Raw genomic sequence first — 56,790 nt, 5'->3', positions numbered from 1 at the left:
GCCACCGCGGTCGCGGGCCGCATGCCCGGCCGCACGGCCCCGGCCGGCCCGTCGCGGCCGTCCACGGTGACAGTGACCCGCGGGAACCCGCTCCGGCGCCCCAGCGCTTCCCCCGGCCAATCCGGTTAGGCTCGTGGCCGTACGACCTTGATCCGACAGGAGGCCGGGATGACGGCGCCGGGGCGCAGAAGCAGTACCTTCACGCGGCTGCTGCGGCACGGCTTCACCGACCCCTCCGCCGCCGAGCGCCTCCTGGACGGCACGGAACTCGCGCACGTCCGGGACGACCCGGTCCTGCTGGAGTCGCTGGGCGCGACCGCCGACCCGGACCTCGCCCTGCACGGTCTGGTCCGCCTGCTGGAGGCGCAGCCCACGCCCACCGCCCGGCGGGAACTGCTCGACACGGTGATAGCGGCCAAGCCGCTGCGCGACCGGCTGCTCGGCGTGCTCGGCGCCTCCGCCGCGCTCGCCGACCATCTCGCCCGGCATCCGGGCGACTGGCGCGCCCTCGTCATGTACGAGCCGAGCGACCTGCACCCCGGAGTGGAGGACTTCGAGCGGGGCCTCGCGGAGGCGACCGACCCCGTGCTGCTGCGCGTCGCCTACCGCCGCTGCCTGCTGTCGATCGCCGCCCGTGACGTGTGCGGCACCACCGACATCGCCGAGACCGCCGCCGAGCTCGCCGACCTCGCCACCGCGACCCTGCGCGCCGCCCTCGCCATCGCCCGCGCGGCGGCGCCGGAGGACAGCGCGCTGTGCCGGCTCGCGGTCATCGCGATGGGCAAGTGCGGCGGACACGAGCTGAACTACGTCTCCGACGTCGACGTGATCTTCGTCGGCGAGGCCTGCGAGGGTGCCGACGAGGGCAAGGCCGTCAGGGCCGCCACCAAGCTCGCCTCGCACCTGATGCGGATCTGCTCGGAGACCACGATCGAGGGCTCGATCTGGCCCGTGGACGCCAATCTGCGGCCCGAGGGCAGAAACGGTCCGCTGGTGCGCACGCTCAGCAGCCACCTCGCCTACTACCAGCGCTGGGCCAAGACCTGGGAGTTCCAGGCCCTGCTCAAGGCCCGCCCGGTGGCCGGCGACCTCGACCTCGGCGCGGAATACGTGGCCGCCCTCGAACCCCTGGTCTGGAAGGCGGCCGAGCGCGACAACTTCGTCGCCGACGTCCAGAAGATGCGCCGCCGCGTCGTCGAGAACATCCCCGTCGCCGAGATCGAACGCGAGCTGAAGCTCGGCCCCGGCGGCCTCAGGGACGTCGAGTTCGCCGTCCAGCTCCTCCAGCTGGTGCACGGACGGGCCGACGTCTCGCTCCGCAGCGGCACCACCCTGGACGCCCTGCAGGCCCTGGCCACCGGCGGCTACGTCGGCCGCGCCGACGCCGTCCAGCTCGACGACGCCTACCGCTTCCTGCGCTCCATGGAGCACCGCATCCAGCTCTACCGGCTGCGCCGCACCCACCTCGTCCCCGAGGAGGCGGCCGACCTGCGCCGCCTCGGCCGCTCCCTCGGCCTGCGCGCCGACCCGGTCGCCGAGCTGACCCGCGAGTGGAAACGGCACACCAGTGTCGTACGACGGCTGCACGAGAAGCTGTTCTACCGCCCCCTGCTCGACGCGGTCGCCCAACTCGCCCCCGGCGAGACCAGGTTGAGCCCCGAAGCGGCCCGGGAGCGGCTGGTCGCGCTCGGGTACGCGGACCCGGCGGCGGCGCTGCGGCACCTGGAGGCGCTGGCGTCCGGGGTCACCCGCAAAGCGGCCATCCAGCGCACGCTGCTGCCGGTGCTGCTCGGCTGGTTCGCCGACTCGGCCGACCCGGACGCCGGGCTGCTCAACTTCCGCAAGGTGTCGGACGCGCTCGGCAAGACCCCCTGGTACCTGCGGCTGCTGAGGGACGAGGGCGCCGCCGCCGAGAACCTCGCCCGGGTCCTGTCCGCCGGCCGGCTCGCCCCCGACCTGCTGATGCGCGCCCCCGAGGCGGTCGCCCTGCTCGGCGACGGCGACGCGGCCGGCCTGGAACCACGCGGCCGGGACCACCTGGAACCGGAGATCCTCGCCGCGGTCGGCCGCGCACCCGGCGCCGTGCAGGCGGTCACGGCCGCCCGCGGTGTCCGCCGCCGCGAACTGTTCCGTACGGCCGCCGCGGACATCGTCGGCTCCTACGGCACCGAGGCCCAGCCGGTCGAGGCCGACCAGGGCGCCCTGGTGGACCGGGTCGGCGGCGCGGTGTCCGACCTGACGGCGGCCACCCTCTCCGGGACGCTGCGCGCGGTGGTCCGGGACGGCTGGGGGGACACCCTGCCCACCCGGTTCGCGGTCATAGGCATGGGCCGCTTCGGCGGCCACGAACTCGGCTACGGCTCCGACGCCGACGTGCTGTTCGTGCACGAGCCGCGCGACGGCGTCGACGAACGCGAGGCCTCCGACGCGGCCAACAAGGTCGTCTCCGAGATGCGCCGCCTGCTCCAGATCCCCAGCGCCGACCCGCCGCTGCTCATCGACGCCGACCTGCGGCCGGAGGGCAAGTCCGGGCCGCTCGTGAGAACGTTGAACTCGTACGAGGCCTACTACCGCCGCTGGTCGCTGGGCTGGGAGTCACAGGCCCTGCTGCGGGCCGAACCCGTCGCGGGGGACGAGGAGTTGGGCCGCCGCTTCATCGAGCTGATCGATCCGCTGCGGTACCCGACGGCCGGCCTCGGCGACGACGCCGTGCGCGAGATCCGACGCCTGAAGGCCCGGATGGAGTCCGAGCGGATGCCGCGCGGCGCCGACCCGAAACTGCACACCAAGCTCGGGCCCGGCGGGCTCTCCGACGTCGAGTGGACCGTGCAGCTCATCCAGATGCGGCACGGCGCGCAGGTGGCGGGCCTGCGCACGACCCGTACCCGAGCCGCCCTCGCCGCCGCCCGCACGGCCGGCCTCCTCTCCGACGAGGACGCCGCCACCCTCGACGAGGCCTGGGTCCTGGCCACCCGCGTACGCAACGCCGTGATGCTCGTCCGCGGCCGGGCCGGCGACACCTTCCCCTCGGACGCCCGCGAACTGGGCGCGGTGGGTCGATACCTCGGCTACGGCCCCGGCCACGTGGGCGACATGCTCGACGACTACCGGCGTACGGCACGACGGGCGCGGGGCGTGGTGGACGAGCTCTTCTACGGGGCGTAGGCCTCGGACGTCGGGGCCACTCACCACCGCCTCCACCGCCCACCGCCCTGCCGACCGGCACCCGCGGCGCTCACCCGCACCGGGCGGCGCCGGGCCCGCCCCTCGGGCGGACGACCGACAGGGGTCGGACAGCCCCCGGCCCCCCGGCTAGACCTTCGTCGGAAGCAAGGGCCTTTCACGGCCCGGCACCCGCTTCGGCAGCGCGTACGGCAGCGCCCCGTACCAGAGCCGGGCCACCGCGAAGCCGAACGCGAGGCAGAGGACGCCGCCCACCGCGTCCAGCCAGAAGTGGTTGGCGGTGGCGACGATGACCACCAGCGTGGCCACCGGGTAGAGGAGGCCGAGGACCCGCACCCACGGGACCGACGCCAACGCGAAGATCGTCAGGCCGCACCACAGGGACCAGCCGATGTGCATGGACGGCATGGCGGCGTACTGGTTCGACATGTGCTTCAGGTCGCCGGAGGCCATCGAGCCCCACGTCTGGTGGACCATGACGGTGTCGACGAAGTGGCCGTCGTTCATCAGACGCGGCGGGGCGAGCGGATACAGGTAGTAACCGACCAGGGCGACGCCGGTGGTCGAGAAGAGCACGAGGCGGGCCGCGGCGTAGCGGCCGGGATGGCTGCGGAAGAGCCACACGAGCACACAGAGCGTCACCACGAAGTGCAAGGTCGCGTAGTAGTAGTTCATGCCGACGATGAGCCAAGTCACCGAGTTCACGGCGTGGTTGACGGACTCCTCGACGGCGATACCGAGGTGGTGCTCGGCCTTCCAGATCCAGTCGGCGTTGCGCAGCGCCTCGGACCGCTGCTCCGGGACCGCGTTGCGGACCAGTGAGTACGTCCAGTAACTCACGGCGATCAGCAGGATCTCGAACCAGAGTCGGGGTCGGCGCGGGGTGCGCGGCCGGCGCAGGAAACCCGGCCCGGTTCCGGCCGTGACGGTCTGCGGAACGGCCTCGTCGGGCCCTTCCTGCGTCGTCACGGTCGTCTCAGTCATAGGCACAGAGTCTGCCAGAAAAGGGATACCTCACCGATCATCCCCCGGTCGGGTCCGGGCCGCACGTCCTGCACCGGGAAGACTCCTGAAAACTCCTACCAGCGCACTGCCGTAGGCCGTTTCGCTCCGCCCTGAGAACGAGCTGAACGAGCTGGAACGAGCGTACGAGCCGTGCGTCTCAGTGGCGTCCGCGTTCCCCGGGAGCCGAGGCGGTCGAGCCGCGCACCACTAGTTCCGGCATGAACACGAACTCGCTGTGCGGGGCGGGCGTCCCGCCGATCTCCTCCAGGAGGGTGCGCACCGCCGCCTGTCCCATCGCCGGGACCGGCTTGCGGATCGTCGTCAGCGGCGGGTCGGTGAAGGCGATCAGGGGGGAGTCGTCGAAACCGACGACCGAGACGTCCTTGGGGACGTCCAGGCCGCGCTGCCGCGCCGCCCGTATCGCACCCAGCGCCATCATGTCGCTGGCACACACCACGGCCGTGCAGTCACGGTCCATGAGCGCGGCGGCCGCCGCCTGGCCGCCCTCCAGGGTGTAGAGGGAGTGCTGCACGAACTCCTTCTCGATGGCCTCCGTGCCCAGCCCCAGCTGGTCCTGCATGCTGCGGACGAAGCCCTCGATCTTGCGCTGCACGGGCACGAACCGCTTCGGGCCGAGCGCCAGCCCGATCCTCGTGTGGCCCAGCGACACCAGGTGCGTGACGGCGAGGGTCATCGCCGCGCGGTCGTCGGGGGAGATGAACGGCGCCTGCACCTTCGGCGAGAAGCCGTCCACCAGCACGAAGGGCACGCCCTGACCGCGCAGCTGGTCGTAGCGCTGCATGTCGGCGGAGGTGTCCGCGTGCAGACCGGAGACGAAGATGATGCCGGCCACGCCCCGGTCGACGAGCATCTCCGTCAGCTCGTCCTCCGTGGAACCGCCCGGGGTCTGGGTGGCGAGCACCGGCGTGTAGCCCTGCCGGGTCAGCGCCTGGCCGATGACCTGGGCCAGCGCCGGGAATATGGGGTTCTCCAGCTCCGGGGTTATCAGGCCCACCAGGCCCTCGCTGCGCTGCCGCAGACGCACCGGGCGTTCGTAGCCCAGGACGTCGAGGGCGGCCAGCACGGACTGGCGGGTGGTGGCGGCGACGCCCGGCTTGCCGTTGAGGACGCGGCTGACGGTCGCTTCGCTCACCCCCGCCTGAGCAGCGATGTCGGCAAGCCGTGTGGTCACAGGGGTGGACTGTACCGGCCGGCCCTCGCCCTGCACACCGATCGAACGCCTTGCCCGGCCGGTTGAACGGCCCGCAGGGGGTTGCTGCCTCATCGCGGTCCCTCGTGTCCTTCGTCAGCGCCCGGTCCGCAACAGATGATCCCGCGCGGTGAAACGTGTGGCAAGAGCTTGCAGAGTCTTGCACAGCTGTCCCCATACCCGCTGGACTGCGCGGAAACCGGGCTCGCAGGGTCTCGCGGCGGTCGACACGAGGTCACGGCGGCATAACTCTCGGCACGTCTTGCACTTTTTTGCTGCAAGCTCTTTCGGCGGTGCTTACATCGCTGTTACGTTCGGCGACGCCCGGCGACGGCAGCGGCGCAGTCGGCAAGTCGACAGGGGCGGCAGACGGGGCCGTCTTCTGTGAGTACACGGGCTTTCACCCTCAAGGAGAACTCATGCGGCGTGGCATAGCGGCCACCGCGTTGATGGCGTCTTTCGCCCTCGCGGCGACGGCCTGCGGCGGTAGTGACGGCGGCGACTCGGCCGACGGTCCGGTCACCATCACCTGGTGGGACACCTCCAACGCCACCAATGAGGCGCCGACGTACCAGGCCCTGATCAAGGAGTTCGAGGCCGCCCACAAGGACGTCAAGGTCAAGTACGTCAACGTGCCCTTCGACCAGGCGCAGAACAAGTTCGACACCGCCGCCGGTTCCAAGGGCGCCCCGGACATCCTGCGCTCCGAGGTCGGCTGGACCCCCGCCTTCGCGAAGAAGGGCTACTTCCTGCCGCTGGACGGCACCGAGGCCCTCGCCGACGAGAGCAAGTTCCAGCCCAACCTGATCGAGCAGGCCAAGTACGACGGCAAGACCTACGGCGTGCCGCTGGTCACCGACACCCTCGCGCTGGTCTACAACAAGGAGCTCTTCGCCAAGGCCGGTGTCGAGGCCCCGAAGACCTGGGACGACCTGAAGAAGGCCGCCGCCACGGTCAAGGACAAGACCGGCGTCGACGGCTACTGGGGCTCCACCCAGGCGTACTACGCGCAGACGTTCCTCTACGGCGAGGGCTCCGACACCGTCGACGCCGCCGCCAAGAAGGTCACCGTCAACTCGGCGCCCGCCAAGAAGGGCTACGGCACCTGGCTGAGCCTGTTCGACGGCAAGGGCCTGCACAAGGCCGACACCACCGCCGACGCCTACGCCCACATCCAGGAGGCGTTCGTCAGCGGCAAGGTCGCCTCGATCATCCAGGGCCCGTGGGAGATCACCAACTTCTACAAGGGCACCGCCTTCAAGGACAAGAACAACCTCGGCATCGCCACCGTCCCGGCCGGCTCCACCGGCAAGGCGGGCGCCCCGACCGGCGGCCACAACCTCTCGGTGTACGCCGGATCGGACTCCGCCCACCAGAAGGCGGCCCTGAAGTTCGTCAACTTCATGACCTCCGCGAAGTCCCAGGCGAGCATCGCGCTGAAGAACTCCACCCTGCCGACCCGCGACGACGCCTACACCGCCGAGGTCAAGGCCGACCCGGGCATCGCCGGCTTCCAGGGCGTCCTGCCCGCCGCCCAGCCGCGCCCGGCGCTGCCCGAGTACAGCTCCCTGTGGGGTCCGCTGGACACCGAGCTGCCGCAGATCGCCGGGGGCAAGACGTCCCTCGACAAGGGCCTGGGCAACGCCGAGACCGCGATCGCCAAGCTGGTCCCGGACTTCAGCAAGTGACCCCGAGTGGCCGCCGGATCCCCCGCGAACCGGGGGAGGGATCCGGCGGCCACCGGCCTGTGAGCAGGCAGTGCGGGCCGTGCGGGCCGAAGATCTTCCAGAAGGTGTCGAAGAAGTGTTGAAGAAGGTGCCGAAGAAGGTGTCGAAGAAGGTGTCGAAGCAATGACAGTCGCCATCGACCGCGCGACCGGCAAGCGCCGCGGTGACCGCGAGCCGAGGTCCGGGCTGGGCCGGCGCCTGCGGCACGGCTACCAGAAGCACTGGTACGCGTACGCGATGATCGCCCCGGTGGTGGTCGTCCTCGGCGTCCTCGTGCTCTATCCCCTGGCGTACGGCCTCTACCTCACGCTCACCGACGCCAACAGCCTCAACACCGCCCGCACGATCGGCGTCAACCACATCGACGCCACCTACAAGTTCATCGGGCTCGACAACTACGCCGACATCCTGTGGGGCGACACGGCCTACGACCGCTTCTGGTCGCACTTCATCTGGACGATCGTCTGGACCGCGCTGTGCGTCACCCTGCACTACACGATCGGCCTGGGCCTCGCCCTGCTGCTCAACCAGAAGCTGCGCGGCCGTACCTTCTACCGGCTGGTCCTGATCCTGCCGTGGGCCGTGCCGACCTTCGTCACCGTCTTCGGCTGGCGGTTCATGCTCGCCGACGGCGGCATCATCAACTCCTTCCTGGAGACACTCCACCTGCCGACACCGCTGTGGCTGGAGGACACCTTCTGGCAGCGGTTCTCCGCGATCATGGTCAACACCTGGTGCGGTGTGCCCTTCATGATGCTGTCCCTGCTCGGCGGCCTGCAGTCCATCGACACCTCGCTGTACGAGGCCTCCGAGATGGACGGCGCCAACGCCTGGCAGCGCTTCAGGTACGTCACCCTGCCGGGTCTGAGGTCCGTCAGCTCCACCGTCGTCCTCCTCGGCATCATCTGGACCTTCAACCAGTTCGCGATCATCTTCCTGCTGTTCGGCAACACCGCCCCCGACGCGCAGATCCTCGTCACCTGGGCGTACTACCTCGGCTTCGGACAGCAGCCGCGCGACTTCGCGCAGTCGGCGGCCTACGGCATCCTGCTGCTGGCCATCCTGATCGTCTTCACCTCCTTCTACCGCCGCTGGCTGAACCGCAATGACCAGCAGCTCGCGATCTGAGGCAGGAGTCACCATGAGTACGACCACCGTCGAGACCTCCGCCCCGGTGAACAAGGACGGCTCCATGAGCACCTCGCCGCGGAAGGGGACCAAGCGGGGCGAGAGCACCCCCGCCGCCCGCCTCGTCTCCCACGGCATCCTGATCGCCGCGAGCCTGATCGCGCTCTTCCCGGTCGCCTGGCTGGTGTTCCTGTCCCTCGGCCCGGACAAGGACGACTACCTGCATCCCGGGCGCATCTGGGGCAAGATGACGTTCGACAACTACACGTTCGTGCTTCAGGAGACGAAGTTCTTCGACTGGCTGCAGACCACGATGATCGTCACCCTGGGCACCACGCTCATCGGTGTCGTCATCTCGGCCACCACCGGCTACGCGGTCTCGCGCATGCGCTTTCCGGGCTACCGGAAGTTCATGTGGGTGCTGCTGGTCACACAGATGTTCCCGGTGGCCGTCCTCATGGTGCCGATGTACCAGATCCTGTCGGAACTGCAGCTCATCGACAGCTACCTTGGTCTCATCCTGGTGTACTGCACGACCACGGTCCCGTACTGCGCATGGTTGATGAAGGGCTACTTCGACACCATCCCGTTCGAGATCGACGAGGCGGGACGGGTCGACGGGCTGACCCCCTTCGGCACGTTCGCGCGACTGATCCTGCCGCTCGCCAAGCCGGGCCTGGCGGTCGCCGCCTTCTACAGCTTCCTCACCGCCTTCGGCGAGGTCGCGTTCGCCGCGACGTTCATGCTGTCCGACACGAAGTACACCTTCGCCGTCGGTCTGCAGACCTTCGTCAGCGAGCACGACGCGCAGCGCAATCTCATGGCCGCCACCGCGGTACTGATTGCCATACCCGTCTCCGCGTTCTTCTACTTCGTGCAGAAGAACCTGGTGACCGGCCTCACCGCGGGCGGCACGAAGGGCTAGCCCCTTCCGTCACGACTCCCGCGCGCCTGAGCGCGCGGGTGGCGGCCGCGGTGTCCATCCGACCCCGCAGGCACCGCGGCCGCCTCGTCACCCGCCGCCCTACCCACGTAAGCCTCCATGACCGAAAACCTGTTACGCATCAAGGACGCCATGAGCCAGCAGCACTCCGCCGACCCGGCCCCGACCCCCTTTTCTGAAGCGGCTGTCGCCACCGTCGTCAAGCGCCGCGACTGGTGGCGCGACGCGGTGATCTACCAGGTCTATCCGCGCAGCTTCGCCGACAGCAACGGCGACGGCATGGGTGACCTGGAGGGCATCCGCACCCGACTTCCGTACCTGCGCGACCTCGGCGTGGACGCCGTGTGGCTCAGCCCCTTCTACGCCTCCCCGCAGGCCGACGCCGGCTACGACGTCGCCGACTACCGGGCCGTGGACCCCATGTTCGGCAACCTCCTCGACGCCGACGCCCTGATCCGCGACGCCCGCGAACTGTCCTTGAGGATCATCGTCGACCTGGTCCCCAACCACTCCTCCGACCAGCACGAGTGGTTCAAGCGGGCCGTGGCGGAAGGCCCCGGCTCGCCGCTGCGGGACCGCTACCACTTCCGGCCCGGCAAGGGCACGAGCGGCGCACTCCCGCCGAACGACTGGGAGTCGATCTTCGGCGGCCCGGCGTGGACACGCGTCACCGAACCGGACGGCACCCCCGGCGAGTGGTACCTGCACCTCTTCGCCCCCGAGCAGCCCGACTTCAACTGGGACCACCCGGCCGTCCGCGACGAGTTCCGCTCCATCCTTCGCTTCTGGCTCGACATGGGCGTCGACGGCTTCCGCATCGACGTGGCGCACGGCCTGGTGAAGGCGGAGGGCCTGCCCGACCTCGGATCCCACGGCCAGCTCAAGCTGCTGGGTAACGATGTCATGCCGTTCTTCGACCAGGACGGCGTGCACGCGATCTACCGCCAGTGGCGGACGATCCTGGACGAGTACGCGGGCGAGCAGATCTTCGTCGCCGAGGCCTGGACCCCGACCATCGAGCGCACCGCGAACTACGTCCGCCCGGACGAGCTGCACCAGGCCTTCAACTTCCAGTACCTGGCCACCGACTGGGACGCCACGGAACTGCGGACGGTCATCGACCGCACCCTGGAGGCGATGCGCCCGGTGGGCGCCCCCGCCACCTGGGTCCTCTCCAACCACGACGTCACCCGCCACGCCACCCGCTTCGCCAACCCGCCCGGCCTCGGCACCCAGATCCGCACGGCGGGCGACCGCGAACTCGGCCTGCGCCGGGCGCGGGCCGCGACCCTCCTCATGCTGGCGCTGCCCGGATCGGCGTACGTCTACCAGGGCGAGGAACTCGGCCTCCCGGACGTCGTCGACCTGGCCGACGAGGTGCGCCAGGACCCCGCCTACTTCCGGGGCGCCGGCCAGGACGGCTTCCGTGACGGCTGCCGGGTGCCGATCCCGTGGACGCGCGAGGGATCCTCGTACGGCTTCGGCGAGGGCGGCAGCTGGCTGCCGCAGCCCGAGGGCTGGGGCGAGCTGAGCATCGAGGCCCAGACCGGTGTCCCCGGCTCCACCCTGGAGCTCTACCGCTCCGCGATCGCCGCCCGCCGCGAACAGCCCGACCTCGGCGCGGGCGACAGTGTGGAGTGGCTGAAGGCCCCCGAAGGCGTCCTCGCCTTCCGTCGCGGCGAGTTCGTGTGCGTCACCAACACCGGCACCGGGTCGGTGACCACCCCGGCGTACGGCCGCCTGCTCCTCGCCAGTGGCGAGATCGCCGAGACGGACGGCGAGGCGAAGCTGCCGGCGGACACGACGGTGTGGTGGACGGCCAACTGACCGTCCCCGCAAGAGGTTTCCGGAATTTTCAGTGGCCCGCCTTCCGCTTCGGGAGGCGGGCCTCTACGATCTGCGGCACCGCACGGCTTTGCAAGCTTTCAGCAAGAACCTTCAACGGAGAAGGAACCCCACATGGCCAGAAGAGCCCTAGCCGGAGCATGCGCCCTCGTGGCGGGCGCCGCAGCCGCGGTCGTCGCCCCCGCCGGCACCGCACAGGCGGCGCCGCCCGGCACCAAGGACGTCACCGCCGTCCTCTTCGAGTGGAACTTCGCCTCGGTCGCCAAGGAGTGCACCAGCAGGCTCGGCCCGGCCGGGTACGGCTACGTCCAGGTCTCCCCGCCCGCCGAGCACATACAGGGCCCGCAGTGGTGGACGTCGTACCAGCCGGTCAGCTACCGGATCGCCGGCCGGCTGGGTGACGCCACCGCCTTCAAGAGCATGGTCGACACGTGTCACGCCGCCGGTGTGAAGGTCGTCGTCGACGCGGTCGTCAACCACATGTCGGCGGGCAGCGGGACCGGCACGGGCGGCTCGTCGTACTCGAAGTACACCTACCCCGGCCTGTACTCCTCCTTCGACTTCGACGACTGCACGGCCACGATCAGCGACTACACCGACCGCGCCGACGTCCAGAACTGCGAGCTCGTCGGCCTCGCCGACCTGGACACGGGCGAGACCTACGTCCGCTCGGCCGTCGCCGGCTACCTGAACTCCCTGCTCGGGTACGGCGTCGACGGCTTCCGCATCGACGCGGCCAAGCACATCCCGGCGGCCGACCTGGCGAACATCAGGTCGCGGCTGACGAACACGTCCGTGTACTGGAAGCAGGAGGTCATTCACGGAAGTGGGGAGGCCGTCCAGCCGGCCGAGTACACCGGCAACGGCGACGTCCAGGAGTTCCGCTACGCCTACGACCTCAAGCGCGTCTTCAAGAACGAGAACCTCGCCTACCTGAAGAACTACGGCGAGGGCTGGGGTTACCTGAACAGCTCGGTCTCCGGCGTCTTCGTCGACAACCACGACACCGAGCGCAACGGCAGCACCCTGAACTACAAGGACGGCGCCGACTACACCCTGGCCAACGTCTTCATGCTCGCCCACCCGTACGGCGCCCCGGACGTCAACTCCGGCTACGAGTGGTCGAACGCGGACGCGGGGCCGCCCAACGGCGGCTCGGTCGGCGCCTGCTGGCAGGACGGCTGGAAGTGCCAGCACGCCTGGCCGGAGATCCAGCGCATGGTCGCCTTCCGCAACGCGGTGCGCGGTGAGCCGATCACCAACTGGTGGGACAACGGCGCCGACGCCATCGCCTTCGGCCGGGGCGCCAAGGGCTACGTCGCCATCAACCACGAGTCGGTCGGCCTGAGCCGCACCCACCAGACCTCGCTGCCCGCGGGGACGTACTGCGACGTGCAGAACAACACGACGGTGACGGTCAATTCGAGCGGTCAGTTCACCGCGACGCTGGGCGCCAACACGGCCCTGGCGATCTATGCAGGCAAGTCGAGCTGCTGAAAGTTCTTTCCGATGGTTTCAGGACTCTTGCTGTAAGTCTTTCTTCGGCGATACGGTCGCGCGGGGTCGGACCCAAGACAGCCGTCGTCGCAAGGAGTCCACGTCCGTGATACCGAGATGGCCGGCGCCGCCGAGGCGCCGTACCGCCCATGCCGGCCGGGTCGCTGCGGTCACCGTGACCGCGTTGACCGCAGCGCTCGTCCAGCCCCTGGCCGCCCGAGCGGACACCCCGCCCCCACCGCCGTCCGACGCGAGGCTCGCCGCCGAGCCCGCCCGGCACGACGCCACCCGTGAGCAGTTCTACTTCGTCCTGCCGGACCGCTTCGCCAACGGCGACACCGGCAACGACCGGGGCGGCCTGACCGGTTCGCGCCTCAGCACCGGGTACGACCCGACCGACAAGGGCTTCTACCAGGGCGGTGACCTCAAGGGCCTGACCAAGAGGCTCGACTACATCAAGGGCCTCGGCACCACCGCCCTGTGGATGGCACCCATCTTCAAGAACCGGCCCGTGCAGGGCGAGGGCGCTGGGGGTACCTCCCAGGCGTCTGGCACTGGGGGAGCCTCCGCCGGCTACCACGGTTACTGGATCACCGACTTCACCCAGGTCGACCCGCACTTCGGCACCAACAAGGACCTGGAAACCCTCATCTCCAAGGCCCACGCCAAGGGCATGAAGGTCTTCTTCGACGTCATCACCAACCACACCGCCGACGTCGTCGACTACGAGGAGAAGTCCTACGACTACCTCTCCAAGGGCGCGTTCCCGTACCTGACCAAGGACGGCGAACCCTTCGACGACGCCGACTACGCGGGTACAAAGGACTTCCCGGAGGTCGACGCCGACTCCTTCCCCCGCACCCCGAAGGTCACGAGCAGCGTCAAGGTCCCGTCCTGGCTCAACGACCCGACGATGTACCACAACCGCGGCGACTCCACCTTCGCCGGCGAGAGCTCCACGAACGGCGACTTCTCCGGTCTCGACGACCTGTGGACCGAGCGGCCCGAGGTCGTCAGCGGGATGGAGAAGATCTACCAGCGCTGGGTGCGGGACTTCGACATCGACGGCTTCCGCATCGACACCGTGAAGCACGTCAACACGGAGTTCTGGACCCAGTGGGCCACGGCCCTGGACGCCTACGCGGCCAAGCAGGGCCGCGACGACTTCTTCATGTTCGGCGAGGTGTACTCCGCCGACACGTCGATCACCTCGCCGTACGTCACCCAGGGCCGCCTCGACGCCACGCTCGACTTCCCCTTCCAGGAGGCGGCCCGGCAGTACGCCTCCCAGGGCGGCAGCGCGCAAAGGCTCGCCGCGGTCTTCGGCGACGACTACAAGTACACGACCGACAAGGCCAACGCGTACGAGCAGGTCACCTTCCTCGGCAACCACGACATGGGCCGCATCGGGCACTTCCTGAGGCAGGACAACCCGAAGGCGACGGACGCCGAACTCCTCGCCAAGGACCGGCTCGCCAACGAGCTGATGTTCCTCAGCCGCGGCAACCCCGTCGTCTACTACGGCGACGAACAGGGCTTCACCGGCGCGGGCGGCGACAAGGACGCCCGTCAGACGATGTTCGCCTCGAAGACCGAGGACTACCTCGACGACGACCGGCTGGGCACCGACCGTACGCACGCCGACGACGCGTACGACACGACCGCACCGCTCTACCGGCAGCTCGCCGCCCTCTCGAAGCTCCGCAAGGCCAACCCGGCGCTCGCTGACGGCGTACAGACGCAGCGGTACGCGGCCGACGGTCCCGGCGTCTACGCCTTCTCCCGTACCGACCCGAAGACGGGCGTCGAATACGTCGTGGCCGTCAACAACGCGGACGAGGCGAAGCAGGCGACCTTCGCGACCGGTGCGGCGGGCATGACGTTCCGCGGGATCCACGGCACCGACGGCACGGTCGGGTCGGACGCCGACAAGAAGCTCACCGTCACCGTCCCGGCCGGCTCGGCGATCGTCCTCAAGGCGGCCGGCAAGCCCGCCGAACCCACCGCCAAGCCGACGATCACCCTCGAGGCCCCCGCCGCCGGCGCCACCGGCACGGTCGAGGTCACCGCCGACGTGGACGGCGGCCGGCTCAACCGGGTCGTCTTCGCCGCCCAGGTCGGCAACGGCAGGTGGCAGACCCTCGGCTCCGCCGACCACGCCCCGTACAAGGTCACCCACACCATCGCCGAGGCCGTACCGGCCGGGACCGCCCTGCGCTACAAGGCGGTGGTCGTCGACTCGGCCGGCCGCACGGCGAGCGCCACCGACGGCAGTGTCACCGGCACCCCGCCCGCCGAGGAGATCCCCTCCGCCTCCTCGCGCGACTACGCGGTCGTCCACTACCAGCGCACCGACGGCGACTACGCCGACTGGGGCCTGTACGCCTGGGGCGACCTCGCCGACGGCGAGTCGACCGACTGGCCCGACAGTCATCCGTTCATCGGGCGGGACGCGTACGGCGCCTTCGCCTACGTCAAACTGAAGCCGGGCGCCTCGAACGTCGGCTTCCTCGTCATCGACAAGGACGGCACCAAGGACGTCTCCGCCGACCGCACGATCGACCTCACCAAGACCGGCGAGATCTGGATCGAGCAGGGCAAGGAGGCCGTACGGACCGAGCGCCCCGACTATCCGGCGCAGGACAAGTCCAAGGCCGTCCTGCACTACCACCGCGCCGACGGGAACCACGACGGCTGGGGTCTGCACGTCTGGACGGGCGCCGCGAACCCCACCGACTGGTCGAACCCCCTGAAGCCGGTGAGGACCGACAGCTACGGCGCGGTCTTCGAGGTACCGCTCGCCGAGGGTGCCACCAGCCTCAGCTACATCATCCACAAGGGCGACGAGAAGGACCTGCCCGCCGACCAGTCCCTCGACCTCACGGCGAACGGCCACGAGGTGTGGCTCGTGAGCGGCCAGGAGAAGTACCTGCTCCCGCAGCCGGCCGGCTCCGCCGCAGCGCTCGACCTGACCACTTCCAAGGCGGTCTGGATCGACCGGAACACGGTCGCCTGGAACGGCTCCGAGGCCGCCGCCTCCACCCAGCTGCTGTACTCCCGCGACGGCTCGATCGCCGTCGACAAGGGCACGCTGACGGGGGAGGCCAAATGGCTGAGGCTCGCGAGGACCGCCCTCACCGACGCGCAGAAGGCCAGGTTCCCGCATCTGAAGGACTTCACCGCCTGGTCCGTCGACCCTCGCGACCGGGACCGGGTGCGCAGGGCGCTGAGCGGCCAGGTCGTCGCCTCGCAGCGGGCCGCTGGGGGTACCTCCCAGGCATTCGGCTCTGGGGGAGGAGCCGTACTCGCCGCGACGGGCGTCCAGACCGCCGGCGTACTCGACGATCTGTACCCCGCGGCGACGAAGGCCGAGCTCGGCCCGACCTTCCGTGACGGCCGTCCCACGCTGGCCGTCTGGGCGCCGACCGCGCAGAAGGTCGCCCTGGAAATCGACGGATCCACCGTCGCCATGAAGCGGAACGCCGGCACCGGCGTCTGGTCCGTCACCGGCCCCCAGTCCTGGAAGAACAAGGCCTACCGGTACGCCGTGACGGTCTGGGCGCCCAGCGTCCGCAAGGTCGTCACCAACAAGGTCACCGACCCCTACTCCCTCGCCCTGACCACCGACTCGAAGCGCAGCCTGGTCGTCGACCTCGACGACCGGGCCCTCGCCCCCGAGGGATGGTCCTCGCTGGTCAAGCCCAGGGCCGTTCCCCTGAAGGACGCCCAGATCCAGGAACTGCACATCCGCGACTTCTCGGTGGCGGACCGCACGGCCGACCACCCCGGCACCTACCTCGCCTTCACCGACAAGGACAGCGACGGCTCGCAGCACCTGCGCGAGCTGGCGAAGGCCGGGACGTCGTACGTCCATCTCCTCCCGGCGTTCGACATCGCCACCATCCCGGAGAAGAAGTCCGAGCAGGCGACCGCCGACTGCGACCTGGCCTCCTACGCGGCCGACTCGGACAAGCAGCAGCAATGCGTCTCCGCGGTCGCCGCGAAGGACGCCTACAACTGGGGCTACGACCCCTACCACTACACGGTCCCCGAGGGCTCGTACGCGACGGACCCGGACGGCACCGGCCGTACCGTCGAGTTCCGCAGGATGGTCAAGGCGCTCAACGAGGACGGCCTCAGGGTCGTCATGGACGTCGTCTACAACCACACGGCCGCGAGCGGCCAGGCGGACACCAGCGTCCTCGACCGGATCGTCCCCGGCTACTACCAGCGGCTGCTCGCCGACGGCTCGGTCGCCAACAGCACCTGCTGCGCCAACACGGCCACCGAGAACGCCATGATGGGCAAGCTCGTCGTCGACTCGATCGTCACCTGGGCCAGGGAGTACAAGGTCGACGGCTTCCGCTTCGACCTCATGGGCCACCACCCGAAGGCCAACATCCTGGCCGTGCGCGAGGCCCTCGACGCGCTGACCCTCGCCAAGGACGGCGTCGACGGCAAGAAGATCATCCTGTACGGCGAGGGCTGGAACTTCGGCGAGATCGCCGACGACGCCCGCTTCGTGCAGGCCACGCAGCGGAACATGGCCGGGACCGGCGTCGCCACCTTCTCCGACCGGGCGCGCGACGCCGTACGCGGCGGCGGCCCTTTCGACGAGGACCCCGGCGTCCAGGGCTTCGCCTCCGGCCTGTACACGGACCCCAACTCCGCCAAGGGCAACGGAACTCCCGCCGAGCAGAAGGCCCGCCTCCTGCACTACCAGGACCTGATCAAGGTGGGGCTCTCCGGCAACCTCAGGACGTTCACCTTCACCGGCACCGACGGCAAGGAGGTCACCGGCGCCGAGGTCGACTACAACGGCGCCCCCGCCGGCTACGCGGACGCGCCCGGCGACGCCCTCGCCTACGCCGACGCGCACGACAACGAGACGCTGTTCGACGCGCTCGCCTTCAAACTGCCGGCGGACACGTCCGCCGCCGACCGCGCCCGGATGCAGGTCCTCGCCATGGCGACGGCCACCCTCTCGCAGGGCCCCGCCCTCTCCCAGGCGGGCACCGACCTGCTCCGATCCAAGTCCCTGGACCGCAACTCCTACGACAGCGGCGACTGGTTCAACGCCGTCCACTGGAACTGCCGGGCCGGCAACGGCTTCGGGCGCGGACTGCCGATGGCGGCCGACAACGCGTCCAAGTGGCCGTACGCCAAGCCCCTGTTGGGCACGGTCGGCGTCGGCTGCCCGCAGATCGACGGCGCCTCGGCGGCGTACCGGGATCTGTTGCGGATCCGTACGACGGAGCAGGACTTCTCCCTCGACACGGCCGGACAGGTGCAGTCGAAGCTCTCCTTCCCGCTGTCCGGGAAGGACGAGACACCCGGTGTGATCACCATGACGCTCGGTGACCTCGTCGTCGTGTTCAACGCGACGCCCGACACCCAGGAGCAGCGGATCGACGCCCTCGCCGGGAGCGGTTACCGGCTGCACCCGGTGCAGGCGTCGGGCGTGGACCCTATCGTCAAGTCTTCGGCCTACGCGCAGGTATCGGGTACCTTCACCGTTCCCGGGCGGACTGTGGCGGTATTCTCCCCGGCTTCCTGACAAGGGCATTACCTTGGTGGGGCGGGCCCGATCCTCGGGTCCGCCCCACCTGTGTGTCCAAGACCGAAACCGGGACTGGCAGATGGATGTCAACGGCAAGCGGACAGAGACGACCGTGCTGGTCGTGGACGACGTGGCGGCCAGCCGGTACGCCATGGGCGCCGTGCTGCGCCGCGCCGGTCACCGGGTTGTCCCGGTCTCCTCCGGCTCCGAGGCGCTCGTGGAACTCGACGTACGGCTGCGCAAGGGCACGCTGGTGGACGTCGCCCTCGTCGACGTGAACCTGCCGGACATGAGCGGCTTCGAACTGTGCCGCCGGATCAAGGACCGGCCCCAGTTGGCGGGACTGCCCGTCGTGCACTTCTCGGCCTCCGCCGTGGACCCGGGCGACCGCTGCCAGGGGCTGGACGCGGGCGGGGAGGCGTATCTGACGGTGCCCGCCGAGCCCGCGGAGGTCGACGCGGTGGTCCGGGCCGCGGTGCGCACGGCACGGCTGCGGGCCGACTACCAGGCGCTGGCGCGGCGGCTGACGCTGCTGTCGGAGACCATCGTCACCGTCCAGGCCGCACGCTCCCTGCAGGAACTCGCCGACGCCGCCGCCGAGGGCACCGCGCGGCTCACCGGCACCCCCGCCGCCGTCTTCGTCCTCGGCCCGGACGACGTGCTGCTGCGCGGCATCTCCCGGGACCGCACCTCGATCGCGCTGCCGGACGAGGGCGCCGACCGGACGGTGGCCGGTCTGCTCCGGCGGCTCACCCGCGGGCAGGCCGGAGTGCAGATCACCACGGTGGCCGCGCCGCTGTGGCCCGCCGGGTTCTTCCGGCCCGGCGTGCAGCACGACGCCCGCCTGGTGCTGATCCTCACCCAGGACGGCAACTCCGCGGTGTGCCTGGCCACCCCCACCCGCGGGGTGCGCCCGGTGGACCCGGACACCGAAGCCCTCGTGGCCCGGCTCGCCCAGGCCACCGCCCTCGCCGCCGAGCCACTGCTGATGTACCAGGTCGAGCGGCACGTCGCCCTCACCCTCCAGCACAGCTTCCTGCCCCAGCCGCACCGGCTGCCCGAGCTGCCGGGCGTGGACGTCTCGGTCCGCTATGTGCCCGCGTCCCGGGAGACGGAGATCGGCGGCGACTTCTACGCCGCGCTGCGCACCCGCGAGGGCATGCTCACCGCGGTCGGCGACGTCGTCGGGCACTCGCTGGAGGCGGCGACGGTCATGGTCGAGATCCGGCACGCACTGCGCGCCTACTGCGTCGACGAGAGCGACCCGGCCGTCCTCGCCGAGCGGCTCGACCGGATGCTCCAGCACTACCACGACGACGTCACGGCCACCGTGTGCCTGGCCCTGATCGACCCCGCCACCGGGCGCACCCGCATCGCCAACGCGGGCCACATACCGCCGCTGATCATCCGGGACACCGGCAGCGCCGACTACACCAAGGCATCCGGTCCGCTGCTCGGCCTGGGCCTGCCCCACCCGGCGCCCACCGAGCTCTTCCTCGAACCCACCGACCGGCTCCTCATGATCACCGACGGTCTGATCGAGACCCGGGGCACGGACCTGGCGGCCTCCATGGAGCACCTCCGCGCGGCCGCCACCGGCGCCCTGCCCGGCCTGGACGCCCTCTGCGACACGCTCCTGGCCTGCTTCGGCCACGACCGTGAGGACGACATCGCCATGCTGGCGCTGCAGCTGAAGAACTAAGGTGACTCCTGTCGCCCTAGAACAGGAGTGCTCATGCCGCAGATCACCGTCGACTACTCCGCCGTGATGGCTCCGGCCTTCGACCGGGCCGGGTTCGCCAAGGCCCTGCACTCGGCGACGGTCGAGATCGCCGCGGCCAAGCCGGAGGCGTGCAAGACGCAGTTCCGTCGCAGCGAGTACACGCTGGTCGGCTTCGACGAGGGGCACGCCATCGTCCACGTCACGATCGGCCTGCTCGCCGGACGCACCGAGGAGACCAAGGCGAGACTGACCGAAGCCGTCGTGGCACTGCTGCACCAGCATGTGACGGACGAGGGCTTCGCGCTGCACGCCACCGCCGAGGTCCGCGACCTGGAACCCTCGTACCGCAGGCTGGAGCGCTAGGAGGCCAGTGCGATCAGCCGGGTGGCCAGGTCGGTGAACGGGCCGTCGGCCGGTTCGTCCCTGAACATGTGCCGCGTCAGCGCGGCCATCTCCTCGTCGTGGGCGGCGCTCACGGCGGCCAGCGCGGCGAAGTCGTGCACGAGCTGCACCTCCAGCTCGCCGCGCGGGATGCGCCGGCCGTCCAGCCAGATCAGCGCGGTCGACTCGGCGAGCGAGATCCAGGAGCGGATGACCAGTTCCAGTCGCGCGGGCGGGTTCTCCACCCGCAGATGCGACAGGATCTGGTCATACGCGGCCTGCCGCACGGAGTCGATGAGCGCGTTCGTCGTCGACGAGCCGACGGCCGGGCCGCCGCGCATCAACGCCGAGAAGCCAGGCCCGTGATCGTCGACGAAGTCGAAGAACCGGCGCATCACCCGCAGCAGCCGGGCCCCCAGCGGACCCTCCAACGGTTCGACGAACCGGCTCGCCAGATCCTCCGACGCGCGCTTCAACGCGGCCTCGTACAGGCTGAGTTTGCCGGGGAAGTAGTGGTAGACCAGCGGGCGTGAGATACCGGCGGCAGCCGCTATCTCGTCGATGGAGACCTCGTCGGGCGAGCGACGGCTGAACAGGTCGAGGGCGACGCCGATCAACTGCTGCCGCCGCTCCTCGACACCCATTCTGCGGCGTACCCCGATAGTCATACGAACACCTTACCGATCGAATCCGGCCCCGAACGGACCGGAGCGGCCAGCGGTGTTCACGAATTCACCACAAGACGATCACTTCTAGCGGGCACGGCAGCCGCTGTCCCGCTAGCGCAGAGCGTCGATCGACCGTCCGCTCTCCAGCTTCCCCGTCAGACCGGCCTGAGCCCCCTGCCGCGTCCGCACGGCCAGCAGGTTGCCCCGCGCCGAGCCGCCGACGCCGCCCGTCGTCGTGATCGACGCCGTGCCACGACTGCCCGCCGCCAGCAGGTACCAGGAACCCGCCTCCGACTTCCACAGCACCCCGGCCAGCACATGCGGGTCGCGCGGGCCGCAGGCCGGTACGTTCTCGGCCTTCGCCGCGACCGCCCCGTACGGCCCGCCCGGCGTGCGGAACTGCGCCTGGACGCGCGTGCCGCCGCCCCGCCACGTCTCGGCGCGCGTGCACACCCACGAGGCCGAGCCGCTCGCGTCGGGCAGCGGCTGGGTGGCGTACACCCAGGCGTTCACCGACCGCACGCCCTGGGAGCGCACGGCGGACAGGGAGCAGGCGAAGGGTGCCCAGGCGCGCAGCGCCGCCGCGCCGGAGGCGTCGCGCGCCGAGCCGGGGCGCCCGGTGGTGAGGCGGGCCGGGACCAGTTCGCCGAGGTCGGTCGACAGGCGGGTACCGGAGCCGTCCGTCAGCTGGAGGACGTTCCACGAGGTGCACGCGCCGGTCTGCTGGGCGGCGCTGGCCAGCGGCGAGGTGACACCGTCGGTCACCGTGAGGTCCATCGCGCCGGAGCCCGGCTTCAGCAGGTCCCGCTCGGCCGCCTTCTTCACCCAGGGGGCCGTCAGATAGCGGACGTTGCCGTCGGCCCGGCCCAGCACCACCGCGTTCGCCTCCGCGCCACTCGCGCCGTCGACCCGCGCGAAGTCGAGGGCGGCGCCCTTCGTGCTGTCCTTCGGTTCCGCGTACCGGGCGATGCGCAGGCCGTCGTAGAGGATCACCACGCGCGCGTTGTCGACGTTCCCGGCGTACAGCAGTTGCGGAGGGCCCGCCGGGCCGCCCGACGGGGTGCCCGGGGTCGCGGAGACCTGCACGGTCTCGCCGGGGCGGGCCCAGACGGCGAGGGCACGGCGCAGCAGCGCCTCGTCGTCGGTGAGGTCACCGCGGGCGGGCCACACGGAGAAGTCGGTGCGCGCGGCGGCCTGCCACGCGGTGGCCGGGACCCTGGTCAGCCGGCCGGGGTCGAGGGCGGCCTGCGCCGCCGGGTTCTGCGCGTACGGCGGGGCGGCGGCCCCGTCGGGTGCCCAGCCGCCACCGGGCAGGCCGAGCAGCGCCCCGCACACGGCGACGGCCGCCGCGGCGGCGAGCGCGGCCTTCATGTGCTGGCGGCGCCGCATCAGGTCGGTGGGCCGGGCCTGCAGCGAACAGGGGTCGAACTCGGGGGAGCCGAGCAGCGCGTGCTGCGCGGGCACCTCGTCGGCCTCGTCCAGCGCGTCGTCCACGTCGTCCACGCCCGCCGCCGCCAGCACCTCGCGTACGTCGCCGTCCGGCAGCTTCTCCAGACCGCGCAGCACGTACGCGGCGCGGGCCGGTCCGGACAGGGCGGACAGCCGCTGGTCCAGGGAGAGTTCGTCGGCGCCGCCCGAGCGCGGGAAGAGGCGCAGGCCCCACACCTGGGGCAGCAGCGGCGGCAGCTGCGACCGCTTGGGCCACGCCCTGAACGTCAGCGGCAGACCCGCCTCCAGGGCCGTACGCAGCACCCGGAGCCGGACGAAGGCGTAGCCGGGGTCGCCCTCCCGGCCCGTCGACTGAGCGGGGATCACGGGCACGGGTGTCCGCCCCCGGGGCAGGGCGCGCTGGGTGAGCGCGTGCGCGGTCAGGACGCGCCGGTTGCGTCCGAGGCCCGGCGGCAGCACCAGATAGGCGAGCCGGACGAGCCGGGGATAGTGCTCGACGAGCGCCGCCTCGGCCTGCTCGACGTCGACGAGCGGGTCGGACGACGAGGAAGCGGCGGCGGAGCCGGAGCCGGGTGCGGGGCGCGGGGCGACATCCTGTGACTGCACGTTCAGCAGAACGAGCGAATCCGTGGTTGGTCACCGCAGCCCGGGTGGCTCAGCCCCGCGGATCGGCCAGGGCCCGCGCGTAGTTCGCCATCGACCGCTGGTAGCGGGGCAGATGGGGGGCCAGGGCACCCAGGACGAGGGAAAGGCCCTCGCGGTCGCGGCCGAGACTCGACAGGCACAGGGCGAGCGTCGCGCGTACCGCGTCGTCCAACTCGTCCGAGGGGCCGTCCAGTTCGGGCGTCAGCAGTTTGACGCCCTCCTCCGCCCGCCCGGTGTTCCGCAGGGAACTGGACAGCTGGATCCTGGCGCGCCGCCCCTTGTAGCCGTCGAGCCCGCGCGCGAGCGCCTCCCGGTACAGCGGAACCGCCTTGTCCGAGTGACCCGTCGAGTCCCAGGCGCAGGCCTGTTCGAAGGGGCCGAGCGGGCTGCCCGGCGGCAGCTCGGCGACGAGTGCGTCGATCACCGCGCGGAAGTCGCAGGCATCCTCCTCGGCGTAGTCGTCGAAGCCGGCCCACGCGGCGGTCACACGGTTTTCCCAGTCCTGGTTCACCGCGACACTTTCGCACGGGTGTGCCGGCGGGGCACTCGATTTGAGCGCTGCGTGCTCCGGAGCCGTATCGAAGGGGACGGGCCCCTCGCCGGGGCCGGCTGAGGCATGGTCTGATGCATGCGACCGGAGGAACAGATGAGGGTGACCCGACCGAAGCTCGCGCTGACCGGCGCGGCGCTGGTGCTTGCGCTGACGGGCTGCGGATCCGGCGGCGAGAAGGCAGCCGCGGTGCCGGAGACGGCGACCGGCAGCCTGGAGCACCTGGCCGCCGAGGCGAAGTGCAACCCGAACATGCAGACGGACGCGGACACGATCCGCCAGGCCATCTGCAAGAACCCCGACGGCAAGTTCGTCCTCGCGACGTTCTCGACCGACCGCGGTCAGGCCGAGTGGCTGAGCGGGGCGAAGGACTACGGCGGCTACTACCTGGTCGGCCGCAAGTGGGTCGCCGTCGGCGAGGAGAAGACGGTCACCGCGCTGCGCGGCCGGCTCGGCGGGACCATGGAAGAGGGGTCCGAGCACATGAATCCCGGTGGCAGCCACAACAGTCACACCAGCAGTCACACCAGCTGAGCGCGGGGATCCGGGAACAGACGAAAGCCGGCGGTGGGACTTCCCACCGCCGGCTTCCTGGTTGGTCAGTGCCGGGTTCCTAGCAGGTCACTGGCATTGCTGACCACTGTTGATGCAGTCGACCATCTCGTTCATCACGTTCTCGTCGAAGAAGTTGATGAAGTCGTTGTGGTCGGTGATCGGCTTGTGCAGCTGGTCCGGGAAGGAGTCGACCGCGAACGGGTTCACGACCTGTCCGTTCTCGATCTGCGGGGCCGGCACGTCGTAGACCAGACGGACCTGGAGCTGCGGGATGGCCTGGAAGCCGTTGGAGCAGCTGCCGTCCGCCTCGACGAAGTCCACGTGGGTGCGGTGGTTGGCGCTGTCGATGTTCTGGCCGTCCCAGCAGCTCTGGAAGAAGGACGTCCGTACCACCGAGCTGCCCTCGGGGCAGATCGGGTACTTGTCCGTCAGCTGCCGGTCTTCGAAGCCGGTGCAGCTCCAGTTCGTGTTGGCGTTGTTCAGGCCGTTCACGAAGGACTTGGCGTCACCGGTGATGATGCGCAGGGCCGTCGGCATCGCGACGACATCGCTCGTCTTGTTGCCGACGAACTTCAGCTGCGCCTCGCTGGCCTGCTGGATGGTGCCGACGTTGCCGTCCTGACCGCCACCGGCGGCGTTCGCGTCGATGTCGTCCTGACCGTCCTGCACACGCAGCACCGGCCAGAAGTACGACGACTTGTCGCCCTGGTTCTCGCAGGTGGTCTCCGCCGCCGCCAGGTCCTCGTCGCTCGCGAACGCGTCGTTGTCCTGGTTGCCGACGTAGTCGTGCTGGTGCTGCGCACCGTTGCTGACACCGGGAGCGACGATCACGTTGTCCGAGTTGCGGTTCTCGTTCTCGTTGGTGCCACAGCTCGTGGTGAAGGTGCCCGTGGATCCGGTGTCCCCGTTCGCGGGGAGCCCGTTGCCGTTCACGCCCTGCGGGCCGCCGTTCGGCTGGACGGTGGTGATGTCCTGGAAGTCGGCCGCCACCGGGCCGTTGCCGGCCTGACCGCCGTTGCCCTCCTGGCCGCCGTTGTCCTGGCCCTGGTCCTGGCCGTCGTCCTGGCCCTGGTCCCCACCCTGGTCCTGGCCGTCGTTGTTCTGGTCCTGACCGTCGTTGTTCTGGTCCCCGCCCTCGCCGTCGACGACCTCCGGCTGGTCGGCCACCACGCCTTCGCACTCGGCGAGCTGGTCCATCCCCTGCGGAGCCTGGCCGCCCACCCGCTTGATGTTGATGCTGATCCGGTCGAGGGTGGCCACCCGCTTGGACTTCAGCGGGCTGAGAATGGCGTTGTTGACGAAGCCGGCATCCCCCGTCTGGGCCTGGCGGGTGTCCGCGAGGCGCTTGTAGGCCTCCGTGACCTGCTGGTCGAGCAGCGCCAGCTCCTTGTCGACGCCCGCCCGGGCCTTGTCCGGCACATCGGTGAGCTGCTGACCGACATCCGGGCAGTCGATCGTCGCAACCTGCGCGGCGGCGGCCTTGGTCTGGTTCTGGGCCCCGTTCTCCTCGTGCGCCGAGGCATAGAAGTTGGCCCAGATCAGCCCGCCCCCACCGAGCGCTAGGGCAGCCGTTCCGGCGATGGCCTTGGTGGCCAGCGGCATACGGCGTTTTCTTGTGTTGCGTCCCATGGAACTCCTCTGACTTCCTTGCGGGGCATTCGAGGCGCCCGACAGGAGTGAAGCGGCGCCCCTGAATACGCAAGGAGTCCCACGGGTGTTCAGCCGTCCCGGAAATTGGTGAGAGATGCGCGAGACAATTCGGTTTCAACTGCCCCGGTAACACCAGGAGTTGTTGATCCCTCACAGGAGGTGCCCGAGCGGGTTCCCCATTTCAGCGGCCGTGGTCGAGATAGGCGAGAACCGCCAGAACGCGGCGGTTGTCGTCGTCCGACACCTCCAGGCCCAGTTTGGCGAAGATGTTGGCGGTGTGCTTGGCGATCGCCCGCTCCGTGACCACGAGTTTGGCGGCGATCGCCGCGTTGGTGCGGCCCTGCGCCATCAGTTCCAGCACCTCGCGTTCACGGGGCGTGAGCCGGCCCAGCGGCTGGTCGTCGGCCGCCCGCCGGGACAGCAGCTGCTGGATCACCTGCGGATCCATCGCCGTACCGCCCGCCGCGACCCGTCGTACGGCGTCCACGAACTGCTCCGCGTCGAACACCCGGTCCTTGAGCAGGTAGCCGATCCCGCCGCTGCCGTCGGCGAGCAGTTCCCGCGCGTACAGCTGCTCCACGTGCTGCGACAGGACCAGCACCGGCAGACCGGGTCTGTCCCGGCGGGCGTTCAGCGCGCACTGCAGCCCCTCGTCGGTGTGCGTCGGCGGCAGCCGTACGTCGACCACCGCCACGTCCGGTTGCAGCTCGGCCAGCGCGGCGGCCAGCTCCGGCCCGCTCTCGACGGCCGCGGCGATCTCGAAGTCGTGGGCCTGCAGGAGGCGGACGAGTCCGTCGCGCAGCAGGAACAGGTCTTCGGCTAGGACAACACGCAAGGGATCTCCATGGTGACCATGGTGGGGCCGCCCGCGGGGCTGCTGACGGCCAGGACGCCGTCGAATGTACCCAGTCGCCGCTCGACTCCGGCGAGCCCCGAACCGGCCCCGACCACCGCGCCGCCCCTGCCGTTGTCGGTCACCGAGATCCGCAGCATGCCGCCGTCGTCCGCGACGTGATGCAGGTCGACCCAGATCCGGTCGGCGTCCGCGTACTTGACCGCGTTGGTGAGCACCTCGCTGACCGCGAAGTACGCGGCCGACTCGACGGGCTCGTCCGCCCGGCCGGGCAGGTCCACCTCCACCTCGGTCACCACGGGCATCCGCAGCGCCAACGCCCTGACGGCGTCGCCCAGTCCACGCTCGGCGAGCACCGGTGGGTGGATGCCGCGCACCAGGTCGCGCAGTTCCGCGAGGGCGTCCACGGACGACTGACGGGCCTGCGCCAGCAACTTCCGCGCCTGCTCGGGGTCCTTGTCGAGCAGCATGTCGATGGTGCCGAGATCCATGCCCATCGCGACCAGCCGGGCCTGCGCCCCGTCGTGCAGGTCCCGCTCGATGCGGCGCAGTTCGGCGGCGGAGGTGTCGACGGCGTCGCGGCGCGTCTCGGTCAGTACCCTCACCCGTTCGGCCAGTTCGGCCTGGCTGGGAGTGAGCACCGCCCGGGTGAGCCGGAAGTGGAGCTGGAGCGCGCTGACCGCGTACCGGTGGGCGAGGACGAGGAGGACGGCGCCGAGAGCGGCGGCGCCGAAGGCGGAGGCCTGGTCGGAGACCCGTACGAAGCCGTACCAGTAGGCGCCGCCCGTCGCGTCCGCGAAGACCCGCCACAGCCCGGCGGCCAGCGCGAACCCCTCCAGGGGATAGAAGACCAGGAGGGCCGGCAGCAGAGCGGTCACGAACCCCGCCGTCATGTCCACCTGGAGCCAGCGCACGTCCCGCCAGGTCGCCGGGTCCCGCAGCAGCGCGTAGGTGCGCTTGAACGGGTTGGCGGTCTCGGGCAGCGGCCGGTACGCCGAGGGGATGCGTATGCCGCACCATCTCTGCGCGAGTTCACGGCGGTTGTCCGCGAGAGCCCGCACCGCGGTCAGGATCCACGGGGTCGTGACGACGCCGAGGCCGAGGGGAATCAGCGCGATGGAGACCAGGGCCAGGACGTAGCAGACGATCGTGAAGGGCAGCACGGCCACGGCCAGCACGAGCCCCCGTACGCCGGCGAGCAGCATTCCCCGGGCCTTCGAACCCCCGCCGTCGTCTTTCGTGTCGGTGTTCATGCCGTCAGTCTGGCCGAGCGGCAGGCGGGGGTCACGGGGGTTGGACGGCCGGTCAGGGGGTGGTGCCAGGTACACCCGCGGCCGCCGCGAGGACCTTCGCCTCGAGCTCCGGATCGAGTCCCACCACCGGCCGGTCGGGACGTTGTGGTGGCACGCCGCCGATGCTGCGCAGCCAGGTCCAGGTGTCCGCCACGGTCTCGGTGACCGGACGGCAGCGCAGGCCCGCGCCGATCGCCAGGGAGACGTCCGCGGTGTGCAGGGCCGCGTGGCCCTCGCTGCCCGGCGGCAGCCAGACCGGCAGGTGCAGCCACGGTTCGATACCCGCGGCGAGGACGACGTCCGGGTCGGTCCAGCGCAACTCGGCGGCCCCGTCGGTGACGTCCACGCAGGCGTCGAGGAGCGTGCCCATGGTGGCGTGCCCCGAGGGGCCGACGAGGTTGTACGGTCCGCTCGCCTCCCGCCGCACCGAGTCGAGGGTCCATTCCGCGAGGTCACGGACGTCGACGTACTGGATGGGCAGGTCACGCGGCCCGGGCGCGAGGACGGGGCCGCCGCGGGCGATCCGGGTCAGCCACCAGGGCAGCCGGCCGATGTTCTCGTACGGCCCGAGGATCAGCCCGGCCCGGACGAGCAGGGAGCGGTCCGCGCCGAAGGCCTCGACGGCGGCCAGCTCGCCGCCCCGCTTGTCCCGGGCGTAGTCGCTCTGTTCGGCGTCGGCGGAGGCATCCTCCACCAGGGGCGCGTCCTCGCCGCGTCCGGCGCCGCGCGGCCACGCGTACACCGAGCAGCTCGACACGTACACGTACCGTTCGGCGCGGCCGCGCAGCAGTCGTGCCGCGTCACGTACCGCACGGGGCGCGGCCGACCAGGTGTCGACGACCGCGTCCCATTCGCCGTCCGCGAGGGCGGCGAGCCCGTCGGGCGCGGTGCGGTCACCGTGCAACGACCGCACACCGGTGGGAGGTTCGTGCCGTCCTCGGTGGAAGACGGTCACCTCCCAGCCGCGCCCGAGGGCCGCCTCGACGACGGCCCGTCCCGCGAACTCCGTACCGCCCAGCATCAGAAGTCTCATGCCGGGACTGTGCCCGGTGGAGCGGCGGGAGAGAACCCGGATCTGCCGTCGGCAGAGAGGGGAACCGGGGAGGAGGGATCAACGCCCGGTCGGCGGTGCGTACTTGTAGCCCACCCGGCGCACGGTCTGGATCGCCTGGCGGTTCTCGGAGCCCAGCTTGCGGCGCAGCCGGGCGATGTGGACGTCGACCGTGCGGCCGTCGCCGACATGGCCGTACCCCCACACCGTGGTGACCAGCTGGTCGCGGGTGTGCACCCGGTGGGGGTGGGTGACCAGGTGGGCGAGAAGCTCGAACTCCAGGTAGGTGAGGTCGAGTTCGCGCCCGTTCACCTCGGCCGTGCGCTGCCCGCTGTCGATGCGGACGAGCGGGTCGCCGGCGTCGGCGACCGGCGTACGGGCCTCCGGCGCGTCCGGCACCGCCACCGGCAGGAACGGCGGTTGCTGGTCGGCCGGGACCAGCACGAGGTAGCCGATCATCGGCGGCCGGCCCGGCAGGGAGGGCAGGGTGTGCGGGGGAGCGGGCAGCCAGGTGGCGCCCGGCGGCAGGAACTCCGCGACGTCGATCACCTCGTCCCGGTCGACGGCGCGCAGACGATGACGCGAACCGCTGGGGGAGGAGAGGGCGGCGGGGGAGAGAGAACGAGTGGTCGCCATGAGAGGTCAGTTCTTTCGCGCGAGAGATTCGACAGGAAGGTCGACGGCCCCGAGTTCGTGGTCGGGTCCGTCGAGAGGACCTACGTCGTTTCGCGCCGGCCGAAGGCCGGGGGTGTACGGCTTTAGAGGGCCGGCGCGTTCATCGCGCGGCAACACACCCGGTCGAAGTCGTGGTGCTGACGGGAGGGCCAGAACGGCTCGAGGTCATGGCGACCCGTCGCGGTGTGGTTCTGGAAGCTGGCCATGGGCCCATTGAAGCAGACACAGGCCCGCAACAGGAGTCTCCTCTCACTGCTTGGACCCTGCCTGGCGTGAACTCGCCCGCGCCGGCCTCGCCCCACGAAGCCCCGGGTCGCGAAAGGGGCGCCCGCCGAGATGGCGGGCGCCCCTTCCTGGAAGCAGCGGTGCTCAGACCTGGCCGGCCTTCTCCAGAGCCGTGCAGCAGGTGTCGACGATCAGGCGCGTCACCAGGTACGGGTCGACGTTCGCGTTCGGGCGGCGGTCCTCGATGTAGCCCTTGCCGTCCTTCTCGACCTGCCACGGGATACGGACCGAGGCGCCACGGTTGGAGACACCGTAGGAGTACTCGTTCCACGGGGCGGTCTCGTGCAGACCGGTCAGGCGGTCGTCGATGCCGGCGCCGTAGTTCTTGACGTGGTCGAGCGGCTTCGAGCCCTCACCGAGCGACTCGCACGCGGTGATGATCGCGTCGTAGCCCTCGCGCATCGCCTTCGTGGAGAAGTTGGTGTGCGCACCGGCGCCGTTCCAGTCGCCCTTCACCGGCTTCGGGTCCAGCGTCGCGGCTACGCCGAAGTCCTCGGCGGTGCGGTAGAGCAGCCAGCGGGCGATCCACAGGTGGTCGGAGACCTCCAGCGGGGAGACCGGGCCGACCTGGAACTCCCACTGGCCGGGCATGACCTCGGCGTTGATGCCGGAGATCGCGAGACCCGCCTTCAGGCAGTTCTCCAGGTGGGCCTCGACGATGTCGCGGCCGAAGATCTCGTCGGCGCCGACACCGCAGTAGTAGCCGCCCTGCGGGGCCGGGAAGCCGCCCTTGGGGAAGCCGAGGGGGTAGCCGTCCTTGAAGAACGTGTACTCCTGCTCGATGCCGAAGATCGGCTCCTGGGAGGCGAACTTCTCGGCGACCTCGACCAGCGCGGCACGGGTGTTCGACTCGTGCGGCGTCATGTCGATGTTGAGGACCTCGCACATGACGAGGATGTCGTCGCCGCCGCGGATCGGGTCCGGGCAGGAGAAGACCGGCTTGAGGACACGGTCCGAGGCGTGGCCCTCGGCCTGGTTCGTGGAAGACCCGTCGAAGCCCCAGATCCCCAGCTCGGCACCCTTGGCGTCGTCGGCCAGTATCTTCGTCTTGGAACGGAGCTTCGCCGTCGGCTGGGTGCCGTCGATCCAGATGTACTCAGCCTTGAAGGTCACGGGCCACTTCCTTCGGGGGTGTGTCTAGACGCACTTGCGGGTGCTGCGGCGCTGCGGCACTGGGGCACCGCTTTCGATGCCACGCAGCCTGTCAACAGGCGATTTCCCGGTCATTGCTCGAATGTGAACCCCGTGTTACCTGGTGGTGCTGTGTCGCGACTCACGCTGTGAGGGTCCTCGCGGCGGCGGGATGGGGCGCGGAGGGACAGGGAAACACGCACGAAAAAGGAGCGCGGGGGCGGCTCGTATGCGATGAGGTTGGGGGCGGGGTGCGGGGGCATGCAAGGTCTGGACATGCCGGTCCCGCCGCCCCTGGCCGGGGGCGGCGGGACCGGTGACACGTACGGTTACCGGCGTCCTGGCATCACCCCACCTTCTCGATCACTGCCCGGCGGATGAGGAACTTGCCGGGCTCCCGCACCTGTTCGAAGGCCGCGTTGTTGAGCAGGGCGCAACTGCCCGAGACCGAGGTGACCTCCACCGTCGTGGACTTGTCGTTGTCCAGGTTGGTGACCTTCAGCTTCGTCCCGACGGGGAACTGGTTGCTGGACGCGGCCGGGGCGTCGGCCTCGCCGGACAGGGTGACGGTCGAGCCGTTGCACACCTGCTGTCCGGAACCGGCCTGCCCGGGCGGCGCGGTCTGTGCGGGCGGCGCGGTCTGTGCGGGTGACGTGGCTTGGGCGGGTGGCGTGGACGGTGCCGGCTGTGCCGCCTGGGGGTCCTGAGCCGACTCCCCGACGACGCACCCGGACGCCTCCTGCTGCACCTTGATCTGCGCGATGACGGCCTCGCGGTTGGCGATCCGGGCCTCGGACTGCGCGTCCGGGGCCGCCCGCTGGCCGTCGACGAACCGCTGGTTGTTGCCGAGGGCGGTGGCGAGGCCCTGGCAGACGGTCGACTCGGCGGCCGTCTGCGGGGACTGCGCGGCGTTCGAGGTGGCCGCCATGACGAAGGCGCCACCTCCCGCCACCGTCGCGGCACCCGCCAGCAGCGCGAGCTTCTTCTTCGTGCCGAGCGTTCTCCTGCGTGACATGCGCGGCTCCTGAGAGGTAGGGGAGCGTACGCCGCTATGTACGAGATACCGAACGACGCTACTCAGCTGCTGACAGGAGTCACCAAAGTGGTGCGCGTCACACCGCGGTCAGCTGTCTCCCTGCTCGTACGCCGCCACCGTGTCGTTGACGTGCTGGAGCAACCCCTCGGTCAGGCGCGTGAGTTCGTCCTCCCTGGTCTCCGCCCCGTCGCCCCACTGCCCGTTCGCGAACACCACCGAGCGCACGGTCATCAGCCGCCGAAAGACCCCCGCCGAACCGGGCGGCACGGTCGGCAGCCCCGCCTCGGGCGGCGGGTCGAGCGAGACCACCTGATACGCCACCGGGTCCATCGAGGCCATCATGAACACCGCCGAGGCGTCCTCCACACGCCGGAAACTCAGCACGCTGACCGTCACCTGCGAACGCTGCTCGGTGTCCGTGAACAGCGCCGCCGTCAACCGGACGCATCCCTCGCCCTGTTCGAGCAGCGCGGCCAGCTCCGGTGACATGCCGCGGGCGCAGTCGGTGGTGGTGGCGAGGTCGACGCGGTGGTGCCGGGACCCGTCCTTCAGGCGCACGTTCTGCTGCGGGAAGGCCTGCTCGGGCCGGATCACGGGCCGCGCGAGCAGGGAGGGCAGGGTGGTCGGGGCGTCGGAGGGGAGGGCGGCGGTGACGGACGGCACGGGGGTGCCGGTGCCCGTGGTCGCCGACGTCAGGGGGGTTGTCGTGGCCGTCTCGCCGTCACCGCCGCCCTCGAACAGCACCGCGCCCGCGGCGATCGCGGCCACGAGGACGACGCCCGTGCCGGCGGCGACCGCGCGCCGGGTGCGGCGTCTTCTGCGTATGCGCTCCTGTTCGGCCACCCATGAGGCGTACGGGTCGGAGGGGTGCGGCATTCCTTGATCACCGAAGGTCATGGCGGCGGAGGGTAACAGCGCGAGCCCTCCGAACTCCCGCCGCCCGACAAACCGTTGGCTACCGGGACAAGGCGTCGCGTACGGCCTCGTCGGTGCGGGCCACCACGGCCGTGCCGTCGTCCGCGGTGATGATCGGGCGCTGGATCAGCTTGGGATGCTCGGCGAGTGCGGTGATCCAGCGGTCGCGCGAAGTGTCGTCCCGGGGCCACTCCTTGAGGCCGAGCTCCTTCGCGGCGGCCTCCTGGGTGCGGGTGATGTCCCAGGGTTCGAGGCCGAGGCGGTCGAGGACGTCACGGATCTCGTCCTCCTTCGGCACGTCCTCCAGATAGCGGCGGACGGTGTAGTCCGCGCCCTCCGCGTCGAGCAGGGTGAGGGCGCTGCGGCACTTCGAACAGGCCGGGTTGATCCAGATTTCCATACGGTCCACGGTACGCGAAAACCCGTCTTCCACCTGTGTCACAGCGCCCCCTGCAGCCCTTTGGCCAGGGGCTTTTGTCAGTGCCGGGCAGTAGAATAGAAGCAGTGTTCGAGGGTGTCGCCGGGGTGTCGAGATCTCCGGGGGGACACCCTGACCGCGACAGGAGGATGCCTGTGCCCGCTGCCGCACTGAAGCCGAAGCCGTTGCCCACCCAGTCCACCGCGAAGCGTCCCGTACTGCTCGACATACCGTACGCCCCCGTGGAGAAGCGCCCGCTGCCGCCGGGGCGGCCGCGTGAGTGGTACGTCAGTCACAACCGCCGGCTCAAGGCCATGCGCCTGGCGATCGCCCTGCTCGACTCGGGCGTCTTCGTGCCCAACCAGGCCCGCAACGAGACGATACGGAGCGCGGCGGAGACGATCGGCGTCCACCCGCCGTCGGACACGACGTGCCACATGGTGCGGGCGCTGATGCGTTACTCGCGGTGAGCCTCGGTGCCGGGTGCCCCGTGTTTGTACGGGCACCCGGCGCCGGTGTTGCCGCCCCTGGGGCCTTCGCCCCCAGACCCCCAGGGGGCGGAGCCCTCTGGTACGGGGCGAGAAACCCACCCGCACGGAACCCCCACCCGCACGGAACCCACCCACCCGCACAACCCCTACGCCGACAACTCCTTCTCCAGCGGCGTCCGGAACCGCGGTGTCACCCTCGCCGACCCCACCCACCCCCGCAACCGCTCCGCCTCCACCGCGATCGCCGCCTCCGCGTCGCGCCCCACCCCCTCCGTGTCCAGCAACCGCCACACGATCTCCCCGTCCGCCCGCTGGGCCCATCCGCCCACCACCCGGCCGTTCCACCACACCGTCGGCCCCACGTTGCCGCTGTAGTCGAACAACGCGGGGCGCGACTCCGGGGCCAGATACCAGTCCCGCTGCTGCCAGCCCATCGCCGTCGGATCGAGCGCCGGCAGCAGCGCGGCCCAGGGTTCGACGGGCCCCGCCACCGGGCCGGCGTCGCCGTCGACGACGTACCCCACGCCCTCGTCCAGGGACACCCGCCGCGCGCCGATCGCCGCCAACGCCCGGCGGACGTCGGTGACTTTCCACCCCGTCCACCACTTCAGGTCGGCCTCCGTGGCCGGGCCGCACGCGGCGAGCCAGCGCTCCAGCAACAGGGCCTGGGCCTCAGCCGCGTCCAGTTCGGGGTGGGCGGGGGACACCGCCCAGCGGAACTGGCCGGACGTCCAGGAGCCGAGCGGCCGGCCCCGCACGACCTTGCCCTCGACGCCCAGCACCCTCAGCAGACGGGTCGAGACGGTGTGGACGCCCTCGTAGCTCTTCCCGGCCGCGTACACGAACTGCTCCCGCAGGCGCGGCTCGTCCGCGGCGAGCTCCGTCGCCGTCGCCTGTCCGCGCCGCGCCAGCGCGGCCAGCGCCGAATCCTCGACCTCCTTCAGCCAGGCCGCGTCCGGCGCACCGGCCGTCGCCATGGCCTTGAGCAGCGCGGCCCGCTCCCGCGCGGCGACCACGAGGCCGGTCGAGGCGTGCACGACCGCGGTCAGCTCCGTCGGGAACACGAAGACCGTGTGCCGCATGCCGTGCATCCGGACCAGCGCACGGTCCTCGTACAGCGCCCGGCCGGTCTCCGGCACGGTTCCCGCCGGGTCCGCGAGCCGCGCGCCCACCGCCAGGTACACCGTCGCCGGGTCCGATCCGTGCAGGGCGACCAGGGAGCCGGCGACCTCCTCCGGACTCCCCGCCCGTGCCGCCCCGGCCAGCCGGTGGCGCAGCGCGAGCCGTGTCCGCCGCTCCGCCACGCCGATGTACCGCTCCTCGTCACCCATACCGGCATCCTCCCGGACGGCACTGACAACCGGGGCCCGCCGAGGCCGAGGTGCCGTCACCCGATTGCCGTACCCGGCATGCGGACGCCCCCGAGCCGGGCCTTCACTGCGATCAGGAGGTGACGGCAACCAGGGCACCCAGCCGGAAACCAGGGCACCCAGGAGGCGTGATGCGGAGACGACGCAGATGACCGGCCCCGACCCGGTCCACCCGGCCCGCCGCACCGACCCCGCCGCCCGCGCCGCCCGAGGCAGAGCCGCCCGCAAGCGCGTCCCCCGCTCCGCGCACGCCGGCTGGATTCCCTCCGTCGGCCGCCCCGACCCCGTCGGCGTACTCGAACGGCAGGGCCGTGACCGCCTGCCCGAGCTGCTCCCGGTCCGCTACGGCCGCATGACCGCCTCCCCCTTGGCCTTCCTGCGCGGGGCGGCCGCCGTGATGGCGGCCGATCTCGCCGCCCAGCCGCACACCGGACTCACCGTGCAGCTCTGCGGCGACGCCCACCTGCTCAACTTCGGCCTTCACACGTCCCCGGAGCGGGCCCTGCTCTTCGATGTCAACGACTTCGACGAGACCTTCCCCGGTCCCTTCGAATGGGACGTCAAACGCCTCGCCGCCAGCGTCGCCGTCGCAGCCCGCGAGAACGGTCACAGCGACGCCAGGACCCACCGCGCGGCCCTGGAGGCGACCGCCGCCTACCGCGTGACCATGCGCCGCCTGGCCCGGCAGGGCGAACTCGACGTCTGGTACGAGCGCCTCGACGCCGACAGCCTGCTGCCCCTGGTCCGCTCCGCCGGTCGGCGCCGCCGCGTCGAATCCAGCCTCACCCGTGCCCGCCGCCGCACCAGCCTCCAGGCCCTCGGCAGGCTCACGGCCGTCGTCGACGGACACCGGCGCCTCATCCACGACCCGCCGCTGCTCGAACCCGCCGGTGCCCCCGACATGGCCGCCCTGCGCAAGATCTTCAGCGACTACCGCTCCACCCTCGGCGAGGAGCGCCGCCTGCTCCTGGACCGCTACCGCTTCGTCGACGCCGCCCGCAAGGTCGTCGGCGTCGGCAGCGTCGGCATCCGCTGCTTCATCGTGCTGCTCGCCGGCCGCGACGCGGACGACCCGCTGTTCCTGCAGCTCAAGGAGGCGCGCGAGTCCGTACTGGAAGAGCATCTGTCGAACGGGCCGTACGTCCATCCGGGACACCGGGTCGTCGCCGGCCAGCGGCTCCTCCAGGCCACCGGTGACGTCTTCCTGGGGTGGATGAGCGGACCGCAGGGACGGGCGTTCTACTGGCGGCAGCTGCGCGACATGAAGGGCTCCGCGGACGTCGCCGGGATGAGCCCGGCCGAACTCGTGGCCTACGCCCGGCTGTGCGGCACCGCGCTGGCCCGCGCGCACGCCCGCTCCGGTGACCGCATCGCGATCGCCGGCTACCTGGGCGGCGCGGACACCTTCGAACGGGCCGTCGCCGACTTCGCGCTGAGCTACGCCGACCAGACCGTCCACGACCACGCGACGCTGTGCGCGGCCGTCGCGGCGGGCGTGGTGAGTGCCGACCCGGGGGTCTGACACACCGGTGAGGGGCGGGGTCAGGCGTACCTCTCCAGCAGCCCGGCCACGTACGCCTCCAGCCGCCCGCCCAGTACCCCGGCCGTCAGATCGGTGCGGCCCAGCTCCCGCCAGGGACCCGCGAGCTTCGCCGCGTCGGGGGAGTAGCCGAGGGCGTCCAGCAGCCGCCAGTACAGATGGTCCGGTCCGTCGGCGAGGCGGCGGCCGCCGTGCGCCTCGTAGCGGGCGCGGAAGCCGAGTCCGTACCCGGGGCCGTGCAGCAGCGCCAGGGTCGTCGAGCAGTGGGCGACGTCCAGGTCGGCGGGGCCCCACGACGTCTCGACCCAGTCGACGACTCCGCTGATCCGCAGTCCGTCGCCGCTCCCCTCGAACAGCACGTTCCCCGGGTGGAAGTCCCGGTGCAGGAAACAGCCCTCGTAGGGCGGGGGCTCGCGGCGGATCACGTCCACCGCCCGCTCCCACAGCGGCCCCGCCGGGGTGACCGCCCGCTCCGGCGACGTCCAGGCCTGATAGGGGCGCGGACGCTCGTCCGGTACGACCCCGTGGATCCTGACGAGTTGCGCCGCCAGCAGGTCCAGGCGCCGCTCCAACTCGGCGGTGTCGTCCTCGTCGACCCGCACCCGCCCCGGCAGCAGCGACATCAACAACGAGGGATGGTCGCAGAGTTCGGCCGAGGCGTCGACGGCGACCGGCCGTGCGGCGGGGACGCCGTCCTGCCCGGCGAGAAGCGCGAGGACGGACGCCTCGCGGGTCAGCAGCCCCGGGGCGTGCCGGCGGAAGAAGGGCTTCACGAAGGTCCGCAGCACCAGCCCGGTGCCGTCGTCGAGGGTGAGACGGCGCATCTGGGCACTCCAGCCGCCGGACAGCGGACGGCTGTCGAGAACCGTCCGCCCCTCCGGGAGCTGTTTGGCCACCCACGACCGGGTCGCCGTCCACCCCGGCGCGAGGACGGCCGACACGAACGCGCGCCGGTCCTCGGGATGATCGCGGAACCACATGCCCAACTGGTGGTCAGCATCGGGCAGTTCGAAGCGCGTGAACTGGGCCCGGGTGCAGAGGGCGTCCTGCACGGCCTCCGTGACCTCCGGTGGGATCACCGCGTCCGTACCCGGCACCGCGAGTACCGCCCGCCCCCCGTACGCCCGCAGCACGTCGAGCGCGGGTGACGTCCGCCAGCTCCCGGGGGTGCGGATGAGCGTGCTGAACCGGCCGTCGCCCGTCCCGAACGGCACGTCCCAGGCCCCGGCCGCGTACACGGCGGGCGCGCACAATCCCAGTGCCGTGACCCGGTCGCCGTAGTGCGCGGCGAGGTCGGCGACCGTCTGGCCGCTCATGCTGAACCCGACCAGGACCAGCGGCCCGTCCGCCGGGACGAACGCGTCGACGACCGTCACCGCCTGCTCGAAGCGGCGGCGCAGACTCAACTCCGGCAGGGTGCCCGTGCTTTCGCCGTGCCCGGAGAAGTCGAGGGCGAGGCCCCGGCAGCCGTGCGCGACGAACTCCGTCAGCAGCGGGAGCAGCCGCTCCTTGCCGCCGTTGCCCGCTCCGTGCAGCACAACGACGGTGGCCCGGTCCGGACCACCGTCGTCTCCGCCGTACACACCACTGAGCCGTTCACCGGCGTAGCCGTACGTGAAGGGGGAGAGCTCGCTCATTTCCCCATTCACTCACGGCCCACCGTCCTCAGGAAAAGGGGATGCACGCAAAGTGACCGCTTCCCTACGCTGGACACGCGTCGAAAGGTTGTCCACCACCGCGTTCCGCAGGACAGGTATCACCCCGCGGTCTCGGGGCTACTCTCTACGCACCGACGGACGGCCGCCCACCCCGGCGCCCCGTCGGGGCACAGATCACCGCTCGTACCGACCCACGCCCACGGAGGCCCGTCATGGGCACCATCGTCATATCCGGGACCGTCGTCCTGGTCGTTCTGGGATTCGGAAACCCCGTCTACTGGCTCGTCGCCGTCGCCGTGCTCTTCCTGTACGTGCAGTACGGACGCGGCACGTCCGCGCCCTCCTCGCCGTCCTCGCCGACGGGGGGAGCCCCGGCGGGGCCCACGCCCGCGAGCTACCGCGCGTACCGCGACCGCCGTGACAAGCAGGCCAGGTGGGAGCGCCGTTACCGCCGCGAGCGCCCCTTCGAGTCCCGCCGTCAGGAGCGCGGGAAGAGCACGTGAGACCAGGGGGACCGCTGGTGATCCCGGTGGCCCCCGGCCGTCGTCACAGACCGGGGGCGCCCCACACCGGGAACCAGCGGCTCAGATCGGGCTCGATCCGCAGGTCGTCCGCCAGCGCCGCCTTCACCCGCAGCTCCGTCGCGTTGTCGCGCCGCTGCCCCTCGCCGGGCAGCGGCGCGAACGGGTAGAAGGTGCCGCGCTTGTAGAGGTAGACCATCGCCAGCGACCGGCCCTCCGGATCGCGGAACCCGGCGAGCGAGCAGAGCAGTTGCGGCCCGAAGCCGTTGACCTCCATCGAACTGTTCACCGCGTGCAGGTCGTTGACCAGGAGCGGCAGCTGGTCGGGAGTACGCTCCGACACCAGCCACGAGTACCCGTAGCCGTCCCGCCGCAGCTGCACCGGCGGCCCCTCCCGGTCGGTGTCCGCGTCGAGCAGCGCCTGCACCTCCCGGTGCGTCTGCTCGAAGGCCGCGCCCTCCACCGTGGCGAAGCACACCGCACCCCGCCCGGTCGGCGTGAAGGAGGCGGCCGCTTCCAGCGACACCGCCGCCGACGGCAGCGCGAAGAGCTGGTCGAGATCGGGTGCGACCGGCTTCGTGCGGCCCAGCAGGATGTCCAGCAGCCCCATCCTCAGCCCGCCCTCCCCGGAGTCGTCGCCTCGCCCAGCTCGACGGAGATCCGCCCCAGCTGCTCCAGCCGCTGCTCCAGGCTCGGGTGGGTGGAGAAGAGCCGGGCCGCACCCGGCTCGGCGCCCAGCGCGGGAGTGAAGTAGAAGGCGTTGAAGGCCTGGGCCGTGCGCAGGTCCTTGGAGGGGATCCGGGCGAGGTCACCGGTGACCTTGGTGAGCGCGGACGCCAGCGCCGAGGGCCGGCCGGTGAGCTGTGCCGCCGCCCGGTCCGCCGCCAGCTCCCGGTACCGGGACAACGCCCTGATCAGCAGGAAGCTGACCGCGTACACGGCTGCCGACACGCCCATCACGGCGGCGAGGACGACGGCGGTGTTCTGGTCCCGGCGCCCGCCGCCGAACAGCTGCGAGTAGAAGGCGAACCGCACGATCAGGCCCGCGATCACCCCGAGGAAGGACGCGATGGTGATCACGGCGACGTCCTTGTGCGCCACGTGCGACAGCTCGTGCGCGAGGACGCCCTCGAGCTCCGCCGGCTCCAGCCGGCGCAGCAGCCCGGTGGTCACGCAGACGACGGCGTTGTCGGGGTTCCGCCCGGTCGCGAACGCGTTCGGCATGTCCATCCCCGACACGGCGACCACCGGCTTGGGCATGTCCGCGAGGGCACACAGCCGGTCGACGACGGCGTGCAGCTCGGGATACTCCTCCCGCTCCACGACCCGCCCGCGCATAGCGAACAGCGCGATCTTGTCGGAGAACCAGTACTGCGCCCCGAGCATCCCCGCCGCGACCACCACGACCAGGACCCACGACTTCAGCAGCACGACCAGCGCTGCGACGAAGGCCACGTACAGCAGCCCGAGGAGAAACATCGTGACCGTCATCCGTACGGTCAACCGCCGGTCGCTTGGGAAGCGGCTCTGCATCACGCATCACACTCCGCAGTCAGGCACTCGCCCCGCAGCCCAGTGTGCACCGGCCCGGCCCACGAGGCGGTCGTGATCAGCCCTAGGACCAGCAAAGGTTCAGCCCTCGATGCCGGCCGCCCACTTCCGTCTCTTCAGCACGTACTCGCTGAACAGATGCCGCCCCCGGTCGAGCAGTTCGCCCACCTCCGCCGACCCGGGCGGCACGTCCGCCGTCACACGCCAGCTCTGCACCGACTGCCCGGCCCAGCGCCGCAGCCTGGCATCCGGGTCGTCGAGCATGGCGACCGCCGCCCGCAGCCGCACCAGACCGCCGCACGCGTCCAGCAGCCGGAACGCGGCCACCCGCACATGCCGGGGCCGCCCCGCCGCCAGCCGCTCCGTCAGCCACCCGTCGTCCAGCGACCGGGCCAGCGGCAGCAGCGCCAGTGTCGCCTCCCGCACGACCCCCGGCTCCGGGTCGTCGAGCAACGCCCGCAGCCGCCGTACGTCCGTCACGTCCAGCACCCGCAGCCCGCCGACCGCCCGCGCCCGCACCCCCGGCGCCGGATGGCCCAGCAGCGGCCACAGCGACTCGGCGTCCGCCCGCTCCCCGCACTCCGCCAGCCCGGCGACCGCCCCGGGCGGCAGCGCAGGATCACCCGCGTCGGCACACCGGCGCCGGTACCAGACCAGCGGATCGCGCCCCGCCTGCCGTACGACATAGCGCGCGCAGGCCCGCACGAGTCCCGACCGGTCTCCGAGAAATCCCTCCGCCCGATCGGGCCGCCCGGCCCGCCGCAGCGCGGTCACCCCGGCGGACCGCACCCGCGGCCCGCGCGCGGTCAGCAGCGGTTCGAGCACGTCGTCGGACAGGCCGTCCTCCGGTACGGCGGCCAGGGCGGCCTCGGCGCACAGGTCCTGGACGACCGGGTCGGTGTCACGGGCGGCGGCGCGGGCCAGCTCGGCGGGGGAGAGGTGCCCCTCGTCGACGGCGAGGCGGTGGGCGAAGCGGCGTACGGCTCGGTCGGCGTGGGTGAACAGGGGCGCGAGATGTTCACGGGGCGCCCGGCGCAGGACCTCTTCCAGCAGGCCGACGCCGAAGGCCCCCCGGCCGCGCCGGCCGACGAGCAGGATCAGCGACGCGAGCGTGAGGGCGGTGTCCGGATCGAGGGCGGCGCGCAGCACCTCCTGGGCCCGCTCGCGCACGGGGGCGGCCCAGTCGGCGGTGCGGACGACGACCAGCGGCAACAGGCCGGGCCGGCGCGCCGCCGGACCGAGAGCCGCCTCGCGCACCCGGCCGTCACGGTGACACAGGCCCAGTGCGAGCCGGGGCTCGGCGAGCGCGTCGGGGCGGCGGAGTGCGGCGAGCCACCCGCGTCGGCCCTCGACCTCCGCCCGCGTCGGCAGCAGCCGGGGCGTCAGCCACGCGCGCGTCCCCGCGTCCAGCGCGAGCCAGGCCGTCGGCTCGGCGGGATCGAGCACGTCCCGCAGCGAGGCCCCCTCCGCGAGCCGGCGTGCCGCCTCTCCGCCTCCCCGGATGTCATCGCGCATGGCTAGTACGGCGACCGGAAGTTCGCGTAGCCCAGAAGCAGGATGATCGCCGCCATGGTCCCGAGCACGACGACCGTCGACACCCACGACGAACGGCGCGGCCCCGCCGAATCCGGGTCGGCGCGGAACGGCTGCGGCTCGGGCGGGTTCTCCCTCCAGCGGGCGGCCAGCATCCGGGCCCGCGCGGAGGGCTCCTTGTGCTCGGCGTTGTCGGCCCACTTGAGGTCGAACTCCCGCTCCACATCGTCCTGTTCGGGCATCCCCGTAACCCCCGTCGTCTCCGTATCGAACAATTGTGCCGGACACCATACGACGACGCCCCCGCCCTGAGAAATCCAGGAGCGGGGGCGCGGTCGAAGGACCTACGGGCCGGTCACACGTCGAAGTAGAGCTCGAACTCGTGCGGGTGCGGACGCAGCTGCAGCGGCGCGATCTCGTTGGCACGCTTGAAGTCGATCCACGTCTCGATCAGGTCCGGCGTGAAGACGTCGCCCTGGAGGAGGAACTCGTGGTCGGCCTCGAGGCGGTCGAGGACGGCCGGGAGGGAGGTCGGGACCTGCGCCACGCTCGCGTGCTCCTCGGGAGCCAGCTCGTACAGGTCCTTGTCGATCGGCTCGGCCGGCTCGATCTTGTTCTTGATGCCGTCCAGGCCCGCGAGGAGCAGGGCCGAGAACGCCAGGTACGGGTTGCCGGAGGAGTCGGGCGCGCGGAACTCGACGCGCTTGGCCTTCGGGTTGGAACCCGTGATCGGGATACGCATCGCGGCGGAGCGGTTGCGCTGCGAGTACACCAGGTTGATCGGCGCCTCGAAGCCCGGCACCAGACGGTGGTAGGAGTTCACCGTCGGGTTGGTGAAGGCCAGCAGCGAGGGGGCGTGCTTGAGGATGCCGCCGATGTAGAAGCGGGCGGTGTCCGACAGGCCCGCGTAACCGGCCTCGTCGTAGAACAGCGGGGAGCCGTTGGTCCACAGCGACTGGTGGACGTGCATGCCCGAGCCGTTGTCGCCGAAGATCGGCTTCGGCATGAAGGTCGCGGTCTTGCCGTTGCGCCAGGCCACGTTCTTCACGATGTACTTGAAGAGCTGGAGGTCGTCGGCCGCGGCGAGCAGCGTGTTGAACTTGTAGTTGATCTCGGCCTGGCCGGCGGTGCCCACCTCGTGGTGCTGGCGCTCGACCTGGAGGCCGGAAGCGGCCAGCTCCAGCGAGATCTCCGCACGCAGGTCGGCGAAGTGGTCGACCGGCGGGGTCGGGAAGTAACCGCCCTTGTAACGGACCTTGTAACCGCGGTTGTCCTCGAGGGCGCCGGTGTTCCAGGCGCCCGCCTCGGAGTCGATGTGGTAGAAGGACTCGTTCGCGCTGGTCGCGAAGCGCACGGAGTCGAAGACGTAGAACTCGGCCTCGGGACCGAAGTACGCGGTGTCCGCGATACCGGTCGACGCCAGGTAGGCCTCGGCCTTCTTCGCCACGTTGCGCGGGTCACGGCTGTACTGCTCGCCGGTGATCGGGTCGTGGATGAAGAAGTTGATGTTCAGCGTCTTGTCGCGGCGGAAGGGGTCGAGCCGGGCGGTCGACAGGTCCGCGCGCAGCGCCATGTCGGACTCGTGAATGGCCTGGAAGCCACGGATCGACGAGCCGTCGAAGGCAAGCTCCTCGTCCGGGTCGAACGCCTCGACGGGCAGCGTGAAGTGCTGCATCACGCCCGGCAGGTCGCAGAAGCGGACGTCGACGAACTTGACGCCCTCGTCCGCGATGAACTTCTTGGCCTCGTCGGCGTTCTGGAACATCCAGCTCCTCCTACTCCCGACGGTCGAGCCGGGGTGGTAGTTCGTTCGTGCGGCCAGTGCGGTGGCACACGCTGTCGTCGACCCTAGGGACGGGTGATTTCTCAGGCGTGACCCATTTGTTTCGCACAAGTTAACCGGACATCGCGGCGCCCACCCCACCTGTCCGTATCGCGAAACGGGCACAGTACCGTGGACGGGTGGACAACAGGCATGCAATCGGATCGTGGCTTTCCGGACCGCGCGCGGCCGCGGAAGAAGCCGGTGTCGACTTCGGATACCGCGGCGAGCAGCTCGGTCTGCCGGAGGAGGGACCGGGCTCGATCGCCCGCCCCGGCCGGCGCCTCGGCGCCATCGCCGTGGACTGGGGACTGTGCCTCTTGATCGCATACGGTCTCATCACGCAGGGCTACGACCAGGCCACCAGCAACTGGGCGCTCCTCCTCTTCTTCCTGCTCGGCGCCCTGACCGTCGGCACCGTGGGCTTCACTCCGGGTAAGCGCCTCTTCGGCCTGCGGGTGGTCGCCGCCGACACCGGCCGCGTCAGCCCCGTCCGCGCCCTGCTCCGCACGGCCCTGCTGTGCCTCGCCATCCCGGCCCTGATCTGGGACCGCGACGGCCGTGGCCTGCACGACCGGCTGGCCCGCACCGTGGAAGTGCGCATCTAGCGTCCGTGTCCTGTCCGTGCGAGGAGTCCGTACGACGAAGGGGGCGCCCGGAGTGATCCGGGCGCCCCCTTCGTCGTACGGGGGAGTCAGCGGGCCTTCGGCCCGCCCTTCGGGAGCTTCATGCCCTTCGGCATCGGCCCCTTGGGCAGTGGCATGTTGCTCATCAGGTCGCCCATGGCCCGCAGCCGGTCGTTGGTGGCCGTCACCTGCGGACCGGTCAGCACGCGCGGCAGCTTCAGCATGGTCGTGCGCAGCTTCTTCAGCGGGACCTGACCCTCGCCCGTGCCCACCATCAGGTCGTGCACCGGCACGTCCGCGACGATGCGGTTCATCTTCCGCTTCTCGGCGGCCAGCAGGCTCTTGATCCGGTTCGGGTTGCCCTCGGCGACCAGGACGATGCCGGCCTTGCCGACCGCCCGGTGCACCACGTCCTGGCTGCGGTTCATCGCCACCGCCGGGGTGGTCGTCCAGCCCCGGCCGACATTGTCGAGTACCGCCGCTGCCGCGCCCGGCTGGCCCTCCATCTGCCCGAAGGCCGCTCGCTCGGCCCGGCGTCCGAACACGATCGCCGACGCGAGGAAGGCGAACAGGAGGCCGAGAATGCCGAGATAGATGGGATGACCGATCAAGAAACCGATCGCGAGGAAGACACCGATGGTGACGATTCCGACAGCCGCGAGTACAAGACCGATCTTCTTGTCGGCCTTGCGAGTCATCTTGTAGGTCAGAGCGATCTGCTTGAGTCGCCCGGGATTCGCAGCGTCCGCTGCCGTGTCCTTCCTCGCCATGGCACGAAGTCTACGTGCCCCGGCAAGCGCCGACGACGGCAGTGCCCGCGGGAGCGGGGCGGAGGTGCGTCAGGGACGCAAGGTGAACGTCTGCTCCAGGACGCGCTGCGCCTCGACCCGGTCCTTGGCGCGGCGGCGGTCCTCCAGGACGGACGTCCAGGCGTTGCGGCGGGCGGTGCGCTGGCCACTGCTCATGAGCAGTGACTCGACGGCGCGGAGTGCGTCGGTGACGGTCGGGATGGCGGTGGCGCGGACGGGCGCGGCCTGCATGATGGAGGTCCCCCCTCGATACCCGTGCGGGTATGGGTGTACGTGGTGTAAGTCCAGGGTCACTGATTGGTGTTACCAGGGCATGACCGACCGGTCAAACACCCATGAAGCCCCGATGTTGAGCTCCCGAACGGCGACACGGCCCTGACATGCGTCCTCATCAGCGAGGACGGTCAGGGCCGCGTCATATCGGTCACTACCGGCAGGTAGCTACTTGTGCGTGAATTCACACGCTTGCCACGGTCGGTACGGGCAAGGCGGGTGACGGTCTGTCAGGCGGGCAGGTGCTCAGACGGCCTGCGAGGCGACGTAGGAGCCCCGCTTCTCGATCGCCATCTGGTACAGCCGGCCGGCGCGGTACGAGGAACGCACCAGCGGACCGGACATCACTCCGGAGAAGCCGATCTGCTCGGCCTCGTCCTTCAGCTCCACGAACTCGTGCGGCTTCACCCAGCGCTCCACGGGGTGGTGGCGCACGGACGGGCGCAGGTACTGCGTGATGGTCACCAGCTCGCAGCCCGCCTCGTGCAGCTGCCGCAGCGCCTCGCTGACCTCCTCGCGGGTCTCGCCCATGCCGAGGATCAGGTTCGACTTGGTGACCAGGCCGTAGTCGCGGGCGTCGGTGATGACCTTCAGCGAGCGCTCGTAGCGGAAGCCGGGGCGGATGCGCTTGAAGATGCGCGGGACCGTCTCGACGTTGTGCGCGAAGACCTCGGGGCGGGAGGCGAAGACCTCCTCCAGCAGCTCCGGTACGGCGTTGAAGTCCGGGGCGAGGAGTTCCACCTTGGTGCGGCCGGCCTCGCGGGAGGCGGTCTGCTCGTGGATCTGGCGGACCGTCTCGGCGTACAGCCAGGCACCGCCGTCCTCCAGGTCGTCGCGGGCGACGCCGGTGATCGTGGCGTAGTTCAGGTCCATCGTGACCACGGACTCGCCCACGCGCCGGGGCTCGTCCCGGTCCAGCGCCTCGGGCTTGCCGGTGTCGATCTGGCAGAAGTCGCAGCGCCGCGTGCACTGGTCGCCGCCGATGAGGAAGGTGGCCTCACGGTCTTCCCAGCACTCGTAGATGTTGGGGCAGCCGGCTTCCTGGCAGACGGTGTGCAGGCCCTCGCTCTTCACGAGGTTCTGCATCTTGGTGTATTCGGGACCCATTTTCGCCCGGGTCTTGATCCACTCGGGCTTGCGCTCGATGGGGGTCTGGCTGTTGCGGACCTCCAGGCGCAGCATCTTGCGTCCGTCGGGTGCGACTGCGGACACGTCGGCTCCCTGCTGATTGCTTTGGGTAATCTTCGATTCTTCGGCGCACACCAGGGTACGCCCGTGGTAAATGGGCCCTGCCTTCGAGGCCAACCCGAAACTCCCGGGGTGCATTCCCGCTAGGCGGAGGTCCGCTCGATCTCCCGCGGCTTGAGGTCCGCGTGCTCGAGCACGTCCTTCAGGTGCCGCTCCACGATCGGCAGCACCTCGTCGATCGTGACGTCCCGGCCCAGTTCGCCGGCGAGCGAGGCGACGCCGGCGTCCCGGATCCCGCACGGGATGATCCGGTCGAACCACCGGTTGTCCGGGTTCACGTTCAGTGCGAAGCCGTGCATGGTGACGCCCTTGGCCACGCGGATGCCGATCGCGGCGATCTTGCGGTCCTCGCGGCGCTGGCCGGCGTTGGAGGGGGCGTACTCCGGACCGTTCATGCGCGGGTCGAACTCCTCGTCGTGCAGACGGGGGTCGAAGTCCAGGGACAGCCCGCCGAGGGAGGGGCGCTGGTCGACCGGGTCGCCGAGCACCCACACCCCGCTGCGGCCCTCGACCCGGCTGGTCTCGAGGCCGAACTCCGCGCAGGTGCGGATCAGGGCCTCTTCCAGCCGCCGTACGTGCGCCACGACGTCCACCGGACGCGGAAGCTTCTGGATCGGGTAGCCGACCAGCTGGCCCGGGCCGTGCCAGGTGATCTTGCCGCCGCGGTCGACGTCCACGACGGGGGTGCCGTCGAGCGGTCGCTCGCTGTCCGCCGTGCGCCGGCCGGCCGTGTAGACCGGGGGATGCTCCAGGAGCAGCACGGTGTCGGGGACCTCGTCGGCGAACCGGGCCGCGTGCACCCGGCGCTGCTCGTCCCAGGCCTCCCGGTACTCGACGGCGTCCGCACCGAATCCCATCCGGACGAACCGCAACTCACTCACGGCAAGCGCCTCCCTTGAAGCCCTGGCGGGGTCGTAAGGCACGAAGCGTGCCCACGCCACTGTACGACCGAGCGTCGCGCGTCAGCCGTGCGGCTAATCCTCACACGATCGGATGAACGAACGTCGAAGTGTGCGATCACCTGCTCACTCTCCGCTACATTCACGCCGTTCACAGAGGCCATAAGGGCTGCTCACAGGCAATCCGGGCACCACGCGGCCGATGAGGCCGCGCGACGGCCCGAAAGGCAGGAGACCGCACCGCAGATGACGGAACGACCCGCGCAGCGCACTCCCAACCGACAGCTCGCCGCGCTCATCGCAGAAGCGGGGTTCTCCAACGCGGGTCTCGCCCGTCGCGTGGACCAGCTCGGACTCGAACACGGGCTGGACCTGAGATACGACAAGACCTCCGTGACCCGGTGGCTGCGCGGGCAGCAGCCCCGCGGCACCACCCCCGCCCTGATCGCCGAGGTCTTCACCCGCCGCCTCGGCCGCCGGCTCACCGCCCAGGACCTCGGACTCGACGCCTGCGCCCCGGTCTACGCGGGCCTCGAGTTCGCCGCCGGCCCCGAAGAGGCCGTCGACATCGTCAGCGGGCTGTGGCGCAAGGACTCCGGCAGCCACGCCGAACTCCGCAAGATCGCCTTCACCCCGGCCGGCCTGGTCGTTCCCAGCCGGGACTGGCTGATCGGCCGTCCCGACGACAAGGTGGCCCGCGGCGAGGCGCCCCTGCGGGTCCCGGTCCAGGGCCGCCCGGGGGTGCCCCGGCAGCGCGGCACGGCCGAACGCGGCCCGGGCCAGAAGGTCACCGGCGGCGACATCGCCGCCCTCCGCTCGGTCGGCGAGCTGTTCCGCTCCCTCGACGACATGTACGGCGGCGGCCACGCCCGCCAGGCCCTCGTGCGCTACCTGGAGCACGAGTGCGAGCCGATGCTGCGCGGCACCTACGGCGAGCAGACCGGCCGCCGCCTGTTCGCCGCCGCCGCCGACCTCACCAGGCTCGCTGGCTGGACGTCGTACGACATCGCGGCGCACGGCCTCGCCCAGCGCTACTTCGTGCAGGCGCTCAGGCTGGCGCAGGCGGCCGGGGACCGGGCGTACGGCTCCTACGTGCTGGTCACCATGAGCCGGCAGGCCGTCTACCTCGGGCACGGGCGCGAGGCCGTGCAGCTCGCGCGGGTGGCGCAGCAGGGGGTGGGGACCAACGCCCCGCCCGTCGTGCAGGCGCTGCTGCACGCGGTCGAGGCACGCGGGCACGGGGTGCTGGGCGAGGTGCGCCTGTGCACCGGTTCGCTGGTACGGGCCGAGCGCGCCCTGGAGGCGGCCCGGCCCGGTGACGACGTCCCGTACTGGGCGCGGTTCTTCGACGAGGCGCAGCTCGCCGACGAGTTCGGCCACTGCCACCGGGACCTCCAGCAGTTCCGCTCGGCCGCCCAGCACGCCGAGCGCTCCCTGCAGCTGCGCGCCCCCTCCTACGCCCGCAGCCGCCTCTTCTGCCGCGTCGTCCTCGCCTCCGCCCGCCTCGGCCTCGGCGAACTCGACCAGGCCTGCGCGCTGGGCGCCGAGGCGGCCGGCCAGGCGGCGGAGATGCGGTCGGTACGGGCCGTCGAGTACGTACGGGACTTCGAGCGGAGGCTGGAGCCGTACAAGGACGCGACACCGGTGCGGGGATATCGCGACAAGGTCGCGGCACTGGGGTGAGGGGATCGCCGTGACTCCGGCGGTGGCGGGGTCCGCGCGCCTGGGTTTCAGGCAGCCCGCGCTGTAGGTGTCGGCTCCGCCCTGTGCAGCGCCCCGGCCGCCCCCAGGTCGGCCAGGATCGCCGACGTGACACGGTGAGCCGAGTGCAACGCCCCCTGCACCGTGCTCGTGTCCCGGTGGTCGCCGCACACGTACAGGCCCGCCAGCAGCCGTACCGGGCGGCGCGGGTCGTGCGGCGGGCGCATCGCCGGGACCGCCTCGGCGGTGTGGTGGACGGCGAGGGTTTCCCAGCGGCGGGTGGAGGTGCCGTACAGGCGGGACAGGTGCATGCTGACGGCGGCCTCCAGGTCGGACGGCGGCGGGCCGAGGACCGTCGAGGAGACCAGGGTGCGGCCCGCGGGGGCGCGGGACGGGTCGACGCGGCTGATCACCGCCGTGTGCGCGACCGGGCCGCCCCGGTCCGCGTCGAGCAGCAGGGCCGCGCCCGTCGCCGGCGGCTCGTCCGTCGTGTGGTGGACGACTGTCACCGGGTGGAAGTCCGGTACCCGCAGCCCGGGCAGCAGCTCGGCGGCGGCCCGGGCGTCGGTCGCGACGAGCACGGCCCGGCAGCGGATCTCGCCGTGCTCGGCGGTCGTCACCGAGGTCGTCGAGATCGAGGTGACCCGGACGCCGGTGTGCACGGTGCCCGGCGGCAGGGTCCGCGCGAGCAACTCGGGCAGGACCTCGGCCCCGCCCTCCGGCACGCACAGCCGCCCGGCCGCGAACGCCCTGAGCGCGAGGTCCGCGCACCGGCTGGACGTGGTCAGCTCAGGGTCGCACAGCAGGGCGGCGAGCAGCGGACGCAGGAAGCCGTCGATCGTGCGGGCCGGCACACCACGGGCGGCGAGGGCCTGCCCGGCGGGCAGTTCGGGGCGGGCCAGCAGGCGCCCGACGGGAGCGTTCGCGATCCGGGACAGCGCGGCGCCGAGCCGCGCCTGGTCGACGGCGGTGCCGAGCGGGACGGTCGTCCCGGCCCTCGGCACGGATGTCGGCCGGGGAGCCGTCCGCCCCTTGGCGGGGGCGCTTGCCAGGGCGCGCACCGCGTGGAGTGCGCCCCGTGCGCCCCCCACGCCCAGGGGCGGGGCGGCGCGGTGATGGCGGCCGTCGCTGTGCAGCAGGACGCCCGGCGCGAAGGGCCGCAGCACGAGCCCGTCCAGCCCCGGTGTCAGCCGTAGTTCGGGGTAGGCCGTGGACAGCAGCTGTCCGATGCGGTCGAGCCGGAAGCCGTCGACCTTCTCGGTCGTCATCCGGCCGCCGACCCCCGGGGCGGCCTCCAGCACGGCGGTCGTCACTCCTGCGCTGTTCAGCCGATGAGCCGCGGACAGCCCGGCGATCCCGGCTCCCACGATCACGACGTCCGCCTGGTACGCGGGCTCAAGCACGTGCCCCTCCTCGAGGTTGCGCGGCCGGTGGAGACGTCATGCCCCCAACTGCCTCCGGGAATACCCGAGTTCGGGTCGAGGGTAGGGCCGTGATCGGTCGGGGGCAGTCGCGCATCGGCAGGGCACGGTCGCACGACGGTCGCATGCGATCACAGACGTCACCTCGCCGCCCGGATAGCCTCCTCGATCTCCGGGAACGCGAAGGTGAACCCCGACTCCAACAGCCGCATGGGCAACACCCGCTGACTGCCCAGCACATCCCCGGCCATCTCGCCGAGCGCGGCCCGCAGCACCGGCGCGGGCACCGTGAACAGCGTCGGCCGGCGCAGCACGCGCCCCATCGCGGCGGTGATCTCACCGTTCGTCAGCGGGTGCGGGGCGGTCAGGTTGAACGGCCCCGACAGGCCCTCGGTGTCGATGAGATGGCGGATCGCGGCCACCTCGTCGTGCAGCGAGACGAACGACCAGTACTGCCGCCCGTCGCCCATCCGCCCGCCGAGCCCCGCCAGGAACAGCGGGAACAGCCGCCCCCACGCCCCGCCCTCGCGGGACACCACCAGGCCCGTCCGGGTGAACACCGTCCGCACGCCTGCCGCCTGGGCCGGCGCCGCGGCCCCTTCCCACTCCACGCACAGTTCGGGCAGGAAGCCCTGCCCGGGCGGGGCGTCCTCGTCGACGGGCCGGTCGCCGGTCTCGCCGTAGATGCCCATCGCGCTGCCGTTGACGAAGACCCGCGGCGGCCGGTCCAGGGACGCGACGGCCTCGGCGAGGGCCGCCGTGCCCAGCACCCGGCTGGAGCGGATCCGCTCCTTGTAGGCGTCGGTCCAGCGGCGCGACCCCACGTTCGCCCCGGCCAGGTTGACCACGGCGTCGCATCCCTCGAGCCCGGCCGCGTCGACGTACTTCCGCTCGGGGTCCCAGCGCACCTCGTCCCGCGATGTGGGCGGTCGGCGCACCAGACGCACCACCTCGTGTCCGTCGGCCGTCAGGGACCGGGCCAGGGCCCCGCCGATGAGACCGGACGCGCCGGCCACCGCGATTCGCGAACGTTCCATGAGAACCATCCTTGCTCAGTGGCCGCGGAAAACCCCGACGGGGTCCCGCGAACGCCGTCGTAGGGTGACCGGCATGCCGGTTCCGTACATACGTCACGCCAGCCCCGACGACGAGGAGGCGCTGGGCCGCCTCGACCGCGACTCGTGGTCCCCGCTGCACGCCGTCCAGCCCCGCCCGCAGCCGCCGTACGAGCCCTTCTTCAACGAGCGGTTCGGCCCGCCGGACCATCTGGTAGCCGAGCTCGGCGGCAGGATCGTCGGCTTCGTCCGGCTGGCCTACCCGACCTCGCTCGCCTGCAACGCCCACGTCCGCCAGATCCAGGGCCTCGCCGTCGCCGAGGAGGCGCGCGGTGCGGGAGTCGGCCGGGCGCTGCTGCGGGCCGTACAGGACGAGTCGCGCAGGCAGGGCGCGCGCCGCATCACCCTGCGGGTGCTCGGCCACAACACGCCGGCCCGCAGGCTCTACGAGTCCGAGGGCTTCGTCGTGGAGGGCGTGCTGCCCGAGGAGTTCCACCTGGACGGCCGGTACGTGGACGACGTGCTCATGGGCCGCAGTCTCTGATCTGGTCCGCCGAGGCGGTCGTACGGCGTCTGCGCGCCACCAGGTACAGCGGCACCCCGGCCAGCGCCGCCGCCGTGGCGAAGCCGGCGAGCACCCAGCCCTTGCCGCCGGAATCCGGCGCCGGAGCGGCGGCGGTGAGGGCGAGCAGGGGGCCTGGGACGAGGGTGGCGAGGGTGGCGAGAGCGCGTGACATGGTTCAGGGGTACGCCCGGGACCGCTCCGGCACAGCGGATTGAGCCGTACGAGGGCGGCGCGAGCGGTGTCCCGCCTGCCCGGTGAGCGGTCCTACCCCGTGGGCCCGCTCACGACGTCACCAGCGCGCCCGTGTCCACCGGGGCCGTCGCGTCCGCCGCCCGTCGGGCGTCGGGGGCGACCTCGTCCGCCGTCAGGACGTATCCCGTCTCGGCGTCGGAGGTGGAGCGGGCGAAGACGACGCCGTAGACCTTGCCGTCGGTGGTGAGGAGGGGGCCGCCGGAGTTGCCGGGGCGGACCGTGGAGCGGATCGAGTAGATCTCGCGGGTGACGGTCGCGTCGTTGTAGATGTTCTGCCCGTTCGCGTTCACCCGGTTCGCGACGGTGGCCGCCTGCAGGTTCAGGTCGCCGTCCTGCGGATAGCCCGCGACCACGGCCGAGTCGCCGCGCGCGGCGCTGTCGTCGAAGCGCAGCACGGGGGCGTTCAGATCGGGCACGTACAGCACGGCCACGTCCTTGTCCGGGTCGAAGAGCACCACCCGTGCCTCGTACGACCGCCCGACCCCGCCGATCCGCACGCTCGGCTCGTCGATGCCGGCCACCACGTGGGCGTTGGTCATCACATGCTGCCGCGCGTACACGAACCCGCTGCCCTCGCGGCCCTGGGTGCCCGAGACGCCCTCGATCTTGACCGTGCTGAGTTTGGCGGCGCTGGTGGCGCTGGCGGTGACGCTGTCACCTGTGGGCTTGGCCACCTCGGCCGTCGACTCGTTCTCGAACGGGTTGAAGACCTGCGGGAAGCCCGCCTCGGTGAGCGCGGACGTGGCCCGCGAGAACCAGGCGGGGGTCGCGTCCGGCATGGTGTTCTGCACGGTGCCGAGCAGGGCCGAGTCCCGGATCGCGGTCGTGACCAGAGACGAGGAGGACGCGCCGAGCACGCTCGCGGCCACCCAGGCCACGATCAGCACCGCCACCGAGTTGGCCGCGGCCCCGCCGATCCCGTCGGCCACGCGCAGCGGCCCCTGGTCCAGTTCCCGGCGCAGCCGCAGAGCCAGCCGCCCCGCAAGCTCGTGCCCCACCACCGCCGGCACGAGCACGGTCAGCACCGCGGTCACCGTCGCCGCGGTCGTGCCCGGCGTTGCCAGGTCCATCACCCACGGCAGGATCCACACGCCGACGGCCGCACCGCCCACGAAGCCGGCGAGCGAGACGCACCCGGCGACCAGTCCGCGCCGGTAGCCGGATGCCGCGTAGGCGAGGATCACCAGCAACAACAGGATGTCGAGCAGGTCCACTGAGCCGCCTTTCTCCAGGACCCCTTAGTACGCACGGGATGCGCCCAGTGATCAGCCACGCGCGCGTGGCGTCCGGAACCCGCCACGCGTGCGTGTACCCCGGAAAACGTCGCGGACCAGCACGATGGTTCCACCGGGTGGCACAGCACACATCGCGGGCGGACCGGATCGGCCGGACAGTGGGAAGCATGCGTGTCCGAAGACCGACGGGCTCCCGGAGAACACGCGCGGTGCGGATACCGAAGGCCGCGCTCGTGCTGCTGGGCTGTCTGCCCGGCCTCGCCGCCGTCGTCGCACTGGTGCTGTGCGCGCACGGGATCGGAAGCACCGGGTCCGCCGACGGACCCCGTTCGGCCGGGGACCGCCCCGCGGCGGCCCACACCGTGACCCGACCGCACATCGTGCCGAGAGCGGTCTGGGCGGCGCGGGACAACGCCCGCACCCGGCCGCCGCCGCGGTACGACGACAAGGTCGTGGCGGTGTTCATCCACCACACCGACTCGCCCAACGCCTACGACTGCGCCGAGGCCCCCCGCATCATCCGCTACCTCGCGCAGGGCATGACCGAAGCCCGCGACTGGGACGACATCGGCTACAACTTCCTCGTCGACCGCTGCGGCACCATCTACGAGGGCCGTGCGGGCGGTACCGACCGTGCCGTCACCGGCGCCCACACCCAGGGCTTCAACCATCGCACCACGGGGATCGCCGCCCTCGGCACGTTCACCGCCGGGGTGCCGGTCCCGAAGGTGATGACCGACGCGATCGCCCACCTCGCCGCCTGGAAACTGGGCCTCGCCGACATCGACCCGCGCGGGACGGTCCGCCTGGTCTCCAGCAACGGCCGCAGCCGCTACGCCGACGGCACGACCGCCGCCCTCCCGGTCCTGGCCGGCCACAAGGACGGCTACCGGACGAGCTGTCCGGGCGCGGCCCTGAGCGCCCGCCTCCCGGAGATCAGGGACCTGGCGGCCCGCCTGCAGGGCAGGACGTAGCCGAACGCGGCTCACAGGTTTCTCCCAGCCGGCTCACGGATCCCCTTAAGGCAGCCGCCATACCGTCAGGGACACGCACTGACCGGAGGTGGGGATCATGAACAGCAGTCACATCGACGCCGACACCAGGAACACCACGCGCGGGGCGGGCCGTTGGGCCAGGGCCGCCCGCGGCCCCTGGGCGGTGGTCTGCGCGGTCGCTGCCGTCATCCTGGGCCCGGCCGCCGTCACCGCGTCCGCCCTGGAACAGGCCAACGCGGCACCCCTGCACCACGCCGTGCGGGCGGACCAGACGCACGCCTACCTGCCGACGGACACGACCCGCCGCCGCGCCACCGCGTAAGCCAGCCCCGCAGACGGTTTCAGCGCTGAAGACACGCCTCAGCCCCGGAACCGCTCCCACAGCTTCGGATACCGCTCGGCCAGCACCGACTCGTCCTCGAAGTCGACCGGCCGGCCCTGCGGCTCCGACGGAGCGGGCGCGATGCCCAGGTCGGGGGCGACGGTCCCGGTGAGTTGCTCGTACGCTTCGTCCGCCGCGTAGCCGAGTTCCTCGCCGTCGCCGTCCATCTCCTCGTCGAAGTCGTCCAGGAGGTCGGCGAGCGAGTCGGGGTCGTGCACCGCGCCCTCGTACACCTCGCGGCCCTGGCCGATCAGCCAGCACCGGAAGAAGTCGAACGCGTCGTCGCTCGCGCCGTCCAGCAGGACCCAGGCGGCGCCCCACAGGTCCCAGGTGTAGGCGCGGTTGTAGCGGGCCTCGAAGTGACGGGCGAAGTCGAGGACCATGTCCGGGTCCAGCCGCAGAAGCCGGTCCACGAGCAGGTCGGCCTGCTCCTCGGGGTCGCCCTCGGCGGCCTCGCGGGTGGCGTCCACCAGCTCCCAGAACTCCGTCTCGTCCATCACGGGTCCAGCATCGGCCCTGAAAGGGTGGGGCGCACGTGGAGTGCGGCGGATTGTTATGTCCCGTACAGCTCGGCCAGTCGGGCCGCGTCCTTGACGAAACGCGCCCGCAGACTCTCCGGCGCCAGCACCTCCACCTCCGGCCCGAGCGCCGCGAGCTGCGTGTGCGCGACCTCCTCCGATTCCACCGGCAGGGTCACCGTCACCTGCCCGTCGCCGTCCGCGGCACCGGCCGCGTCCAGCGCCTCCCGGGCCGACACGGGATCAACGGCGTACGGCAGCCTCCGCACCCCTTCCCCGGACAGCCGCACCACCACCTCCGTCCGCAGCAGCGAGCGCGCGAACTGCTCGGCCCGCTCGTCCCAGAAGCCCGGCAGATCGAACTCCTCGTCCCGCGCGAACCGCTCCTCGCCGGCCCTCACCTCGGTGAACCGGTCGATCCGGTACACCCGGTACGACCCGTGGCCGCCCGCCACCCGTGCGCACAGGTACCAGACGCCCGCCTTGAGCACGAGGCCGTACGGCTCGAGCTCGCGCTCCACCTCGGCCTCCCGGCTCCGGTAGCGCGCGGTGATCCGCCGGTCGTCCCACACCGCGTCCGCGACGGCGGGCAGCAGGCCGGGGGTCTTCGGCTCCTTGAACCAGCTCGGCGCGTCCAGATGGAACCGCTGGGCAGCGGTTCGGGAGGCGTCACTCAAGGACGGCAGCAGGGCCGCCGACACCTTCAGCCGGGCCGCCGACGCCGCGTCCTCCAGGCCCATCTCCCGCAGCGCCCCCGGCACCCCCGACAGGAACAGCGCCTCGGCCTCGCCGCGGGCCAGCCCGGTCAGCCGGGTGCGGTACCCGCCGATCAGCCGGTAGCCGCCGGCCCGCCCCCGGTCCGCGTACACCGGCACCCCGGCCTCCGACAGCGCCTGCGCGTCCCGGGTGACGGTCCGCTCGGACACCTCCAGCTCCCGAGCCAGCTCGGC

General features: G+C 71.3%; 50 protein-coding genes (1 of these 50 cut by a window edge). 18 read left to right on the top strand and 32 right to left on the bottom strand.

Going from position 1 to position 56,790, the window contains the following annotated elements; all coding sequences use genetic code 11:
* The first annotated feature begins 168 nt into the window (after positions 1 to 168).
* Positions 169 to 3,165: a bifunctional [glutamine synthetase] adenylyltransferase/[glutamine synthetase]-adenylyl-L-tyrosine phosphorylase gene (locus ACZ5XS_RS17725; protein ID WP_468652233.1), complete on the top strand. Its 2,997-nt coding sequence runs from the start codon at positions 169 to 171 to the stop codon at positions 3,163 to 3,165.
* Between the two features lie 147 nt (positions 3,166 to 3,312).
* On the opposite strand, the gene ACZ5XS_RS17720 is transcribed toward ACZ5XS_RS17725, so the two are convergent.
* Positions 3,313 to 4,167: a phosphatase PAP2 family protein gene (locus tag ACZ5XS_RS17720; RefSeq protein ID WP_468652232.1), complete on the bottom strand. Its 855-nt coding sequence runs from the start codon at positions 4,165 to 4,167 to the stop codon at positions 3,313 to 3,315.
* A gap of 178 nt (positions 4,168 to 4,345) precedes the next feature.
* Positions 4,346 to 5,380: a LacI family DNA-binding transcriptional regulator gene (locus ACZ5XS_RS17715; RefSeq protein ID WP_468652230.1), complete on the bottom strand. Its 1,035-nt coding sequence runs from the start codon at positions 5,378 to 5,380 to the stop codon at positions 4,346 to 4,348.
* Between the two features lie 437 nt (positions 5,381 to 5,817).
* Between ACZ5XS_RS17715 and ACZ5XS_RS17710 the strand changes: the two genes are divergently transcribed.
* The 8 genes from ACZ5XS_RS17710 (at position 5,818) to ACZ5XS_RS17675 (ending at position 20,184) form a co-directional block, all read left to right on the top strand.
* Positions 5,818 to 7,086, top strand: a complete 1,269-nt coding sequence (locus ACZ5XS_RS17710) for an extracellular solute-binding protein (protein WP_468652228.1) — start codon at positions 5,818 to 5,820, stop codon at positions 7,084 to 7,086.
* 162 nt (positions 7,087 to 7,248) lie between these two features.
* The gene (locus tag ACZ5XS_RS17705) at positions 7,249 to 8,253 is read left to right on the top strand and encodes a carbohydrate ABC transporter permease (RefSeq protein ID WP_468652226.1); all 1,005 of its coding nucleotides are present in this window, start codon (positions 7,249 to 7,251) and stop codon (positions 8,251 to 8,253) included.
* Positions 8,254 to 8,266: 13 nt separating this feature from the next.
* Positions 8,267 to 9,178, top strand: coding sequence for a sugar ABC transporter permease (locus ACZ5XS_RS17700; protein ID WP_468652224.1), 912 nt, complete (start codon positions 8,267 to 8,269; stop codon positions 9,176 to 9,178).
* A 150-nt stretch (positions 9,179 to 9,328) separates the two neighbouring features.
* A complete protein-coding gene (locus tag ACZ5XS_RS17695) occupies positions 9,329 to 11,023 on the top strand; it encodes a glycoside hydrolase family 13 protein (protein ID WP_468652416.1) in 1,695 nt (564 codons plus the stop codon).
* A gap of 132 nt (positions 11,024 to 11,155) precedes the next feature.
* A complete protein-coding gene (locus ACZ5XS_RS17690; RefSeq protein WP_468652222.1) occupies positions 11,156 to 12,538 on the top strand; it encodes an alpha-amylase in 1,383 nt (460 codons plus the stop codon).
* Between the two features lie 106 nt (positions 12,539 to 12,644).
* Positions 12,645 to 18,095: a pullulanase-type alpha-1,6-glucosidase gene (pulA, locus tag ACZ5XS_RS17685; RefSeq protein WP_468652220.1), complete on the top strand. Its 5,451-nt coding sequence runs from the start codon at positions 12,645 to 12,647 to the stop codon at positions 18,093 to 18,095.
* Between the two features lie 82 nt (positions 18,096 to 18,177).
* Positions 18,178 to 19,800 carry a SpoIIE family protein phosphatase gene (locus ACZ5XS_RS17680; protein ID WP_468652218.1) on the top strand — a complete coding sequence of 541 codons (1,623 nt, stop codon included), beginning with the start codon at positions 18,178 to 18,180 and terminating at the stop codon, positions 19,798 to 19,800.
* 33 nt (positions 19,801 to 19,833) lie between these two features.
* A complete protein-coding gene (locus ACZ5XS_RS17675) occupies positions 19,834 to 20,184 on the top strand; it encodes a 5-carboxymethyl-2-hydroxymuconate Delta-isomerase (RefSeq protein ID WP_468652216.1) in 351 nt (116 codons plus the stop codon).
* Here ACZ5XS_RS17675 and ACZ5XS_RS17670 read toward each other — a convergent pair.
* The 3 genes from ACZ5XS_RS17670 to ACZ5XS_RS17660 form a co-directional block, all read right to left on the bottom strand.
* Entirely contained in the window at positions 20,181 to 20,870 is a 690-nt protein-coding gene (locus ACZ5XS_RS17670; protein ID WP_468652214.1) for a TetR/AcrR family transcriptional regulator, read from the bottom strand. The genes ACZ5XS_RS17675 and ACZ5XS_RS17670 overlap by 4 nt on opposite strands.
* A 111-nt stretch (positions 20,871 to 20,981) precedes the next feature.
* A complete protein-coding gene (locus ACZ5XS_RS17665) occupies positions 20,982 to 22,925 on the bottom strand; it encodes a hypothetical protein (RefSeq protein WP_468652212.1) in 1,944 nt (647 codons plus the stop codon).
* A gap of 49 nt (positions 22,926 to 22,974) precedes the next feature.
* Entirely contained in the window at positions 22,975 to 23,475 is a 501-nt protein-coding gene (locus tag ACZ5XS_RS17660; RefSeq protein WP_468652210.1) for a tetratricopeptide repeat protein, read from the bottom strand.
* 135 nt (positions 23,476 to 23,610) lie between these two features.
* Here ACZ5XS_RS17660 and ACZ5XS_RS17655 point away from each other — a divergent pair, with 135 nt between their 5' ends.
* Positions 23,611 to 24,048 (top strand): hypothetical protein, encoded by a 438-nt coding sequence (locus tag ACZ5XS_RS17655; RefSeq protein ID WP_468652203.1) that lies wholly within the window; start codon positions 23,611 to 23,613, stop codon positions 24,046 to 24,048.
* A gap of 87 nt (positions 24,049 to 24,135) precedes the next feature.
* Here ACZ5XS_RS17655 and ACZ5XS_RS17650 read toward each other — a convergent pair whose 3' ends face one another.
* The 10 genes from ACZ5XS_RS17650 to ACZ5XS_RS17605 form a co-directional block, all read right to left on the bottom strand.
* Positions 24,136 to 25,698 (bottom strand): DUF1996 domain-containing protein, encoded by a 1,563-nt coding sequence (locus tag ACZ5XS_RS17650; protein ID WP_468652201.1) that lies wholly within the window; start codon positions 25,696 to 25,698, stop codon positions 24,136 to 24,138.
* Between the two features lie 202 nt (positions 25,699 to 25,900).
* On the bottom strand, positions 25,901 to 26,554 hold the full coding sequence (locus tag ACZ5XS_RS17645; protein ID WP_468652199.1) for a LuxR C-terminal-related transcriptional regulator: 654 nt from the start codon (positions 26,552 to 26,554) through the stop codon (positions 25,901 to 25,903).
* On the bottom strand, positions 26,539 to 27,825 hold the full coding sequence (locus tag ACZ5XS_RS17640; RefSeq protein WP_468652197.1) for a sensor histidine kinase: 1,287 nt from the start codon (positions 27,823 to 27,825) through the stop codon (positions 26,539 to 26,541). The genes ACZ5XS_RS17645 and ACZ5XS_RS17640 overlap by 16 nt, the downstream gene beginning before the upstream one ends.
* Before the next feature lie 52 nt (positions 27,826 to 27,877).
* Positions 27,878 to 28,897, bottom strand: a complete 1,020-nt coding sequence (locus ACZ5XS_RS17635; protein WP_468652195.1) for an SDR family oxidoreductase — start codon at positions 28,895 to 28,897, stop codon at positions 27,878 to 27,880.
* Positions 28,898 to 28,975: 78 nt separating this feature from the next.
* Positions 28,976 to 29,551: a winged helix-turn-helix domain-containing protein gene (locus ACZ5XS_RS17630; protein ID WP_468652193.1), complete on the bottom strand. Its 576-nt coding sequence runs from the start codon at positions 29,549 to 29,551 to the stop codon at positions 28,976 to 28,978.
* Between the two features lie 122 nt (positions 29,552 to 29,673).
* Positions 29,674 to 29,796, bottom strand: coding sequence for a hypothetical protein (locus tag ACZ5XS_RS17625; RefSeq protein ID WP_099928360.1), 123 nt, complete (start codon positions 29,794 to 29,796; stop codon positions 29,674 to 29,676).
* 163 nt (positions 29,797 to 29,959) lie between these two features.
* The gene (gene glnII / locus ACZ5XS_RS17620) at positions 29,960 to 30,988 is read right to left on the bottom strand and encodes a glutamine synthetase (protein ID WP_468652191.1); all 1,029 of its coding nucleotides are present in this window, start codon (positions 30,986 to 30,988) and stop codon (positions 29,960 to 29,962) included.
* Between the two features lie 364 nt (positions 30,989 to 31,352).
* A complete protein-coding gene (locus ACZ5XS_RS17615) occupies positions 31,353 to 32,021 on the bottom strand; it encodes an RlpA-like double-psi beta-barrel domain-containing protein (RefSeq protein ID WP_468652190.1) in 669 nt (222 codons plus the stop codon).
* A 108-nt stretch (positions 32,022 to 32,129) separates the two neighbouring features.
* Positions 32,130 to 32,939, bottom strand: coding sequence for a hypothetical protein (locus ACZ5XS_RS17610; protein WP_468652188.1), 810 nt, complete (start codon positions 32,937 to 32,939; stop codon positions 32,130 to 32,132).
* A gap of 58 nt (positions 32,940 to 32,997) precedes the next feature.
* On the bottom strand, positions 32,998 to 33,357 hold the full coding sequence (locus ACZ5XS_RS17605; protein WP_217237128.1) for an arsenate reductase family protein: 360 nt from the start codon (positions 33,355 to 33,357) through the stop codon (positions 32,998 to 33,000).
* A gap of 173 nt (positions 33,358 to 33,530) precedes the next feature.
* Between ACZ5XS_RS17605 and ACZ5XS_RS17600 the strand changes: the two genes are divergently transcribed.
* Positions 33,531 to 33,845: a hypothetical protein gene (locus ACZ5XS_RS17600; protein WP_468652185.1), complete on the top strand. Its 315-nt coding sequence runs from the start codon at positions 33,531 to 33,533 to the stop codon at positions 33,843 to 33,845.
* 167 nt (positions 33,846 to 34,012) lie between these two features.
* On the opposite strand, the gene ACZ5XS_RS17595 is transcribed toward ACZ5XS_RS17600, so the two are convergent.
* The gene (locus ACZ5XS_RS17595; protein WP_468652183.1) at positions 34,013 to 35,197 is read right to left on the bottom strand and encodes a winged helix DNA-binding domain-containing protein; all 1,185 of its coding nucleotides are present in this window, start codon (positions 35,195 to 35,197) and stop codon (positions 34,013 to 34,015) included.
* 187 nt (positions 35,198 to 35,384) lie between these two features.
* Here ACZ5XS_RS17595 and ACZ5XS_RS17590 point away from each other — a divergent pair, with 187 nt between their 5' ends.
* Entirely contained in the window at positions 35,385 to 36,758 is a 1,374-nt protein-coding gene (locus ACZ5XS_RS17590; RefSeq protein WP_468652181.1) for a DUF2252 domain-containing protein, read from the top strand.
* A 20-nt stretch (positions 36,759 to 36,778) separates the two neighbouring features.
* Here ACZ5XS_RS17590 and ACZ5XS_RS17585 read toward each other — a convergent pair whose 3' ends face one another.
* On the bottom strand, positions 36,779 to 38,413 hold the full coding sequence (locus ACZ5XS_RS17585; RefSeq protein ID WP_468652179.1) for an alpha/beta fold hydrolase: 1,635 nt from the start codon (positions 38,411 to 38,413) through the stop codon (positions 36,779 to 36,781).
* A 233-nt stretch (positions 38,414 to 38,646) separates the two neighbouring features.
* On the opposite strand from ACZ5XS_RS17585, the gene ACZ5XS_RS17580 reads away from it, so the two are divergent.
* Positions 38,647 to 38,937, top strand: coding sequence for a hypothetical protein (locus tag ACZ5XS_RS17580; RefSeq protein WP_468652177.1), 291 nt, complete (start codon positions 38,647 to 38,649; stop codon positions 38,935 to 38,937).
* A 43-nt stretch (positions 38,938 to 38,980) separates the two neighbouring features.
* On the opposite strand, the gene pspAB is transcribed toward ACZ5XS_RS17580, so the two are convergent.
* The 5 genes from pspAB to glnA form a co-directional block, all read right to left on the bottom strand.
* Positions 38,981 to 39,565: a PspA-associated protein PspAB gene (gene pspAB / locus ACZ5XS_RS17575; RefSeq protein ID WP_468652176.1), complete on the bottom strand. Its 585-nt coding sequence runs from the start codon at positions 39,563 to 39,565 to the stop codon at positions 38,981 to 38,983.
* A gap of 2 nt (positions 39,566 to 39,567) precedes the next feature.
* The gene (htpX, locus tag ACZ5XS_RS17570) at positions 39,568 to 40,488 is read right to left on the bottom strand and encodes a zinc metalloprotease HtpX (RefSeq protein ID WP_468652174.1); all 921 of its coding nucleotides are present in this window, start codon (positions 40,486 to 40,488) and stop codon (positions 39,568 to 39,570) included.
* A 99-nt stretch (positions 40,489 to 40,587) separates the two neighbouring features.
* Positions 40,588 to 42,021, bottom strand: coding sequence for a hypothetical protein (locus ACZ5XS_RS17565; protein ID WP_468652172.1), 1,434 nt, complete (start codon positions 42,019 to 42,021; stop codon positions 40,588 to 40,590).
* A gap of 2 nt (positions 42,022 to 42,023) precedes the next feature.
* Positions 42,024 to 42,281, bottom strand: coding sequence for an SCO2583/SCO2584 N-terminal domain-containing protein (locus tag ACZ5XS_RS17560; RefSeq protein WP_468652170.1), 258 nt, complete (start codon positions 42,279 to 42,281; stop codon positions 42,024 to 42,026).
* 113 nt (positions 42,282 to 42,394) lie between these two features.
* Positions 42,395 to 43,804: a type I glutamate--ammonia ligase gene (gene glnA, locus ACZ5XS_RS17555; protein WP_217237138.1), complete on the bottom strand. Its 1,410-nt coding sequence runs from the start codon at positions 43,802 to 43,804 to the stop codon at positions 42,395 to 42,397.
* A gap of 197 nt (positions 43,805 to 44,001) precedes the next feature.
* Here glnA and ACZ5XS_RS17550 point away from each other — a divergent pair, with 197 nt between their 5' ends.
* Positions 44,002 to 44,469 carry an RDD family protein gene (locus ACZ5XS_RS17550; RefSeq protein ID WP_217237139.1) on the top strand — a complete coding sequence of 156 codons (468 nt, stop codon included), beginning with the start codon at positions 44,002 to 44,004 and terminating at the stop codon, positions 44,467 to 44,469.
* A gap of 86 nt (positions 44,470 to 44,555) precedes the next feature.
* On the opposite strand, the gene ACZ5XS_RS17545 is transcribed toward ACZ5XS_RS17550, so the two are convergent.
* From ACZ5XS_RS17545 to lipB, 4 genes are all read right to left on the bottom strand, one after another.
* Positions 44,556 to 45,257 (bottom strand): DUF4191 domain-containing protein, encoded by a 702-nt coding sequence (locus tag ACZ5XS_RS17545; protein ID WP_468652167.1) that lies wholly within the window; start codon positions 45,255 to 45,257, stop codon positions 44,556 to 44,558.
* A 69-nt stretch (positions 45,258 to 45,326) separates the two neighbouring features.
* Positions 45,327 to 45,527, bottom strand: coding sequence for an SCO2195 family GlnR-regulated protein (locus tag ACZ5XS_RS17540; RefSeq protein WP_468652165.1), 201 nt, complete (start codon positions 45,525 to 45,527; stop codon positions 45,327 to 45,329).
* A 288-nt stretch (positions 45,528 to 45,815) separates the two neighbouring features.
* Entirely contained in the window at positions 45,816 to 46,781 is a 966-nt protein-coding gene (lipA, locus tag ACZ5XS_RS17535; protein ID WP_217237142.1) for a lipoyl synthase, read from the bottom strand.
* 119 nt (positions 46,782 to 46,900) lie between these two features.
* Positions 46,901 to 47,740 (bottom strand): lipoyl(octanoyl) transferase LipB, encoded by an 840-nt coding sequence (lipB, locus tag ACZ5XS_RS17530; RefSeq protein WP_468652163.1) that lies wholly within the window; start codon positions 47,738 to 47,740, stop codon positions 46,901 to 46,903.
* 222 nt (positions 47,741 to 47,962) lie between these two features.
* On the opposite strand from lipB, the gene ACZ5XS_RS17525 reads away from it, so the two are divergent.
* On the top strand, positions 47,963 to 49,399 hold the full coding sequence (locus ACZ5XS_RS17525) for a regulator (protein WP_468652161.1): 1,437 nt from the start codon (positions 47,963 to 47,965) through the stop codon (positions 49,397 to 49,399).
* Between the two features lie 47 nt (positions 49,400 to 49,446).
* On the opposite strand, the gene ACZ5XS_RS17520 is transcribed toward ACZ5XS_RS17525, so the two are convergent.
* Together ACZ5XS_RS17520 and ACZ5XS_RS17515 are read right to left on the bottom strand one after the other, a co-directional pair.
* Positions 49,447 to 50,820, bottom strand: coding sequence for an NAD(P)/FAD-dependent oxidoreductase (locus tag ACZ5XS_RS17520; RefSeq protein WP_468652160.1), 1,374 nt, complete (start codon positions 50,818 to 50,820; stop codon positions 49,447 to 49,449).
* Between the two features lie 158 nt (positions 50,821 to 50,978).
* Positions 50,979 to 51,875, bottom strand: a complete 897-nt coding sequence (locus ACZ5XS_RS17515; protein WP_468652158.1) for a TIGR01777 family oxidoreductase — start codon at positions 51,873 to 51,875, stop codon at positions 50,979 to 50,981.
* Positions 51,876 to 51,948: 73 nt separating this feature from the next.
* Between ACZ5XS_RS17515 and ACZ5XS_RS17510 the strand changes: the two genes are divergently transcribed.
* Positions 51,949 to 52,437, top strand: a complete 489-nt coding sequence (locus ACZ5XS_RS17510; protein WP_468652156.1) for a GNAT family N-acetyltransferase — start codon at positions 51,949 to 51,951, stop codon at positions 52,435 to 52,437.
* Here the strand turns inward: ACZ5XS_RS17510 and ACZ5XS_RS17505 are convergent.
* Both ACZ5XS_RS17505 and ACZ5XS_RS17500 read right to left on the bottom strand, forming a co-directional pair.
* Positions 52,418 to 52,630 (bottom strand): hypothetical protein, encoded by a 213-nt coding sequence (locus tag ACZ5XS_RS17505; protein ID WP_468652154.1) that lies wholly within the window; start codon positions 52,628 to 52,630, stop codon positions 52,418 to 52,420. The genes ACZ5XS_RS17510 and ACZ5XS_RS17505 overlap by 20 nt on opposite strands.
* A gap of 109 nt (positions 52,631 to 52,739) precedes the next feature.
* Entirely contained in the window at positions 52,740 to 53,924 is a 1,185-nt protein-coding gene (locus tag ACZ5XS_RS17500; RefSeq protein WP_468652152.1) for a MarP family serine protease, read from the bottom strand.
* Between the two features lie 188 nt (positions 53,925 to 54,112).
* Here ACZ5XS_RS17500 and ACZ5XS_RS17495 point away from each other — a divergent pair, with 188 nt between their 5' ends.
* Positions 54,113 to 54,919 (top strand): peptidoglycan recognition protein family protein, encoded by an 807-nt coding sequence (locus ACZ5XS_RS17495; protein WP_468652150.1) that lies wholly within the window; start codon positions 54,113 to 54,115, stop codon positions 54,917 to 54,919.
* A 97-nt stretch (positions 54,920 to 55,016) separates the two neighbouring features.
* The gene (locus ACZ5XS_RS17490) at positions 55,017 to 55,262 is read left to right on the top strand and encodes a hypothetical protein (protein WP_468652148.1); all 246 of its coding nucleotides are present in this window, start codon (positions 55,017 to 55,019) and stop codon (positions 55,260 to 55,262) included.
* Between the two features lie 38 nt (positions 55,263 to 55,300).
* Here the strand turns inward: ACZ5XS_RS17490 and ACZ5XS_RS17485 are convergent, their stop codons facing one another.
* Positions 55,301 to 55,819 carry a DUF4240 domain-containing protein gene (locus ACZ5XS_RS17485; protein ID WP_217237315.1) on the bottom strand — a complete coding sequence of 173 codons (519 nt, stop codon included), beginning with the start codon at positions 55,817 to 55,819 and terminating at the stop codon, positions 55,301 to 55,303.
* Positions 55,820 to 55,875: 56 nt separating this feature from the next.
* Positions 55,876 to 56,790, bottom strand: the 3' portion of a protein-coding gene (locus tag ACZ5XS_RS17480; protein WP_468652146.1) for a helix-turn-helix transcriptional regulator. It continues 63 nt past the right edge of the window; 915 of the gene's 978 nt are visible here — the last part of the coding sequence; its start codon lies beyond the right edge, outside the window; the stop codon is at positions 55,876 to 55,878.

It is taken from the genome of Streptomyces sp. NPDC033131 (genome assembly GCF_055578365.1).
This window is presented reverse-complemented; position numbering and strand designations above follow the sequence as displayed.

Coding starts and splice junctions, on each gene's coding strand:
- ACZ5XS_RS17725 (WP_468652233.1), top strand. CDS start 169: ATGACGGCGCCGGGGCGCAGAAGCAGTACCTTCACGCGGCTGCTGCGG.
- ACZ5XS_RS17720 (WP_468652232.1), bottom strand. CDS start 4,167: ATGACTGAGACGACCGTGACGACGCAGGAAGGGCCCGACGAGGCCGTT.
- ACZ5XS_RS17710 (WP_468652228.1), top strand. CDS start 5,818: ATGCGGCGTGGCATAGCGGCCACCGCGTTGATGGCGTCTTTCGCCCTC.
- ACZ5XS_RS17705 (WP_468652226.1), top strand. CDS start 7,249: ATGACAGTCGCCATCGACCGCGCGACCGGCAAGCGCCGCGGTGACCGC.
- ACZ5XS_RS17700 (WP_468652224.1), top strand. CDS start 8,267: ATGAGTACGACCACCGTCGAGACCTCCGCCCCGGTGAACAAGGACGGC.
- ACZ5XS_RS17695 (WP_468652416.1), top strand. CDS start 9,329: ATGAGCCAGCAGCACTCCGCCGACCCGGCCCCGACCCCCTTTTCTGAA.
- ACZ5XS_RS17690 (WP_468652222.1), top strand. CDS start 11,156: ATGGCCAGAAGAGCCCTAGCCGGAGCATGCGCCCTCGTGGCGGGCGCC.
- ACZ5XS_RS17680 (WP_468652218.1), top strand. CDS start 18,178: ATGGATGTCAACGGCAAGCGGACAGAGACGACCGTGCTGGTCGTGGAC.
- ACZ5XS_RS17675 (WP_468652216.1), top strand. CDS start 19,834: ATGCCGCAGATCACCGTCGACTACTCCGCCGTGATGGCTCCGGCCTTC.
- ACZ5XS_RS17670 (WP_468652214.1), bottom strand. CDS start 20,870: ATGACTATCGGGGTACGCCGCAGAATGGGTGTCGAGGAGCGGCGGCAG.
- ACZ5XS_RS17655 (WP_468652203.1), top strand. CDS start 23,611: ATGAGGGTGACCCGACCGAAGCTCGCGCTGACCGGCGCGGCGCTGGTG.
- ACZ5XS_RS17650 (WP_468652201.1), bottom strand. CDS start 25,698: ATGGGACGCAACACAAGAAAACGCCGTATGCCGCTGGCCACCAAGGCC.
- ACZ5XS_RS17640 (WP_468652197.1), bottom strand. CDS start 27,825: ATGAACACCGACACGAAAGACGACGGCGGGGGTTCGAAGGCCCGGGGA.
- ACZ5XS_RS17635 (WP_468652195.1), bottom strand. CDS start 28,897: ATGAGACTTCTGATGCTGGGCGGTACGGAGTTCGCGGGACGGGCCGTC.
- ACZ5XS_RS17630 (WP_468652193.1), bottom strand. CDS start 29,551: ATGGCGACCACTCGTTCTCTCTCCCCCGCCGCCCTCTCCTCCCCCAGC.
- ACZ5XS_RS17625 (WP_099928360.1), bottom strand. CDS start 29,796: ATGGCCAGCTTCCAGAACCACACCGCGACGGGTCGCCATGACCTCGAG.
- ACZ5XS_RS17615 (WP_468652190.1), bottom strand. CDS start 32,021: ATGTCACGCAGGAGAACGCTCGGCACGAAGAAGAAGCTCGCGCTGCTG.
- ACZ5XS_RS17610 (WP_468652188.1), bottom strand. CDS start 32,939: ATGACCTTCGGTGATCAAGGAATGCCGCACCCCTCCGACCCGTACGCC.
- ACZ5XS_RS17605 (WP_217237128.1), bottom strand. CDS start 33,357: ATGGAAATCTGGATCAACCCGGCCTGTTCGAAGTGCCGCAGCGCCCTC.
- ACZ5XS_RS17595 (WP_468652183.1), bottom strand. CDS start 35,197: ATGGGTGACGAGGAGCGGTACATCGGCGTGGCGGAGCGGCGGACACGG.
- ACZ5XS_RS17590 (WP_468652181.1), top strand. CDS start 35,385: ATGACCGGCCCCGACCCGGTCCACCCGGCCCGCCGCACCGACCCCGCC.
- ACZ5XS_RS17585 (WP_468652179.1), bottom strand. CDS start 38,413: ATGAGCGAGCTCTCCCCCTTCACGTACGGCTACGCCGGTGAACGGCTC.
- ACZ5XS_RS17580 (WP_468652177.1), top strand. CDS start 38,647: ATGGGCACCATCGTCATATCCGGGACCGTCGTCCTGGTCGTTCTGGGA.
- pspAB (WP_468652176.1), bottom strand. CDS start 39,565: ATGGGGCTGCTGGACATCCTGCTGGGCCGCACGAAGCCGGTCGCACCC.
- htpX (WP_468652174.1), bottom strand. CDS start 40,488: ATGCAGAGCCGCTTCCCAAGCGACCGGCGGTTGACCGTACGGATGACG.
- ACZ5XS_RS17565 (WP_468652172.1), bottom strand. CDS start 42,021: ATGCGCGATGACATCCGGGGAGGCGGAGAGGCGGCACGCCGGCTCGCG.
- ACZ5XS_RS17560 (WP_468652170.1), bottom strand. CDS start 42,281: ATGCCCGAACAGGACGATGTGGAGCGGGAGTTCGACCTCAAGTGGGCC.
- glnA (WP_217237138.1), bottom strand. CDS start 43,804: ATGTTCCAGAACGCCGACGAGGCCAAGAAGTTCATCGCGGACGAGGGC.
- ACZ5XS_RS17545 (WP_468652167.1), bottom strand. CDS start 45,257: ATGGCGAGGAAGGACACGGCAGCGGACGCTGCGAATCCCGGGCGACTC.
- ACZ5XS_RS17540 (WP_468652165.1), bottom strand. CDS start 45,527: ATGCAGGCCGCGCCCGTCCGCGCCACCGCCATCCCGACCGTCACCGAC.
- ACZ5XS_RS17525 (WP_468652161.1), top strand. CDS start 47,963: ATGACGGAACGACCCGCGCAGCGCACTCCCAACCGACAGCTCGCCGCG.
- ACZ5XS_RS17515 (WP_468652158.1), bottom strand. CDS start 51,875: ATGGAACGTTCGCGAATCGCGGTGGCCGGCGCGTCCGGTCTCATCGGC.
- ACZ5XS_RS17510 (WP_468652156.1), top strand. CDS start 51,949: ATGCCGGTTCCGTACATACGTCACGCCAGCCCCGACGACGAGGAGGCG.
- ACZ5XS_RS17505 (WP_468652154.1), bottom strand. CDS start 52,630: ATGTCACGCGCTCTCGCCACCCTCGCCACCCTCGTCCCAGGCCCCCTG.
- ACZ5XS_RS17495 (WP_468652150.1), top strand. CDS start 54,113: ATGCGTGTCCGAAGACCGACGGGCTCCCGGAGAACACGCGCGGTGCGG.
- ACZ5XS_RS17490 (WP_468652148.1), top strand. CDS start 55,017: ATGAACAGCAGTCACATCGACGCCGACACCAGGAACACCACGCGCGGG.
- ACZ5XS_RS17485 (WP_217237315.1), bottom strand. CDS start 55,819: ATGGACGAGACGGAGTTCTGGGAGCTGGTGGACGCCACCCGCGAGGCC.